Below are 57,671 nucleotides of genomic sequence, written 5' to 3' on the forward strand. Positions count from 1 at the left end.
TAATACTCCAGTTCGGTATTGGAATATCTCTAAAGGTATCTAAGTTTACACGTTCAGCATCTTGCCCTGTATACGCTGAAAAGAATGCCGGTAACAAAACACTTTGTTGTGTTTTACCGTACCCTTCTGGAAATTCTCCATTTGCATCTACAGGTATACCTTGCTCTACCGCTATTCTATTCGCAATCGTAATTCTATTGTCTTTAAACTCTTGAAAAGTACTAGAATCAAATTCATCGCTCTTACCGAAAGCGGTACCTATCATCATAGTAGAAATACTAAAACTACCATAATTGTTACCCAACTGTAAGTTGTACTCTTGATCAACTACATTGAAATTCTCTTGATAACTATCTGAATACTGCCTATCAGCCACCAAATCGATGGTAATATCTTTTGTAGGTTGTGCCGTAGCGGTAATATTCAATTGTTTATTTGTTCTTTGGATGAATTGCTCATTAAACTGCTCGAAACCTGTAAGCCAACCATTTCTAGCTGCTTCGAAACGCACATCTGCCTGACTACCGAACAAGAAGCCAACAGTAGGTTTAGTGGTACCTATAAAACCAACAGATTGTGTATACCCTGGTAACACAGTACCATTATTCTCGCTATAGTTCAAGTTTAATCTCTTTACCATAGTAACGATATCCACAACGGTATTGAACAAGTCGCTGGTTTTCGCTTTTATTTTCTCTTCATCTTCAGTTGGCACACCTGCTTTATCTCTTCTAATCGGTCCTGAGCTTTTTGCTTTTGGCGCCTCTCTCTTTTTAAGTCCGATTAAATCATAGAACTTCTGCATGGTCAAAGACGACGTTATTGTATGCGTATTTGCATTCTGCACGGTATTGATATATTCACCAGCTACTTCAAACAATGCATCACCACCTCTTTGCCAATCGAAATTACTAGTATAAGAATACTGTGTACTAATAAAATCTAAGGCAGGTATTTTAGAAAAAGGCACTTCATAATTCAACTGCATTTGTTGAGAATGTCTATTAGGCTCACCAACATCAAAGAAGCCGTCCCACATGCCTAGTTCATTTCTTATTCTATCTATCGACTCTAAAGGCTCATCTTCGTTCAGGTAATTTCGAACAATATTATTATTCGAACCTGTAAGATTTAATCGAAGCGATTTCGTCAGATTATAGTTTACCGCATATTGCCAATTAAATAAATAGTTACGTTGCTGTAACTCTGGCAATTGAATTCTGTCTTCACCATCTGTATACACATCTCTAAAACGTTGCGCATTGAACTGTCTATTAATATTAGAGGTAACACCGACATTAGATGGCAATAAGTTTAAGTTTAAATCTTTTAGCCATTTCCAATACTTGCCTGTAAAGAGGGAATCTTTTTTAGCAAACGGAGCAAACTCAACAGGATCGAAACTATGGTTATACACAAAACCTGTATTTATACTCTGTTCTTTTAACTCTGCAATCTCAAAATCTCGATGATCGGTTTCGTTATAGCTATAGTTAAATGTAAAGTTTTCTATATCATAAAAATTAGCATCTGCTTCTTCGCCACGATCTTTACGAACACCAATTAAGTTAATACTAGTTCGCTTGGTATAATCTTCGGCTTGTTCTAAAACATCATCTTTACCTTCTTGGGTATCTTCGGCCGCTATTCGATCCTCTAACTTTAAATCATCATATACGGGATCAAACTCGGGAGTAATCATTTGTTCTGATATACCGTAATTGACAGGTAACTGAATACCCCATTTTTTAGGAAGCAATTGACCAACATTAACATTGGTAACTACATCGTAAGAAATAGCATCTTCACGGGCACGCTCATTTGGCATTTGATCAATAGACCCAAAACCAGAGGTACTTTTACTACCAGTTGCACTAAAATTCGCAAAATCTGCAATATTACCATCAATAGCGGCAATTGCTGCCCAGCCACCATTATTATCTAAACCTGCAAGACGAAGCTCATTGAACCAAACCTCACCACGTGCCGGCAATATATCTTGGTTTTTTACACCCACCATCATAGTACGTATACTACCTAAAGAGGGGTTACCTTTAATACCAATACGAATTCTACCAGGAGAACGAACATCGAACTCACCAACCGGAATCACTTCTCCGTTATCAATTTCAAAGAAACGCACATCGCTTAAGTCGCCATCGGCGATCCATTGCGATTTAACCTTGGTCAAATCGCTAAGCGCAATATTCATCTCGTTATTTTCTGGCCATACCTCTTCTTCAGTTACAGCAGTAAAAGGCGTAAACTCTAACGGTAATTCTATTTGATAGTAGTTTTGGGTAAAATCTGTACCCATACGCAAGAAACCAACTAATGGTGTAGAGGTATCGGCATAATCGCTATCTATAATTTTTTCGGCATGTATGAACATTTTCAATTTCTCATACTGACGAATATCTACGTTTAAATTTTTAAATACTCCACGCGAATCTTCAGACTCCAAATTAGACACTGTTAAAGAAAGAGATTGCTCGTTCTGGCGAATGATCGTATTATTATTGTTCAATTGCTCTCTTAAAACACCAGGAGGCAATACATAAGGTATTGGAGTTCTACTACTGTTTTCTTCAATGTTTACGGTATTTACATCTAATGTAGTACCATCATCAGAAGGATCACTATCAATGTTTTTATCTTGTAAGGTATTTGTATACGTACGCCAATCTCCCCTTACCAGATCTAAAGTTGCAAAACGTAGAATGGTTGGGCTATTGAACCCTGTCATATACATTCTCATAAAACTTATAGACCTAAAATCTGTAATACCACCAACAGCATCGGTAAAATCACTTAATGGAATTTTATACTGTATCCATCTGTAATTTACATCATCACCATTAGGTATTCTTATATCACCTGTTGCAGTACCTTCAATAATATCGGTTACATACTGATCATTAATAGTTGTATTCGGTTTAATAGAAATTCGGTACTCGTAATAACTGTTCACCGTATTCATCGTTAAATCTCTATCTACATCTTCTACATCTGGTAATGTTGTAGATCCTCTATCTGTATTGGTAACAGAAACAGGCGAGTTACCTTGTGGATTATTGAAATCTATATATCGCTCTAGAATACTACCTTCTCTATTTAGGTAATAACCATAGTTATCTAATGCAGGATCACTACCACCGTTATTGGTATACACATCAGCTTCACGAATATCATCCAACCCATCAAAACCAATATCTTGTAAACCCCTATTATTCTCGTCAGCATCAAAAGCATATACCAACGATTGTGTTGCTGGCACCTCACCCCAAGAAGTTGGAGCAACGAAATCGTTACTATTTACCCCTGGCAATCCGTTTTCATATTGTTTTTTACCATCGCGCAAAATATCTTCAGATATATTACCCAAGTTAAGAACCAATTCACCAGCACCATTTGCAATACCATCAACATAAGGATCCATTACCCAAAACTGAACGAATTCAACATTACTCTGTTCAAAATCTGTACTGCTCAAAGAGCGCATCATACCACCCCACTTATCAGTAGGTGCTTGTGTTTCAAAATCAGGATTGTTGTTATACGGGCCTTTAGTCGTTGGATAATACACCATGTCTAAAGTTGACTGCACCTGTGTTTGCCCTTGAGCAACATCGGTCTCAGGAAAAACCTCATCAATATATACCCTACGTGTTGCATTGGTCGAAAGATCATCATCACTAACGGTAGATGGTCTTTGATTGGTATAGAAAATTGGATCAATAGTATACCAAGATAGTTTTGCTCTACCATAACCATTGAAAAGGTTATTCAAATCTTCTGGCGAACTACCAAAAGGTTGATCATTATTTCCGAATTCTAAAGGCATACTAGCAAGAGACCACCCTAGAGATGCTCTAATATCTATGAGTGCCTGTGCTCCTTCAAAATCATCTAAATATGTTGTAGTCTCTCCTTCAAAATCAGCATTCTTAGGTGAACTAGGTATTAAAGCAGCCATTTCTGCCCTAATAGAAATATTAGAAGGCACGTCGGTATCAATATTTGGCAACTTGTTTACCATACGAGTTAAGAAAGGTACCTCGGTAGAGAAATTAGTATTTAATCCGAAAATAGTATTGTTTACAGATTCTACCCCGTAAGTAGATTTTTGCGTTAATGGTCTTTCGTTCAGGTTTAATAATGTACCACCTAAAACAAATTTCTCATTAAATTGATGTTCTACATTTACCCCTGTAAAACGACGTGTTTGTTGTCCGAATACCGCATTGTTTTCTACCGATATATTGATAGGCACATTAGAAGCCTCTAAACTTGGATCTAATATTTGCACCGTACCTGACTGATAGTTTACCGTATAATCGATACCCTCTTGCAATGTTCTACCATTTGCAGTAACTGTAACCGAACCTTGGGGCACGTTGAAAGCACCAATAGAAATACCATTACTACCTTCAGATTTATAAGAACCTTTTAATATGAATTTATTTTTTTCGGGATCTTGAAGTGCCGCTGTTTTAGTCAAAGAATACATATCTCTGAAGACATACTGCTCTTGGTTGGCATTATAACCAGAGGTAACATTATACTGACCGCTGTTACCATTTTGTAATTTTTCATATAAAAACTCGCCAAAAGGCTCTACTTTGGTAAAGATGATACGACCATTCTGTACATCTATTGTTTGACCACTGATAAAATCGAAGAATCCATCACCACCGGGTTGTATATCATTATACACATTTAATCTATCGAGATTAAAGACATTTAGAAGAATGCTTTCTTCTAACCCTTCGGGCCAACCAGACCCAGGACCTTCTACTATAGGTGTAATATAGTTTCTCGGTGTAGGATCAGAATATAGAATATTCATTTTAAAATCCTCTTGACTTAAACTGTAGGCCCCTGTTGCGTAAATATTCTTCATCATCAGATCCCAAATAGGATCCGTGATATTGGTAATATTACTTTTAAGAAGTTTAAGAATAAGGGTGTTATTTTCAATTACAGTATTTACAGTCTGCGTAACCGTTGTAGCCTCAATACCACCATTGGCAAATTCACCAACTTGGTATACCTGACCTTGAAATGTATACTGATAAGCAACACCTAAAACCTCATCATTACTTAAACGTTGGTTTAAAGAGATATACCCTAATTGTGTGTTGAAATCGAAATCTCTACCCTGCTCTAATTTTCTGGCATTTTCTAAATACGCATAATCAAAACCTTGATTAGGGCTATATCCACCGGCAAAACTACTGGCATTGAATCCGCTTTCTACAGTTGCGATTTCTCTAATATTGTCATTTAACGCACCATTATTGGTCAGAATTAATGCCGGGTCATAATCATTGGCGTTGTTTCTAGGTCTTACATCTGCAGGACCATTAAAGAATCCGCCACCGCTACCATTACTTTGACCAACCCTAGTCTTCGTGATATCTGATTCCCCTAAATCTTGAATAGCCACAACGTTACGTACATTCAATGTTTGTTGCGATCTGTTCGTGATCCAAACTTCTATACGGGTAATTTGTACCTGACTCTGTATATAAGGATAGGAAGAAAGTGCAGCGTCGTAGTTATCTCTAAAATACTGTGCTAAGAAAAAGTGTCTGTTTTCATCATAATCCAAAGCAGTTAACGAGAACTCATTTAAAGTACCGCCACCTTGCGCCACTACTGTATTGTTTTGCGAACGTTGCTCAGAAAAAACAGCCGTTACAGAAGTTTTACCAAATTGCAATTTCGTTTTAACACCGAATAAGCTCTGTGCACCTTGAATCAACGAACTATTAAGAGGCATATTTACATTACCTACTTCAATAGATTGAATAATATCATCTTCGGTAGGTGTGTAGTCTAACTTTACAATATTCTGGAAATCAAAAGTTGCTTCGGTATCATAATTAGCTGTTACCTGCAAACGCTCCCCTATTTGACCTAACATACTAAGACTAATACGTTGATCAAAATCAAAAGAAAGATTCGTTCTGTTTCTTGGTGATAAAGAAGGATTATCATTCTTCTGCCAAATAACACCAAGATCCATTGCAACCGATCCCTGCGGGATTATCTCAATAGTATTACCACCAAAAATGGTAGAAAAGAAATCATTATTGACATAGAAATTTGGAAGTAAGTTTTTACGAGCTTCTTCACTACCTTCTTTCTTACCCGAATAAGCATCAGATTTTTCTTTGAAATAAGATTTTATACCTTCTTCCCTAACCAATTTAAAATATTGATCTGGTGTAAGAATTACAGGATAACCGATATTAAAATCGCCCACACTCTCATTATAGATATAACGATCAAGTTTAGGGTCGTAAATGTACTTTGAAACAATACTTTCTGGATTCTTAATTAGAATCCTACCCAGATCGAAACCTGTTTTTACAGAATCAATTTCCTGCTCTTCTGTGTCTTGTGCCACAACAAATGTTATGGAACCAAAAAACATACAGAATAGAAGTATATGCTTTAAAAAAATATTAAGAAATTTAGTTGCCCCGTTTTTCAAACTTATTACAAATTTTTGAGCGCGAGTTTAATTATATTCTCGACACTTAAGGAAGCATCTTGACTAAGCACTTTATCGACAACCCTCTCTGATTGTTTACGTGCGAAGCCTAGAACTTCTAAAGCAGATAACGCTTCATCTTTATTTGTATTGTTTATACTTAGTGAAAGTTCGTCTATATCGTAAACTTTTAAGACCTTGTCTCTAAGATCCAAAATTACACGTTGTGCGGTTTTCGCCCCGATACCTTTTACGGCTTGTATTGTCGCAACATCTCCGTTAGCAATGGCGTCTCTTACTTGAGACGGAGACATAGAAGAAAGCATGGTTCTGGCTATACTTGACCCAATACCCGAAACGGATAGTAATAATCGGAATATTTCACGTTCAGATTTTTCAACAAAACCAAACAATGTGTGCGAATCTTCTTTCACTTGTAGGTGCGTAAAAACAGAAATATTTTCTTGTTCTGGCAGCTTCGAAAAAGTATTCAAAGAAATATTTACAAAATAGCCCACACCACCACATTCGATAATAACATGAGTTGGGTTTTTCTCTACTAGTTTTCCTCTTAAGTGATGTATCATGATTTTTTAAAATTAAAAAGGGAAAAAAGTATGTCTACCAATTTCCCTAATTGAGTTATTATTTAATTAATATTTATACCGATCCTTTAGCCTTTTTACGCTTTTCGCGCTCTTGGGCATCAATTACAGCTACAGCCGCCATGTTTACTATTTCGTCAACACTAGCACCTAATTGCATAATATGAACGGCCTTTCTTAACCCTACCATGATAGGACCAATAGAATCTGCTTTGTTCAGCTCTTTAAGCAATTTATAGGTGATGTTAGCCGATTCTAAATTAGGAAAAATCAATGTGTTTACCGTTTTTCCTGCAAGTTTTGAAAATGGGAATTTACTTTGATGCAATTCTTTGTTCAAAGCGAAATCTGTTTGTATTTCACCATCGACCACTAAATCTGGCTTTGTTTCATGCAAAATACGAACAGCTTCTCTTACCTTTCTTGCATTAGGATGCGTTGATGAACCAAAGTTTGCATAGCTTAACATCGCTAAAACTGGGTTAAACCCAAAGTTCGAAGCAACATTTGCAGTCATTTGAGCAATATCTGCCAACTCTTCTGCATTTGGCTCAATGTTTATTGAAGTATCCGCTAAAAATAACGGACCTCTATCGGTAATCATGATATTTACCGTTGCTACTTTTTTCACACCCGCTGCTCTACCGATAACTTCTAAAATTGGTTTTACTACAGTTGGGTAAGCTCTTGAGTAACCAGAGATCATCCCGTCTGCATCACCTTCAAGAACCATCATGGCACCAAAATAATTACGCTCGCGCATTTTTATTTTTGAACTGTAGAATGTTACGCCGCTTCTCTTACGACTTTCCCAATATTTAGTTGCGTAACGAATATGACGCTCATCGAACTCCTCAGAGATAGGATCGATGATAACAAGATCAGCATCGAATTCCAGCTCTTTTTTCAATTCAAGAATAATATCTTTTCTACCCAAAAGAATAGGAATAGCAATACCTTCTTCGTGAACTATTTGTGCCGCTTTTAAAACATCTAAATGATCAGCCTCTGCGAACACTATTCTCTTTGCATTACTTCGTGCTCTACTATGCAATAATCGAACAACTTTGTTATCGTTACCTGAACGAAGCATAAGTTCTTCTCTATATTTATCCCAATCTTCAATTGGCATCTTCGCAACACCACTATCCATTGCAGCTTTAGCCACAGCAGGTGGTATTTCGTATATTAATCGCTGATCAAAAGGTTTTGGTATAATATAATCTTTACCAAAAGTCAATCTCGTTTCGCCATAAGCTATATTCACTTGCTCAGGCACAGGTTGTCTTGTTAGATCTGCCAAAGCTTTTACAGCTGCCATTTTCATAGGCTCATTAATTGCTGTAGCCCTTACATCTAAAGCACCTCTAAATATAAATGGAAAACCAAGTACATTATTTACTTGGTTAGGATGATCAGATCTTCCCGTTGCCATTATAATATCTTTTCTGGTAGCGACCGCTAAATCGTATGCTATCTCTGGATCAGGATTTGCCATTGCAAAAACGATAGGGTTTTCAGCCATGGAAAGTAACATACTCGGAGTTACCACATTTGCGATAGACAAACCAACGAATACATCGGCATCGACCATGGCTTCATCTAGCGTATCTATTTTTCTATCGGTAGCAAATTCTATTTTGGCAGGCGATAAATTATCGGCATCTTTTCTAATAACACCTTTACTATCGAGCATGACTATATTCTCTGCCTTTGCCCCAAATGCTTTATATAATTTAGTACATGAAACCGCTGCAGCGCCCGCACCACTAATAACGATGCGTACATCTTCCATTCTCTTTTTAGAAATCTCTAATGCATTTAACAAAGCTGCGGCAGAAATTATCGCCGTACCGTGTTGATCATCATGCATTACAGGAATATCTAATTCCTCTTTTAACCTACGCTCGATTTCAAAAGCTTCAGGAGCCTTTATATCTTCAAGATTAATACCACCGAATGTTGGCGCAATCATCTTTACAGTTTCAACAAACTTATCTACATCTTCCGTATCGATTTCAATGTCAATACCATCGATATCGGCGAAAATCTTAAAAAGAAGGCCTTTACCTTCCATTACAGGTTTTGATGCCTCCGGACCGATGTTACCCAAGCCTAATACTGCCGTACCATTAGAAATAATGGCAACTAAATTACCTTTAGATGTGTATTTGTATACGTTTTCTTTATCCTTCGCTATTTCTAAACATGGCTCTGCCACACCAGGCGAGTAAGCCAAAGCAAGATCACGTTGTGTACTATATGGTTTAGTGGGTACAATTTTTATCTTACCAGGCTGTGGTTTTGCATGATAGATAAGTGCTTCCCTTCTTAGCTTTTCATTGCTCATACTCTTCTATTTTAAAAAAACAAATTTAAAGGTAATCTATAAGAAAGCATTAAGAGGAACACTATTTATATAAACAAAATAAATTGCTCTGTTACAACCATCTCAAAGAAGATTATACCATTATAAATCAGCTACCTCTTCATTACTAGAAACATTCAAACGCATTGCAAAAAATGCAGCGATAGCGAAGAATGCGCCCGCAAATAACATTGCATTAATGGCGTTACCGCCTAGTAGATATTTATAGATAGGTCCGAATGTTAGTGTCTCAATACCCATTGGAATAACAATCATCATATTCAAAATACCCATGTATACACCACGTCTATCTTGCGGCACCACTTTAGAAACCATGGTATATGGTATACCCATCATAGCTGCCCAACCAACACCAAAGAGAACCATAGGTATTAAAACCATTATAGGATCAGAAATAAAAGGTATTATAAATAGTGATATTGCAGTACCCAGCAAACTCTGCGCATATATTTTTTTACCTCCATACTTAAGTGATAAAGGCACCAATGCCAAGGCAACGACCATGGTAACAATGTTATAGGTCAAACTCATTTGAGCAGACTGCGAAGCTGCCTCGCCGGTAGAATAACCCATTGTCAATTTAAACAAAGGGGTCGTATACTGCCAATAGATAAATAATGCATACCATTGAAACAAGTAAACCGCGCCTAGCTTCCATAAAAATTTCGGCATTTTACTTATCGCTTCTGCTATTTCTTTAAATGGTAATGCAATACGTTCTGCCAAGGGTTTGGCTTTCGCTGCATTAATTCCAACAAGCTCTTGTGAACTAGGCGGTATTTCTGATGTTTTTAATACGGACCATAGGATGGTAGTTATCGAAAGAATTGCACCAATATAAAATGAATAATACAACCAAGTAGGTATAGTACCGGCAACTTCTACCGATTCTCCGCCAAATAAATATTGAAATAGTACTATAGATCCATTTGCTAAAAGTATACCTGCACCTACGAATAAGCTTTGCATTTGATAGCCTAAACTTAATTGTTTCTCAGGAAGTTTATCACCTACAAAAGCTCTATAAGGCTCCATTGCCATGTTGTTACCCACATCAAGAATCCATAGTAAACCAACTGCAAACCATAAAACGGGACTGGTTGGAAAAGCGAACAAACATAAACTACCCAAAATCGCCCCAATTAAGAAAAAAGGCTTTCTTCTACCCCAACGTTCCGACCATGTTTTATCTGAAATAGCTCCAATTATTGGCTGAACAATTAACCCAGTTATAGGACCAGCGATGTTTAAAATAGGAAGCATATCTTCAGGTGCACCTAGATATAAAAAAATAGGGTTAATAGCGGTTTGTTGCAATCCAAAACTATATTGGATTCCTAAAAAACCAACATTCATATTAAATATCTGCCAGAAACTAAGACTTGGTTTATTGAACTTCATGTACGGGATATGTTATTTAATTGGTGATACATTTTAATAGATTCTCACAAAACACATGTTATTATTTCGAAAAACATAAAATTGAGCGACTACCAATATAATATAATTAGGGCTGTTCTAACACATTCGTATTCAGAAAAACGAACGAAAACGATTGAGAAGGTTCAATTATTTCAGAAATTCAATATTTCTTGCGAGTCCGTCGAACTTCGTTCTCTTAACAGCAGATTTCTTGAACACCTTTTGAAAGACATCGACAGTTATTTCTTCCCAGTCTTTTTTGGTCATACTGAGCAATTCTGGGTTCGGGTTGAATAATGGTTCATTATGGGGTTTCGAAAACCGATTCCAAGGGCACACATCTTGGCAAACATCGCAGCCGAACACCCAATCATCAAAAGAGCCCTTCATCTCATTGGGAAGCTCATTTTTCAACTCAATTGTAAAGTAAGAAATGCATTTACTTCCATCAACCACGTAAGGATCAACAATTGCCTGAGTTGGGCAGGCATCTATACAAGCCGTACAAGTACCACAATGATTGGTTACTGCATGGTCATATTCTAGTTCTAAATCAACTATTAGCTCAGCTATAAAGTAAAAGGAACCCACTTGTTGGGTCAGTAGGTTACTATTTTTACCGACCCACCCTAAGCCACTTTTAGCCGCCCATGCCTTATCTAATACCGGGGCAGAATCTACAAAAGCACGACCATCGACTTCGCCAATTTCTTCGGTAATAAATTCTTGTAACTGTCTTAATTTAGTTTTTATAATATGATGATAATCTTGACCGTATGCGTACTTAGAAATCTTGTAAGAATCATCAATTTGGGTTTCCTCCGGATAGTAATTTAATAGAAGAGAAATTACCGATTTCGAACCTTCAACCAATAATCTCGGGTCTAATCTTTTATCGAAATGATTCGTCATATAGCTCATTTCGCCATTCATATTATTATTCAACCACTTTTCTAAACGAGGAGCTTCTACCTCTAAAAAATCTGCTTTGGATATACCGCATGATAAAAAACCGAGGCGTTTGGCTTCGGTTTTAATACTATTTGTCCATTTAGATTTTATGTCTATACTCAAAATAAGCCGGGTTGAATTCCTCCTTTTACCCTTCCTAGGTGTTTGTATGCCAATTCGGTTACTTCACGACCACGAGGAGTTCTCATAATAAACCCTTGCTGAATTAAAAAGGGCTCATAAACTTCTTCAATAGTTTCTGCACTTTCAGAAACAGCTGTTGCCAAGGTACTAATGCCAACAGGACCACCTTTAAATTTATCAATAATAGTCGTTAGAATTTTGTTGTCCATTTCATCTAGTCCATGTGCATCTACATTTAATGCCTTTAAGCTGAATTTTGAAATTCCCATATCAATCGACCCATTACCCTTAATTTCTGCGAAATCGCGTACTCTTCTTAATAGCGCATTACATATTCTAGGCGTACCTCTACTTCTTCCGGCAATTTCTATGGCTGCATCTTGAGAAATAGGCACGCGTAAAATTTCTGCACTACGCTCAACAATGGTAGAAAGTAATTCGGTAGAATAATATTGCAACCTACTTTGAATACCAAATCGAGCACGCATCGGCGCAGTCAATAATCCAGAACGGGTGGTGGCACCAATCAAAGTAAACGGATTCAAATTAATCTGCACAGACCTGGCATTTGGGCCAGATTCTATCATAATATCAATCTTATAATCTTCCATTGCAGAATATAAATATTCCTCTACAATGGGGCTTAGTCGGTGTATTTCATCAATAAACAAAACATCTCGCTCGTCTAAGTTGGTTAAGAGTCCGGCTAAATCGCCAGGTTTATCTAAAACAGGTCCAGAAGTAATCTTTATACCTACACCAAGCTCGTTGGCAAGAATATTTGCCAACGTGGTCTTACCCAAACCTGGGGGACCATGAAACAAGGTATGATCCAATGCCTCGCCTCTTCTATTTGCAGCCTCAACAAAAACCTTAAGGTTTTCAAGCACCTGTTCTTGACCCGTAAAATCGTCAAAATTTATGGGTCTTAATGCTCTTTCAATGTCTAGTTCCTCATTAGAGAAACCATCAGCAGATGGGTCTAAATACTCGTTCATACACTAACAAAGATAGACAAACACGAGATAACTTTACAGCTAACATATCAGGTAATTAAATTTATATACCTACTTAAATGAAGCATTAAAATCTCATGAGTATTCTAACTTAAATTTGTAATTTCATAGCATGACAAAAGAAAATTACACTGCACAGGTTTTACAATATATTCCGGTCTTTTATATTATATGGTCAGATGACCTGCTGTCGGCATCAGAAATAAATGTCGTTGAGAATGCCATTTCCGAAGATAGCACCTTATCGAATGATGATAAAAAACAACTTAAAGCGTGGATGAATGTCAAAAATCCGCCAAAGAACGAGTTGTTTAAGTCTTGGAAACAATTGATCATTAATAGCAATGTAAAGTTGGTAGAACATGAAACATATCCACTAACTGCATTCAGCCAAAAAGTAGCATCGCATTATCATAATGACATCTTGTTCAATGATCAAATTAAAAAGATTGAAATAAACCTGGGTATTCAACCCAATCATTACAATCATTTATTTGAGGTTCATATCGATTTAGAAAAAAAATCTTCTCAATATTCGGCACAAGCTATAGACTCAATTTTAAAAGGTGAACATGCTAAAGTTATAGATTCTTTCAGGTCAGTTTTAAACGACCCTATATTTTCATGGGAAGTTCGACGTAACAAAGAAGAGTTTAGAAATCATGTACTAAAACAAGTAGAATTTCTAGCGGATAAAGGTTATGGTGCAATGGCTTACCCAAACGACTATGGCGGTACTAATGACATGGAGGGTTATGCCACCATTTTCGAAAATATGATGTGGGTAGACGGGAGTTTAGCTATAAAATTTGGTGTACAATTTGGGTTGTTTGGAGGAAGTATTCAAAAACTGGGCACCAAAAAACACCATGACCACTATTTAACCGCAACAGGAAAAGCAGAACTATTAGGATGCTTTGCTATGACCGAAACCGGACACGGATCCAATGTACGCGGAATAAAAACTACGGCAACTTACAATAAGAAAACTGAAACTATTGTTATACATACTCCTGGAAAAAATGACAACAAAGAATATATCGGCAATGCTATACATTCTAAAATGGCGTCTGTTTTTGCCCAACTCATTATCAATGGAAAAAATGAAGGAGTTCATGCAATTCTTGTTCCTCTTAGAAATGAACAACATGAATTACTACCGGGTATAACAGTCGAAGATAACGGCTATAAACTCGGACTGAACGGCGTTGATAATGGTAAGATTTGGTTTAACCAAGTTGAGGTACCAAAAGAAAATTTGCTAAATAAGTATGGTACAATTTTAGGTAATGGAGAATACTATTCAGAAATTAAAAACCCGAATAAACGATTCTTTACCATGCTGGGCACTTTAGTAGGTGGTAGAATATGTGTTGCTAGAGCAGGTTTAGGCGGGGCGAAATATGCTTTAACAGTAGCTATTAAGCATGCTTTAAAAAGAAGGCAATTCAATGACAGTGTAAAAATACAAGAAGATCTATTGATGGATTACCCATCACATCAATTACGATTAACACCTCTAGTTGCCAGTGCATACGTTTATCATGTAACATTAGATAAAATGATGGCACTTTATTGCGATGAATCGCGACCAGACAAAAGACAGATAGAAACACAAGTAGCTGGTTTAAAATCTATCATTACTTGGTATGCAAACGATACTATTCAAGAATGCCGTGAAGCCTGTGGCGGCAAAGGTTATCTTTTAGAAAACAGAATTGCAGATTTAAAAGGCGATGTAGATATATTCACCACGTTTGAAGGCGATAATAACGTTTTACTGCAGTTAGCTGCCAAAGGCGTACTTTCAGATTTTAAAGCTGAATTCAACAGTGCAGGCTTTTCAACCGTTTTAAAATTATTGAGTTCGCAATTGAGCGACAAGCTTTCTACCATAAATCCGCTATATACCAATAAGACAGACAAAGACCATTTGTACAATCCTAAATTTCATGTTCATGCCTTTGAGCACAGAACAAGAAGATTGACTTATACGATTGCCATGCGTATTAGAGGATATATCAAAAAAGGAATACCCTCTTATCAAGCATTCTTAAAGGTTCAGACCCATTTAATGACACTTGGCAAGGCTTACAGCGCAGAGTTGGCATATAAGTCTTTTATAGCCCATACAAACACAATTACCGACCCAGAGTATAAAGAACTATTTGAAAAACTAGGTACACTATATGCACTTCAAGAAATAAGGAAAGATGCTTCGTGGTATTTAGAACAAGGCTACATTAGTGGAACAAAGTCAAAAGCGATACGACAACGTGTGGAGCGTTTATGTACAGAACTGAGGCCGCATTTAGATAGCCTAGTCGATGGTTTCGGAATACCAGACCACTTAATGACCGCACCTATATCAAATTAGTTCCTCTCTTTTTCTAATCGCGAGGTATCTAGAAAATCTAAAATGGTAATCTGTGGCTCACCATATAGCTTAGTTCTAGTACCACCCTTAGAACTTAGTTGTAATGTATTTAATGCTCTAACTTCTACATCTGGTGCATCTTCGGTAACTAACAAAACATCGTTAGCTTGAAGATCAGATGCCTTTAGAGAACTATTACCATATAGTTTTGCCATTAAAAAATCGGCTGTACCTTCCATTTTGGCAGATGCATTTTTATACATATAAATATTATTGCTAGCACCAGTGGTATATAATTTTACATCTATTCTATCTTTCAACGTGATATTTAAAGAGTCACTGGCTAAATTAAAATCACCTGAACTTATTTCTTCCATCGTAATATCCATAATGTCGGCAGTTGCGTTTAATTCTAATCTAGATGTACCAAAAGTTTGCACTCTTAGCCTATCAGTAGAAATAACGTCTTTCATACTAATTTTACCATTTAGCATTTTAATACTACTTAGCTCTTGAAAGAAAATGGTTATTTCTAGTTTTTTCTTCGATGTGATATTATAGAATGATGAAATCTTCAAAACACCATCATCAACATTAAATTTTAGAACATCTATTAGGTTATCATCCACTTCTAAGGCATAGCCATCATTAGTTGATTTTTGAATAACAATATCTAGATCATCAACCAATTCAATAGCGCTGAAAGGCTCTAAATCTTCACGTGCTTCAACCACGTTTTTATTACCCTTTATTTTGGGTTTACGTTGCGAATATGCACTAGATGATATAATCAATACAATAATAAGTAGGGTGAACTTTTTCATAATCTAAACTTCTATTTAAAAATTGAAGGTATTTAATTTTGACTAATAATAAAACAACTTAGTAATATCTTAATAAGATTGCAAAAAAAAACCCAACTATTCCTAGTTGGGCTTTTATATAAAACATGAACTCTTAATGGCTCATTTCTTCTTCGTTTTCCTGTAATGGAATATGTTGAGGAATGTAATCTTGACCTGGAATGTAATATTCTCCATTCTCATCAACTTTACTATAATCATAAGACCATCTATGAACTTTAGGAATAGCACCTGCCCAGTTACCGTGAATATGCTTTTGTTCAGCTGTCCATTCTAATGTATTAGATTTCCATGGGTTAACAGGACCTACCTTACCATAGAATACACTGTAGATAAAGTTAGCGACGAAGATTAATTGAGCAGCACCTGCAATGATAGCAAATACGGTCATTAATACTTGTATATCTGTAAGCTCGTCAAACATTGGAAAAGCAGTATTTTCATAATATCTTCTAGGTACACCTGCCATACCAACAAAATGCATTGGGAAAAATACGCCATACGCACAAACTGCAGTTACCCAAAAATGGACATATCCTAAGTTCTTATTCAATAGCTTTCCTTCGAACATTACAGGAAACCAATGGTATACACCTGCAAATAAACCATATAGTGCTGAGATACCCATTACTAAGTGGAAGTGAGCAATTACAAAGTATGTATCGTGTACATTAATATCTAAAGTACTATCCCCTAGTATAATCCCTGTCAAACCACCTGTAATAAAAGTAGATACAAAACCAATAGAAAACAACATGGCAGGATTTAACTGTAGATTACCTTTCCATAGCGTTGTTATCCAGTTAAACGCCTTTACCGCTGAAGGTATCGCAATTAACAAAGTTGTAAATGTAAATACAGATCCTAAAAATGGATTCATACCAGAAATAAACATATGGTGACCCCAAACAATGGTTGAAAGAAAAGCAATTGCCAATATAGAAGCAATCATAGCACGGTAACCAAAAATTGGTTTACGTGCACTAGTAGCCATAATCTCAGATACTAATCCCATTGCAGGTAAAATCACGATATAAACTTCCGGATGCCCTAAAAACCAAAACAAATGTTCGTATAATACCGGAGACCCACCTTGATAATGCAATACCTCACCTTGAATAAAAATATCAGAAAGGAAGAAAGAAGTACCGAAACTTCTATCCATTATCAATAATAATGCTGCAGATAATAGAACCGGGAAAGATACAACACCTATAATCGCCGTTACAAAGAAAGCCCAAATTGTTAATGGCAATCTTGTCATAGACATTCCTTTAGTTCTTAAGTTAATAACCGTTACAATATAGTTCAAAGACCCTAAAAGAGATGAAGCAATAAATATTGCCATTGAACTTAACCATAAAGTCATACCTAAACCAGAACCTGGTTGTGCCATTGGTAGTGCACTTAATGGAGGATAAATCGTCCAACCAGCTGCTGCCGGTCCTGCTTCTACAAATAATGATGTAATCATAATTAAAGAAGCTAATGCAAATAACCAAAAGGAAACCATGTTCAAGAAGCCTGATGCCATATCTCGAGCACCAATCTGTAATGGAATCAATAAGTTACTGAACGTACCACTTAAACCAGCGGTAAGAACAAAGAATACCATAATGGTACCGTGCATAGTTACCAATGCTAAATAAACATCAGCATCCATAACCCCACCTGGCGCCCATTTTCCTAAAAGAGCTTCAAATATTGGAAAAGCCTCACCTGGCCAAGCCAATTGCATTCTAAATAATAAAGACATTGCAATACCGATGAATCCCATAACCAATACACCTAAAATAAAGTATTGTTTTCCGATCATTTTATGATCTTGGCTAAAGATATACTTCGTTACAAAAGTTTCTTTATGATGATGTCCATGATCGTCGTGTGCATGATCATCTACATGTGCATGTGCTGTTGCTGACATAATCGTAATCTGGTTTTTATTAATTTTCTTATTATAGCTTTGTCTAATTGAGAATAAAAATTACTCTCCTATTGAAACTTCATCTACAGTATTGAATGCAGGGCTGGCCTCATCTTTCATTACCGTCTCAGCAAATGTTGATTGACCTTTCATCCATTCATTATACTCTTCTTCAGTTTCTACAATTATCTTCATTTGCATATTGTAATGAGATTTACCACAAATCTTATTACAAAGTAAGATATAATCAAATTCCCAAGGGTCAATTGCCTCTCCAGTACTAACAGCTTTCTCTGCTCGTATCTTATTGGTTCTTTTCACCTTGTCTACTACATCTTCATTCATTCTCATTTCCTCTGTCGTGTATATAGGAGTAAATGAAAACTCAGTAATCATACCTGGCACACAGTTCATCTGAGCTCTAAAGTGTGGCATATAAGCCGAGTGCAATACATCTTGAGAACGCATTTTAAAGTTCACTTTTCTACCAACTGGTAAATGTAATTCTTTAACAATAACATCATCATGTGCATACGTATCAGCTTCATCTAAACCTAATACATTTGCTTTATCGATATCGATCATTCTAACGTTAGCACCTCCTAAAACATTATCTCCACCACCGTATCTAGCAGTCCAGTTAAATTGTTGTGCATAAAGCTCAACAATTAAAGGATCATCTTCATCATTGACATCCATAATAGTTGTCCAAGTGTATAATCCCCAAAGAATTAGACCTGCCAAAACAATTACAGGAATGATGGTCCAGATAAACTCTAAACGGTCATTATCAGCATAAAACAATGCCTTCTGACCTTTTTTACCAGAATACTTATAACCAAAGTAGTGTAGTAATGCCTGTGTCAGTGTCTGTACAATAAATATGATAACCATTGATACCAACATCAAGCTATCATACTCCTCACCATGTGCAGATCCAGCTTCAGGTAATAAAAATTTACCGTACTGCCAGAAACTAAAAATTGTAATTGCGTATATGAATACCAAGAATGCGAATAACATGTATCCGTTATTCTTATTATCGCTATCCGATGCTATTTGGTGCTGTTCAGTTTTAAGCTGAGATAATTCGAATATTTTAGTCAATTGCCAAATGGCAATGGCTACAAGAACAAGTACAGCTAAAGTTAATAATGTCGTCATTGTATATATAAATGTTATACTTTACTTAATTACTAGTAATGAAAGTGTCTACTTTCTTCAATAAAAGGATTTCTTTTTGGTTGTAGCGGTTGTGTTGAAATCGCTCTAAAAATCCAAAATATAAATAAGCCTGCAAAAAACAATACAGAGCCAATTTCAGGAATACCGATATACCAATTCTTACCAACGGTAGAAGGCATTATAGCATTAAAGATATCCATATAGTGACCTGCAAGAATTACAATACCTGTTAAAATTACGAACCAATTGATTCTCTTGTAGTCACTATTCATTAATAATAGAACTGGGAACAAAAAGTTCATAGCTACCATACCAAAGAAAGGCAATCTATAGTCTGCAATTCTACTTACGTAATACGTTACCTCTTCAGGTATGTTAGAATACCAAATCAGCATAAATTGAGAGAACCATAGGTATGTCCAAAAGATACTAATACCGAACATGAATTTAGCTAAATCATGAATATGGCTGTTGTTAACATCTGGCAAATGACCTTTAGATTTCAAATAGATAGTTACCATTGCAATAACCGTAATACCTGATACGAACATACTTGCAAATATATACCATCCAAACAATGTACTGAACCAATGTGGTTCTACACTCATAATCCAATCCCAAGACATGATAGACTCTGAAATCAAATAGAATACTAAGAAACCAGCAGATATTCTAAAGTTCAATTTAAAGTTTGAATCATCATCAGAAGCATCTTGTGCTATTGATAATTTTCTAGAGTATTCTCTATACCCAATCCAACCAGCTAAAAATATAGCCGCTCTTATTAAGAAGAACGTAGGATTTAAATATCCCGCTTTACCTTTAAGTAATGCATCATGTGCTACTACACTTTCATCCATCCAAATGAACAAATGATTCATATGAAGTACAGAAAGAAGTAATATCACAAATATTATGATTCCACCAGGAACCAAGTAAGAAGTAATCCCCTCCATAACTCTGAACAACAATGGAGACCACCCTGCTTGTGCAGCACGTTGTATAGCGTAAAACGCCAATACCCCTAATGATATCATAAAAAAGAAGAACGCCGCAACATATAATGCCGCCCAAGGTCTATTCTGTAATTGATCTAACAAATGCTGGTCATGAGAAGAACCATGTTCTTCACCATGTGCTTCAGCAACAGCATGATCATTTTCTTTATTTGCATGTTCAGCTTCAGCTGCATGGGCATCACCATGACCTCCGTCATGACTTGCTACCATTTCTTTTGCCTCTGCTATAGTTCCAGGAGCCATAACAAATCCGCCAATGATTCCTAATGCACCAACAATCATTAGAACAATGGAAGCTATTTTAAGTCTATTTGAAAACGTATACATAGTATTGTTTACCTATTATTTGGTTAAATCTTGTTTCAGTTTCATTACATATTCAGATACTTGCCACATCTCTTCTGTATTCATTTGAGATGCATAAGAACCCATGGAATTCAATCCGTAATGGATTGTGTAATATGTAGATCCTACGGTCACGTTTCTTACTGCGTCAGCGTAACTAGGAACTCCTAGTATCTTTTCCCTTTTTACAAGAGTACCTTGCCCGTCACCTTTATCACCGTGGCAAATTGCACAGTAGATAGTATATAACTGTCCGCCTTTTGCCATGTTCTTTTCAACATTCATTGAATCTAAAGGACTGAATTGTAATCTTGCCAATTCTTTACCCTCTGGTGAATTCTCAATTTCGTAAGGCAACCATCCTCTATTAATCGTATTCGCAGGTGGTAACATAGCCTCTGATTGATTTGGCAAAAAGTCTGCCTCACCATAAGTTTCATAACCAACAGACTCATACATATTAGGCATGTACTGATAGTTACGAGAACCTTTACTCTGACATGAAGTCACTACGATCGCTAAACCGAATAGTATTGCTAATTTCTTAAAACTGTTCATATTTAATGACTGTTTTTTTCTGAAACATTAATTTCTACTGCACCAGTATCGATTAATAAATCTCTTAATTCTTGCTCGTTGTCATGGATTTCAATCTCCATTAAAAAATGATCATCCGTGGTTCTTACATCTGGATTCTCTGCTTCTTTAAATGGCCATAATCTACTTCTTAGATAGAAAGTAATCACCATTAAGTGAGCTGCGAAGAAAACCGTTAATTCGAACATAATAGGCACAAATGCTGGCATGTTCTCAAGGTAGCTAAAGCTTGGTTTACCACCAATGTCTTGAGGCCAATCTTCTATCATAATATAATTCATCATAACAGTTGCCACAGTAATACCTACACAACCATATAAAAAGGCTGTTATCGCCAATCTAGTTGGAGCTAACCCCATTTCTTTGTCTAACCCGTGTACAGGAAAAGGACAAAATACCTCTTCAATATGAAACTTTGCTGCTTTGACCCTCTTAACGGCAAGCATTAGCACGTCATCATCATCGTAAAAAGCGTGTATAACTTTAGATGCCATATTTATCTTTTGTTATTTAATAAAATTGCTGCTTGTCCAGCCCAGTCATCACGTTGTGCTCTTCCTGGAAAAGAACCGGTAATAGAATCTAACAAGTTGTATTCACTCTCTGTCATTCTAGCAACTTGAGCAAAAGTGTAAATTCCTATTTCATTTAAGGTAGCTTCCATTTGAGGTCCGATACCTTTTACTTTCTTCAAATTATCTGCTACTTGTGTAGTTGCATCAAAAGTACCTACTGCACTTAACAATTCTGACACTCCTATTTTATCTCCTACCTTAGGAACTACTTCACCCATTAAAACATCATCGGTAATCGGTTCTCTAACTTCTGCTTTTAACTTTGTAATTTGATACATAGGTTTACCAGAATCTCTTAATGTCTTATACTTCTCACCCGATGCCTTCAAGATAGATTTTACTTCCGCTTGAGCAATTACAGGGAATGTTCTAGCATATAGTAAGAACAATACAAAGAAGAAACCTATAGTACCAATAAATATACCGATATCAACAAATGTCGGCGAGAACATTGTCCAAGAAGAAGGAAGGTAATCTCTATGTAAAGAGGTTACGATAATCACGAATCTTTCAAACCACATTCCTATGTTTACTACGATAGAAATAAAGAAAGAGAACATGATACTAGTTCTTAATTTTTTGAACCACATAAACTGTGGAGAGAATACATTACAAGTCATCATTGACCAATATGCCCACCAGTAAGGTCCGGTTGCTCTGTTCAAGAATGCATATTGCTCATATTCAACACCAGAATACCAAGCCATGAACAACTCTGTAATATAAGCACAACCTACAATAGAACCTGTAAGCATGATTACGATGTTCATTAACTCTATATGCTGAACAGTGATATAGTTCTCCAAATGACAAACCTTTCTCATTATAATCAATAACGTGTTCACCATCGCGAAACCAGAAAAGATAGCCCCTGCAACGAAATAAGGTGGAAAGATTGTTGTATGCCAACCAGGTATTACCGAGGTAGCAAAGTCAAAAGATACAATGGTGTGTACTGATAATACCAATGGTGTTGCAAGACCTGCAAGTACCAAAGATACCTCTTCAAAACGTTGCCAATCTTTAGCACGACCACTCCAACCAAAACTTAATAAGCTATATATTTTCTTTTGAAAAGGTAACACAGCTCTATCACGAATCATTGCAAAATCAGGAAGTAAACCTGTCCACCAGAATACCAATGAAACAGACAAATATGTTGATATCGCAAATACATCCCAAAGAAGCGGCGAGTTAAAGTTTACCCACAAAGAACCAAATTGATTCGGAATTGGTAGTACCCAGTAGGCTAACCAAGGACGACCCATGTGAATAATCGGGAACAAACCTGCTTGAACTACCGAGAAAATTGTCATCGCTTCTGCAGAACGGTTAATTGCCATTCTCCATTTTTGACGGAACAATAATAATACAGCTGAGATCAATGTACCAGCGTGACCGATACCTACCCACCAAACGAAGTTGGTAATATCCCAAGCCCAGTTAACAGTTTTGTTAAGACCCCAAGTACCGATACCGGTAGAGACCGTATAAATAATACAACCTACTCCCCAAAGAAATGCCACTAAGGCAATGGAAAAAACTATCCACCAGTGCTTGTTTGCTCTGCCTTCTACTGGAGCGGCAATATCCACAGTTACATCGTGGTAGCCTTTATTTCCAATAACTAGGGGTTTACGTATAGGTGCTTCGTAATGCGACGCCATAGACTTTTGTTATAATTACTTTCTTCTATTGTTTATGCTTCGTTGGTGTTTCTAACCTTGACGTGATAGAAAACATTTGGTTGAGTACCTACATGCTCCAATAAGTGGTACATACGGTCACTCGCTTTTAATTCTGCTACTTTACTCTTCTCATCATTAATATCACCAAATACAATGGCTCCATTACTACATGCAGAAGAACAAGCTGTTTGGAATTCTCCGTCAACAATAACACGCCCATCTCTTTTAGCATCAAGAATAGTTTTTTGTGTTTTTTGAATACACATAGAACATTTCTCGATAACACCTCTAGAACGAACATTTACATCTGGGTTCAATACCATTTTACCCAAATCGTTATTCATATGGAAATCGAACTCATCATTGTTATTATACAAGAACCAGTTAAATCTACGCACTTTATAAGGACAGTTGTTTGCACAATATCTAGTACCTACACATCTGTTATAAGCCATTTGATTCTGACCTTGTCTACCATGTGATGTTGCCGCTACTGGACAAACAGTTTCACAAGGCGCATGGTTACAGTGTTGACACATTACAGGTTGAAAAGCAACTTGAGGATTTGCAGAAGGATCTTCTAACTCCCCAAAACCGCCTAATGAACCAGCATCACCAAATAAGCCATCAAAACCATCTTTCTTCTCATTATCACCTTCAAAAGTTTCTTCTGAAGAATAGTATCTATCGATACGCAACCAGTGCATATCCCTTGATTTTCTAACTTCTGCCTTACCAACAACTGGTACGTTATTTTCCGCATGACAAGCGATAACACATGAACCACAACCGGTACAAGCATTTAAATCAATCGACATATTAAAATGATGCCCGATGGTACGATCAAAGCTATCCCATAAATCAACAGATGTAGCAGGAACCTCTTGGTGATCTAAAGAAACCATAGGAACCTCATTCCACTCAGCATGATTTTTAGTATTGAATATCTCTAAGGTAGTTTCCTTAATGATATCTCCCCTACCCATTAGGGTTTTATGTAATTGAATACAAGCAAACTCATGGTTACCAGCAACTTTTTCTACACTTACAGATTGATTAGCATTGAAACCATCATACAAAGCAAAGGCGTTAACCCCAGTTTGCATATCCTCTTTCAATCCTACCTTTTTACCGTAACCAAAAGAAAGACCTACAGTACCTTTTGCTTGACCTGGCTGAACTACAACCGGAACCTTCTCTAAACTAACACCATTAACAGTAAGTTTCACATAGCTACCGTCCATACCGCCATTAGCAACATTTACGTTCTCTACACCTAACTCAACAGCATCTGCTTTAGAAATAGTTACATAGTTATCCCAAGACACTCTTGAAATTGGATCGGGGAATTCTTGCAACCAAGGGTTACTTGCTTGCTGACCATCACCCATACCAACTTTTGAATACAAGGTAAGTTCCATTCCATCACTAGTGGTATTTGCCAAACTACGAACAGCCGAAGCCATTGAAGTATTTGATACAACCTCGGTAGGCTCTACTACTGCAGCAACTACATTCTGTGCAGTACCTTCAGCATTAACCACCATAGTGTCTGTACTGAAAACACCGTCTTGTAATGCCTGGTTCCAACTAGCTCCGTTTAAAACAGCGCTTGACCAAGTATCTTTTATATAATCGTAATACGTTTGCTCGCTTCCTAGTAATTCTAAAACTACGGTTTGAAACTGCTTTGTATCAAATAATTCTTTTATAGTAGGCTGCATTAAACTATAATGCCCCTTTTTAATTTCAATATCACCCCATGATTCCAGATAGTGATTCGCAGAACCTACATATTGAACAGCTTCTGTAGTTTCGTTCCAGTTTGTAGAAAATGCTACGGTAAGATCTACTTTGGACAAACCTTCTTTGAAATCGGCAGCATTTGGCAAAGAATACACAGGATTTACCCCATCCATTAACAAAGCACCAACTCTACCTTCTTTCATATCGGCAATTAAAGCATTAACCGCTTTAACATTACCTTTTCTAACATATCTAGGTGCAGTAACATCAAATGCCTTACTAGACATCATTTCGTTAATTGCCAAAACAACAGCTTGAGCATTAACATCATCTAAACCAGTTACGACAACTGCACTTGAACCCGCTTTCTTTATTTCTGCAGCTATTGAATCAACCAATGCATCATACTCAGAAGTGTTACCACCTACTGAAGTACCCATTAATTTTCCATATAATTTAGCCAAAACGACCTTTTGAGCACTTGGCTTCATAGCCACACGCTTATCTGCATTTGCACCGGTTAAAGACATATTCGCCTCTAACTGCACGTGTCTTGACATTTTGCCATTCTTTGGTACACGACCTCTAGAATATCCTGCGTCATAACCACCTCCTTGCCAATCGGCAATAAAGTCAGCCCCAAAAGAAACTATAAGACCTGCTTTTTCGAAATCATAATCCGCTAAAGCACGCTCACCATATTTATTTTCGAATGCCGTTAAAGCAACATCTTCAGAAATTGCGTCATAAGTAACATGAACAACATTTTCGTTAGCCGCTACCAAATCAGCCATAAGCCTATCAGTAGATGGACTTGCATATGTTTGCGTCAGTATAGCTATTTTTTTAGCCGAACCCTTAAGTCCACCCATCTTAGCTTTTACCGCTGCATTCAATACATCCCATTCAACAGGCTCACCATTAGCCAATGGTCCTTGTAATCTTGTACTATCATATAACGAAAGAACAGAACCTTGAACTCTTGCATTTGCCGAACCACCAATTTTAGCCAAGGTATTATTCTCAACTTTAATAGGACGACCTTCACGTGTTTTGATTAAGATACTTGCAAAATCAAATCCGTTAGCAATAGTTGTTGCGTAGTAATTAGCAACACCAGGTACTATATTTTCTGGCAATACTACATAAGGAATCGATTTTACAACCGGACCTTCACATGCTGCCAATGAAGCTGCTGCGGTACTAAACCCAACATACTTCAAAAAATCTCTACGATTTGTACTTGTATTAGACAAAGTTTCCTTGTCACCCAAGAAATCATCCACAGGAATCTGCTCTACAAATTCGTTCTGCTTTAGCGCCTCAACAATGGAATCGTTAGGATTTAACTCCGCTTCGTTCTTCCAATATTTTTTGTTTGATGCCATACGTATTATCTGTAATTAGCTTCTTTAAATTATTATTAATAGTGACATTTACCACATTCCAGTCCACCCAATTGAGCAGCTGTTAAATTCTCTACACCGTACTTCTTAGATAGCTCAGCATGAATTTTCTCGTAATACTCGTTACCTTCAACTTTCACGTTTGTTTCTCTATGACAGTCAATACACCACCCCATTGTTAATGGAGAGTATTGATACATAATTTCCATTTCTTCTACAGGACCGTGACAAGTTTGACATTCAACACCTGCAACAGAAACGTGCTGAGAGTGGTTGAAATAAGCAAAATCAGGAAGGTTATGAATTCTAACCCATTCTACAGGTTGACTTTCGCCAGTATATTTCTGACCTTCTTCGTCCCAACCAACTGCCTTGTATAATTTCTTAATCTCACCAGTATAGAATTCGTTAGTATAACCATTTTCCAAATCTTCTTGCGAAGGACCTTCTGGATTACCAGTATACTCATAAATTGATTTATGACAATTCATACATACGTTTAGAGACGGAATACCTGAATGCTTGGAAACTCTTGCCGAAGAGTGACAGTACTTACACTCAATCTTATTATCACCTGCATGAATTTTATGTGAGTAATGAATTGGTTGAATAGGCGCGTAACCTTGGTCAACACCAACTTGCATCATCCAACCATAAGCAAAATAAGCACTACCTAACAATAAGACGATTGCAGTTACCAAAACCAAAAATTGATTTTGTGCAAAAGCTTTCCAAATTGGAGTTCTTTTTGCTGCTTTGTCTTTCTCAACAACAATACCGTTTGCCTGAGCTATACGTTGTAAAGTTTTATTCACTAACAACAACATAACCACCAACAAACCGAATACAAGCACCAAAGCACCTAAAATGATTTCGTTAGAAACACCAGCAGAACCATCAGTTGCAGCAGCAGTCTGAACATCACCTGCAACTGCAGCAGGTGCAGCAGCCGGAGCAGCAGCGGTATATGCTAATATATCATCAATATCACTATTAGACAACGTTGGAAAAGCAGTCATTGCAGCCTGGTTGTACTCTGCATAAATTTTGTTAGCATAAGCATCTCCTGATTTAATAACACCAGGACTATTCTTAATCCAAGCATATAACCATTCTTTACCTAAGCCTTCATCTTCACTTAGTCTACTTTCTACATTTTCTAATGCAGGCCCGGTCATCTTACGATTCAACGCATGACAGGCAGCACAGTTCTGATTGAACAATGCCTTACCATTTTTAGCGTCTCCTGCACCAGCCGCTACCTCAGTAGTTGCAGCTTCGGCAGCAGGTTCATCCTGCGCTGTTAACGGACTTACAAAAAGCAAAAAAGCTATTAGGGATAAACCTAAAATTTTAGAAAACTGATTTCGGTTTGGAACCTTTTTCATATATCGAATATTTCTATCGGAATCTTGGCATGATTTTGGTCATAGATGAAACCAATTATAATCCACCAAATGCCTAAATCGAATACAAAAATACGACATAGACTTTATTCGCAAAATGTTAATGTATCTATAATTTACAATTTAGAAATATTCTAAATAGATCCTGATTTATTTGTTTGATCCTTAATAAATTACTTTTGTGTGTAACGAAAATAAAATTAAAAATAGGTTATGAAAATTCTAAGTACCATCGTAGTTTTTGCTTGTTTTGCTCACTTTAGCTATGCGCAAGGTGCAAATGTTAACATTGAACAAAACCCGAAAATTGACCAATTGCTAGAAATCTACAAATCTTCTCTAAGCAATAATGAATATTACAGAATACAGGTCGGTTTTGGAAACTACGCGAAAGCACAAGCTATAAAAGCAAATGTAGAAGAGGATTTTCCTGATTTGTCTTCAAAAATAGATTTCGACTCACCAACATACCGAGTTAGAGTAGGAAGGTTTACTTCGAAATTAGATGCAGAACGAAAGTTCAACGAGGTAAGAATAAAGTACCCTGACGCCATGTTATTAAAACCAAAAAAATCGACCAAATAGGTCGATTTTTTTTGCTTATTTTTAAAAGGGATACAAATATCACCTTTTAGAATCTATTTAGATTTCAACTTCTTCTTTACAGCAACTTCTTGGAAAGCTTCTACAATATCACCTTCAATGATATCATTGTAGTTTTTAACTTGAAGTCCACAGTCATATCCTTTTGCAACTTCTCTAACATCATCTTTAAATCGTTTCAATGAAGATAATGTACCAGTGTATATTACAACACCATCACGTATTAATCGAATATTAGAATTTCTAAAGATTTTACCACTAGTAACCATACAACCTGCAATAGTACCAATTTTAGAAATCTTGAATGTTTCTCTTATCTCAGCTGTACCAGAAATCTCTTCTTTCATTTCAGGAGACAACATACCTTCCATTGCATCTTTAAGATCATTGATCGCAGCATATATAATAGAATACATACGGATATCAATTTCCTCTTTCTCAGCAATCGCTTTAGCATTACCCATTGGTCTTACATTAAAACCAATAATAACTGCATCTGAAGCAGAAGCTAATAGCACATCTGATTCTGTAATAGGTCCAACTGCTTTATGAATAATATTTACTTGAATTTCATCGGTAGATAATTTCTGGAAAGAATCTGTAAGCGCTTCAACAGAACCATCAACATCACCTTTAAGAATAATGTTAAGTTCTTTGAAATCACCCAAGGCGATTCTACGTCCGATTTCATCAAGTGTAATATGACGTTGCGTTCTAACAGACTGCTCACGTTGTAATTGAGATCTTCTTGAAGCAATTTGCTTAGCCTCACGTTCATCTTCTAAAACGTAGAACTTATCACCAGCTTGTGAAGCACCATCAAGACCTAATATAGATATTGGCGTAGACGGCCCGGCTTCTTTTACGATATTACCTCTTTCATCTTGCATTGCCTTAATCTTACCACTAGTGGTACCAGCCAATACATAATCTCCAATTTTAAGTGTTCCAGACTGTACTAAAACAGTAGAAACATATCCTTTACCTTTATCTAAAAAAGCTTCTACAACCGTACCTGTAGCTTTCTTATTAGGATTTGCCTTTAACTCTAACAACTCAGCCTCAAGCAATACCTTTTCTAATAACTCTTTTACACCTAAACCTGTTTTGGCAGAAATGTCATGTGATTGAATTTTACCACCCCAATCTTCTACTAACAAGTTCATTTGTGCTAAACCTTCTTTAATCTTATCAGGGTTAGCTGTAGACTTATCGATTTTATTTATAGCAAATATAATTGGCACACCAGCAGCTTGTGCATGGCTAATTGCCTCTTTAGTTTGCGGCATAATATCATCATCGGCAGCAACTACAATAATTGCAATATCGGTAACTTGAGCACCCCTAGCTCGCATCGCGGTAAACGCTTCGTGACCAGGTGTATCTAAGAAAGCAATTCGCTCTCCTTTCTCTAAGGTAACCCCATATGCACCAATGTGCTGTGTAATACCACCACTTTCACCGGCAATAACATTTTCTTCACGAATGTAATCCAATAAAGATGTTTTACCGTGATCCACGTGACCCATTACCGTTACAATAGGAGCTCTATGTTTTAAATCTTCAGGAGCATCTTTCTCTTCAACGATACTTTCTTCAATATCTCCAGTAACGAAATCTACTTCATAACCAAATTCTTCAGCAACGATAGACAATGTTTCAGCATCTAAACGCTGATTCATAGTTACCATGATACCTAAAGACATACAGGCAGAAATAATCTCCGTAGTAGAAACACCCATCATAGTTGCAACTTCAGTTGCAGTAACGAACTCAGTTACTTTAAGAACCTTGTTCTCTAATTCCTGTTGTTCAAGATCTTTTTCCGTTTGCTCACGGTGCTGATCTCTTTTACTTCTTCTATATTTAGCACCCTTACCCTTTTTAGATTTACCTTGAAGTTTCTCTAGGGTTTCACGTACTTGTTTTTGTACATCTTCTTCAGTAGGTTCAACCTTTGCAACAGGTGCAAATCTTCCTCTACCTTTATTTCTATCAACCGTATTACCAGTACGAGGAGCTGAACCAAGACCCGAACCCGGACCTCTAGTTTGACCAGGACCTGAAGGATTCTTAGTAACAATTCTTCTACGTCTCTTTTTACGATCAATACCAGCTTTATCAGCAGGCTTTTTCTCTTCTTTCTTTTTCTTAGGCTTCTCAAACTTGCTAAGATCAATTTTCTCACCAGCAATTTTAGGACCAGTCAACTTTTGGTATTGGGTTTCTATAGTTGTCGGTGCTTCTGGTTCAGGAGCAACTTCTACTACAGGTTCTTTAGGCTTCTCAGCTTTAACCTCTACCTTTTTAACTTCCTCAACTTTTGGCGCCTCTACTTTCGGAGTCTCAGCTTTTGGCTGTTCTTTAGGTACCTCAGGATTCTTAACCCCTTGAGATATTATCTTTGGACCTGGTAAAACAACCTTTCGGGTTTCTTTAATCTCTACTACAGGAGCAGTTTTTTCTTCAACCTTAGGCACTGCCTTTACCTCTACTTTCGGAGTTTCCTTAACAGGAGCTTCTTCAACCTTTCTCTTAGGATTCAGGTCAATTTTACCCACCATTTTAGGACCGGCAAGTTCAACTTTGCCAACCAAAGTTTTGTCATCAGTTTCAGAGTTTCTTCGCTCACGGGACAAGCGACGATCTTCTTGTTCTTTTTCTAATCGAACTCGAATTGCCTCTTTTTCCTTACGCTTCTCCTCACCAACTTCCTTTGATGCCACTTTTTTACTTTTATCCGTCTGGAATTCGTCAAGCAAAACCTGATAAACATCATCGGAAATTTTTGTGGTAGGCCTCGCTTCCACATCATGTCCTTTTCCGTTAAGAAAGTCCACTGCCCTATCCAAGGAAATATTAAGTTCACGAAGAACTTTATTAAGCCTTATTTTCGCATTGTCTGCCATAAATACTGATTCCCGTTCTTTTATTTAAGTGCTAATATATAGCTAATCTTCTAATTCTTCTTTTAGGATACGCACAACTTCTAAAATTGTTTCCTCTTCTAAATCTGTACGTTTCACCAAATCTGCAACATCTTGTTCTAAGACGCTACGAGCGGTATCAAAACCGATCTTCTTGAATTCTTCAATAATCCAAGCATCGATTTCATCAGAGAATTCTGTTAATTCAACATCTTCCTCTACTCCTTCACGGAACACATCTATCTCATAACCAGTTAATTGACCAGCTAATCTAATATTATGCCCACCTCTACCTATTGCCTTAGACACCTCTTCAGGCTTCAAGTAAACTTGTGCCGTTTTCTTCTCTTCGTTTAACTTAACCGAAGAAACTCTTGCCGGACTCAATGCTCTGGTCACTAACAATTGCGGGTTAGCTGTCCAATTAATAACATCGATATTTTCATTACCTAATTCACGAACAATACCGTGAATTCTTGATCCTTTCATACCCACACAGGCACCAACTGGATCAATACGATCATCATAAGAGTCTACAGCAACCTTAGCCTTTTCACCTGGTATTCTTACTACTTTCTTAACAGTAATTAAACCATCGAACACCTCTGGGATTTCTTGAAAGAATAATTGCTCCAAAAATTTAGGTGAACTTCTAGACATTATAATAGTAGGTTTTGCACCTTTTAATTCTACACTTTCAATAATACCTCTTACATTATCTCCCTTTCTGAAAAAATCAGAAGGTATTTGCCTGTCTTTTGGTAAAATAATCTCGTTACCCTCGTCATCTAACAAAATAATCGCCTTATGACGAATATGATGCACCTCTGCAGTATAAATCTCACCCTCTAAATCTTTAAAGTGCTTGTATATCGTTGTATTATCATGCTCATGAATCTTAGAAATAAGATTTTGACGTAACGCCAAAATAGCTCTTCTTCCAAGGTCGATCAATTTAACTTCTTCAGATACATCTTCACCAACTTCAAAATCTGGCTCAATTTTACGAGCTGCAGTTAATGAAATTTCTTCATTTGGCTCTTCGACCTCACCATCGTTAACAACAATACGGTTTCTCCAAATTTCTAAATCCCCTTTATCTGGGTTGATAATTATATCGAAGTTATCATCTGAACCAAACTTCTTTTTCAGCGCATTTCTAAAAACATCTTCCAAAATGGCCATCAATGTCACCCTGTCTATGAACTTATCGTCCTTAAACTCTGAGAAAGATTCAATTAACGCAATATTCTCCATTGGTAATTACAATTAAAATTTTAATACAACTTTCGCTTTAATAATATCTGAAAAATTTACTTCTTCTTTTTTCTGAACCGTCACCTTACCTTTTCCTACAGGTTTGCGCTCTCTTTCCTTCCACTCTAAAATAATAGAGTCATCTTTTACTTCGGTCAAATCTCCCTCAAACTTATCATCGTTCGTACGAACTTCAAGCTTTCTGCCAATATTCTTTAAATATTGACGCGGCATAACTAATGGCGCGGCTGCACCAGCAGAGGCTACCTCAAGAGAAAAATCGTGTTCTTCACGATCTATATTATTTTCAATAGCCCTACTTATTTTTATACAATCGTTAACCGTAACCCCTTGGTCACCGTCTATTACAACATGAATGCTATTATCTGCACCCATTGTGAATTCGATTAAAAACAGGGAGGGGTCTTCTTGAAGACCTTGTTCCAATAATTCTTTTACTTTTTCCTTTAGCATAAATAATAAGTAATAAAAGAGGGGACTAATTGTCCCCTCATGAATACTTTTATATCCTTTCAGCTTTGCAAATATACAACAATTTTAATTTCCTACAATAGCCTATTTACACCTAATTCATTCACTATTAAAAGAATCAAATAAAATAGTAGCGAAAGAAAAATTAACCTCTTTTAAAAATTATCTTATTTTTATCCAAACACCAACCAAAAAGTACTTAATGGAAATTCTTTCATCTTACAACCTTATTATTGGAGCCTCTTTAATTGTTGTACTATCTTTTTTCTTTAACGGCATATCTAAAAAGACTAACATACCTGCCGTACTCATGCTTATAGTATTAGGTATACTTATTAAAATTGGTCTTGAATTCTTTATTCCAGAAGTGCCCAACTTTAAGGGTTCTTTAGAAATATTAGGAACAGTGGGGCTTATAATGATTGTTTTAGAAGCCGCTTTAGAACTTGAACTGAAAAGAGAAAAATTATGGCCTATTCTTAAATCTATGGCCATCGCACTAATAGGGCTCGTAGCTTCTGCGTACATTGCCGCTTTAATACTTTATCAATTTATACCCAATATGACCATGCAATCTGCTTGGCTATATGCAACCCCGCTTTCTATATTGTCTAGCGCTATAATTATACCTAGCGTAGGCGAACTGAGTGAAGAGAAAAAAGAATTCCATATCTACGAGAGCACCTTTTCTGACATTATGGGCATAATGATGTTCTACTTTTTAACTGGCAAACTGAACCCTGCAGAAGACACCGGTGCAGCTGGTTTCGGAATCAATATAATTATCACCATTATAATCGCTTTGGTAGCCAGTTATGCTATCATACTTGTTTTTCAACGTATAAAAAGCCAAGCTAAACTATTCTTACTTATTTCTGTTTTGCTTTTACTATACGCCATTGGCAAGAAAATGCACCTATCATCTTTAATCATTATTCTTGTTTTTGGATTAATTGTAAAAAATGTAAATCTGTTCTTCCCCGGTAAAACTAAAATATTTTTAGAGAAAGAACGGATGCAACAAATTTATCATGAACTACACATTGTTACCCTAGAAACAGCATTTGTAGTACGTACTTTCTTCTTTGTAATATTTGGAATTACCATTGTATTATCATCACTACTCAGCCTTAACGTAGCCACTGTTAGCTTACTCATTATAGCATCTATCTACATCATACGCTTTTTAGTACTTGTTATTTTTGTTGGCAAGGATATGCTTCCGCAATTATTTATTGCACCAAGAGGATTAATAACGGTATTATTATTCTACGCCATACCAATAGAAGCACAGATTAAAGGTTTTGACTCTGGCATTCTATTATTTGTAATTATTGCCACCAGCTTAGTTATGACATGGGCAATGATTCGCGATAAACGCAAAATGGGAACTATGCTTGACGAAATAGACGAAGAAATCACCGAAAGAAATTTAGCTGAGGATGCCCTAAGAGAATCGGAATCCCAAGAACTATTAGAACAAGAAAACGAAAAACCACCACAGACTAATACTGAAGACATTATTTAAAATATCTCTAAGTTATAGCCCAATAACATAGACTATATAATTGAAAAATTTATTGAGGTAAAAAAGAAGCCTGCATCTCAACTTGATCACTATACGCTTGTGGCTCTAAATCACCTAAGCTATCCACTTCTTTACGAAAACGAAGAATCATTAAAGTATCCAATTGTTGGTCGATACTATCTTTTAACACCCTCCAATTAGAAGAATTCATTTTGTTATTATACTCCATGATTTTATTAAAGCGATCTAAATTATAGCGATTTGCCTTATAGGCATGGGCAGTACTTTCTTCGTGTTTTAGATCCTGCAAATAGAATCCTATGCCAAAGCCTAGTAAAACAACGATTAATAAAATCTTTAAAACTTTTGGAGAGAGTTTCATAGGGTTAAGTTATTTAGGGTACTAAAGTAAATAATAACGTAATCGAAATGGTTTCTTTTCCGATGAATTTGTAGCGTTATCGGTTTAAATGTACAAAAATACTTACACACAATAAACCAATTCTTCACAATAAGTCTTTACGTACGTATGAATGGTAAAGAACTAATATTTAAAAGACTTTCAAAATGACATAGGTCATAAAAACAAAAATCCCGATATCAAATGATATCAGGATTTTTTTTGTTCTCTTAGTTGGCCCACAAGGACTCGAACCTTGAATGACGGTACCAAAAACCGAAGTGTTACCATTACACCATGGGCCAATACCTTTTTAAGAGGCTGCAAATTTAAAACAAAGTTTTGTTTCACCAAACATTTTTTAAAGTAAAAATGAAAAAAATCTTCTTTACCAATGTTAAAGGTTTATAAAAATAGTTCATTCCTTTCTATATTAATTAGTAAATTCGCCACTTAGGTTTAACCCAAGCTTCATGTTTTCAAAGAACTACCACAAGTGGGACACCATATTAGGATGGTCCGTATTTTTCATAGCACTTATTACATACTACATTACCGTTGAACCCACCAATAGTTTTTGGGATGCGGGGGAGTATATAGCAACAGCTGCCAAGCTTCAAGTGGGTCACCCACCAGGAGCACCGCTACTGCAAATGATAGGTGCATTCTTTGCCATGTTCGCTTTAGAACCTAGTCAGGTAGCCATGATGGTCAACCTTGTATCTGGAGTTTCAAGTGCATTTACCATTTTATTTATGTTCTGGACGATTACGAACATCACCAGAAAATTAATCGATAAAGATGGTCCGTTTACAAATAGTAAGGCAATTGCAGTTTTCGGTAGTGCTTTAGTCGGCTCGCTTGCATTTACCTATTCTGATAGTTTTTGGTTCAATGCCGTAGAAACAGAAGTGTATGCCATGGCGAGTTTTATAATGGCTTTATTACTTTGGATGGGCTTAAAATGGACCGATAATCTAGATGACCCGCGCGGCAATAGATGGATCGTATTGATCTCTTTCGTAGTTGGTCTAACCTTTGGCATTCAATTTATGGGCTTTTTAGCCATACCATCAATCGGATTATTATACTACTTTAAAACCTACAAGAAGACAACTGTAAAGAACTTTTTACTAGCGAATATTATTGTTATTGCAATTTTAATGCTGGTCTATAAATTTTCACTTACCTATATTCTTCAACTTTTCGGTTGGGGTGAAGTATTTTTTATTAATAGTATAGGTCTACCATTTAACTCTGGCTCCATTATAATTGGTCTGCTGTTCATAGCTACTTTTTACTTCGGTTTAAACTATACTCGCAAAAACAATTATAGAACCGGTAATACAATTGTTTTGTGTTTGATGTTTTTGTTCTTAGGCTTTTCTTCTTGGTTAATGCTGCCAATTAGGGCAAATGCCAAAGTGGTTATCAACGAGAACAATCCAGAAGATGCACGTGCACTTTTAGCATACTATAATAGAGAGCAATACCCTGGTGTTGATAGCCCGGTATATGGTACGTATTATTCAGATATGTTTGCCGAGGCAGGCGAAAAACAAGACGGTAAGCCAAAGTATGAGAAAGATTATACTCTTGGTAAATATATTATTGTAAACAAATATGTTGATGCCGTTCAAGGTCCTAATCCAAAACACCAAGGTCTATTACCTAGAATGTGGAGTTCACAAAACGCAGAGAACTACATGCGCTATTTTGGTGCATTAGACTTTAAGATTACAAAACCAAATCAAGAATTAAGACAAGCTGCAGAGCAGGTTAAAATAGGTTTCGCCAACGGTGAAATTGGAGCAGATCAATACATAAGCTTTTTAAAGCGTTTCGATGAGTATATAGAAGTACAGCCACCTACTCTTTGGGACAACGTTAAATATATGGTAGAATTTCAATTCAACTATATGTACTTACGCTACTTTATGTGGAATTTCGTTGGCAAGCAAAATGACGTTCAAGGTCGATATAATGAAAATGGTAACTGGTTGAGCGGCATAAATGCAATTGACAGTATGCGATTAGGCAGTCAAGAAAACCTACCAAGCGACATACAAAATAATCCAGGAAGAAATACCTATTTCTTCTTACCTCTTATTTTAGGTATCATCGGCATCGTTTTTCAACTTTCAAAAGACAAAAAACAGTTTTGGGTATTATTGATTTTCTTTCTTTTTACAGGTTTAGCTATTCAATTTTATACCAATCCGGGAATTTTTCAACCTCGCGAGCGTGATTATTCATTAGTTGGATCGTTCTACATATTTGCTCTTTGGATAGGCTTAGGAGTGTACGGACTTTACGATAGCTTTAAAGATTGGATTACTCCTAAAATATTGGCTCCGGCAGTGGTTGTAATTACCCTATTAGCTGTACCAACGGTAATGGCGGTTCAAAACTGGGACGACCATGATAGATCTGGCAGATTCACTGCAAATTCATCTGCAAAAGCATATTTAGACTCTTGCCAAGAAGATGCAGGCGCTATCTTATTTACTATTGGCGATAATGATACTTTCCCTATTTGGTATGCACAAGAAATTGAAAACTACAGAACAGATGTACGTATAGTATGTACCAGTCTTTTTGAAACAGATTGGTATGTAGATCAAATGAAGGTTGCCGCATATGAAAGTGCGCCGATACCTTCACAGATTTCGCATGTAAAATATAGATGGGGCTCAAGAGATGTACTGTATCACCAAGGTATTACTGAAAACAGGTGGCCAATTAAAGATTTTATCAATTGGATCGATAGTGACAAACCTAGAACAAAATACAAATATCTACTTGAACAGAATGGTGCCGATTTAAGTCAGTACCCAGAAGAGATTCAAAATATGGTCTACTACCCTACCAATAAAATTAGGGTGCCTGTAAACAAGCAAAATGTTTTAAGCAGCGGTTTGGTGAAAGAAAAAGATGCCGATCTTATAGTAGAGTACATAGATATTGAGCTACCAGGTGCAATTACGAAAAAGAGCATGATGATGCTTGACATTCTAGCGAACAATGATTGGAAACGCCCATTATACTTCTCAGGCGGTAGTTTTGACGATGCTGAATACCTATGGATGAAAGATTACCTTCAATTAGATGGTTTAGCCTACAAACTAGTACCTATTCGTACAGAAAGACCAAACGCCTTTGAACTAGGCCGTATCGATACCGATCTAATGTACGACATCGTAAAAGGATGGGATTGGGGTAACGCTGGCGGCGATATTTACCACGATACACAAACACGTATACAGAGTGTGTCTTTCAGAGGCAACTTGGCTCGTTTAACAGAACAATTAATCAAGGAAAACAAAATCGACAAGGCGAAAGATATTATTGAAATATCATTAACCAATATGCCAGTTGATAAATTTGGGTATTACACTTTAATAGAACCTTTTATAGATGGGTACTATAAAGTAGGTGAAGGCGAGAAAGCACGTGCACTATTCGAGAAACTTAAGGTGAAGTATCAAGAGCGATTAGAATATTATGCTTCTACAAGTTTAGATGAACAATACAGCAATATTGATGATATTATTGCAGACATGGAGGCTTACAGACGTAATATAGACATCATTATCACTAATGATAGCGAAGATATTGCAGAGAAAGAAACGCTAATATTTAACGAGTACATCGATAAATTTCAACACTTCTATAAAGACGAAGATGATATGGGTATGCCAGAAGATGCATTTCAGGCTGACCCAGATATGATGGACACTATACCGGTATCTGATTCTATTTTACCAGACAACACCAAAACAGACATCATAGAATAATAGTCGTTATTTAAAATAAGGCACAAGAAAAAGCTTTGAGTTTGCACTCAAAGCTTTTTTTATTTTAAAAATAACTGAAGTTTAGATGTATTCTTTAAGAATACCGATAAGTGTATTGGCATCTTGCTCGCCACTTTGGCGCCAAACCATTTCACCCTTTTTGTAAATCATAAGTGTAGGTAGACCTTTAACTCGCAAAGCTTGAGAAAGCTCTTTATTCTTGTCCACATCAATCTTAATTACCTTACCTCTATCACCTAAAGCTGCAGCCACATCTCTTAGTACTGGATGCATTGCGGTCGACTGTTCGTTCCACTCTGCATAAAAATCCAGAAGAACGGGTACCTTTAAATCTATTAGCTCACCAAATTTGGACATATAAAATGCTTTTCTATGTTAGCCAAATGTAATAAAAATTGTTAAAATACTACTCCTAGCAATCCAATTGTAATTCTTTAAAAGGGTTAAAATCATGTTAACGCCTTTTTCTTGAGTGTTATTACGGTGATTTCAGGCCAAATTCCTACTCTTCCCGGGTATCCTAAAAATCCGAAACCTCTGTTTACATTAATGAATTGACCCATTTCTTTATAGATACCTGCCCAATAGGGATATCTCCATTTTACAGGGCTCCACTTAATCCACCCAGGTATTTCAATACCAAACTGCATACCGTGTGTATGACCGCTTAAGGTCAAATGATAATGATAGGCGTCTTGAATCACTTCCATTTCCCAATGCGATGGATCATGACTCATTAATATTTTAAAATCATCTGCATTAATCTTTGAAGCCGCTCTTTTAAGATCACCGGCTTTTTTAAATCCGCCTTTACCCCAATTCTCCACTCCTACCAAAGCAATTTTATCATCTCCTTTTTGCAAGTACCTATGCTCATTAAGCAACAGATCAAAACCCATTTCTTTTTGCAACGTTTTTAGGTCTTCTAAATTTTGATGTTTTAGTTCTTCTGTGTCCCAAGGGATGTAGTCACCGTAATCATGATTTCCTAATACTGAAAACTTGCCATCTTTAGCCTCAAGGGTACTGAATAAGTCTGCCCAAGGTAACATTTCAGAGGTCATATTATTGACCATATCACCAGTAAACAAAAGCACATCACTTTTTTGCTTATTTATTAAGTCAACACCATACTCGATCATCTTTCTATCATCAAAACTACCGCTGTGTATATCTGAAATTTGGGTGATTTTATACCCATCAAAACTATCGGGTAGATCATCGAACTCTAACTCGTATTTCAAGACTTTGAAATTGTATTTCCCTTTGTACATACCGTATAATAGTGCCCCAAAAGGAACGGCAGCAATACCTAAAGCTATTAAACTTAAAAAACGTCTTCTAGCAGGTAATCCAAATTGTTTTTCTTCTCCAAATAACTTTTGATAAAGACCAGAAATAAGGCGATACATATCTTCAGAAAACAAGAAAATAATGGTGATGATATTGAAAGTTAACATAGTCAATAAAAACCCGAAAGCATAACTTTTAGGTATACTTAGTACACGACCTGTTTCTTCACCAATGGAGAATTGATATATAAAATTGAGCATGACAACCAGAGAGATTGCAATATAGATCCAAGACCACCACAGTTGTTTAGTAATTGTTTTTAAGGCTTGAAGCACATAAAAACTTAAAGCCACATAAGCTATAACAAAAAGAACCCAACGTATCATGAAATAATTTTTAACAAAGATATCTGTATAACAGCGGTATACGTGCTCATTTGCATTTTATTTAACCTCGGCAATAACTTCTTTAATATTTTTTAATTGCGTAACGGCAATATGATCATCACTTAAAAAGCTTTCTGAATTCATAGAAATTAACGGTTTCTTAGCCAATGTTTGCATCATAGTTGTACCAGATAAATGAACCGCACTAAAACCCATTTCTTTAAAACTGGCAACATTGCTGGCATTAACACCTGAACCAGGCATAATTTGAACAGTCTTAGTCTTACTTTTTAATTCGGATAAGACATCAATACCTAGCGGAGCAGATTTCTGTTGACCAGATGATAATATATAATCTACTTGCATTGCTTCAAGTTGCTCTAAAGCTTCCGACGGATTCAAAATCCAATCGAACGCCCTATGAAAGGTGAATTTTAAATTGCAAGCCGCAATCTTTAGCTTTTGGGTTTGTACAACATCCAAAGAAAAATCATTTAAAAGAGCTCCCGATACAATTCCCTCAAAACCCAATTCAACACATAAATCAATATCAGCAAGCATGATATTCAATTCATCAATAGTATAAGTAAAGTCTCCACTACGTGGTCTAATCAACACATGAACCGGAATAGTAACTTGTTCTTTCACAGCTTTCAACAACCCGTATGAAGGGGTTAACCCGCCAACTGCCAGTTCTGAGCATAACTCAATACGGTCTGCACCAGCACGTTCGGCAACCAAGGCAGATTCTAAAGAATTAGCACAAACTTCTACTATCATATTGCTATATTTATGGTCATTAAAAGTAAAGAACCAAACCCATGAAAAGAAGAAAGTTTCTAAGAAATTCTACTACTGCGGCGGCAGTAATAGTATCGGCACCATTATTAGCTTCATTCAAAGATGAAACTACAGAAAAAGTAAGCAGCAAAGCTGGTATTATACCGATAGCCATTTGCACATGGGATTTTGGAAATGCAACTGCTAAAGCATGGGAAGTTTTAGAAAAAGGCGGCAATGCTCTTGATGCCGTTCACCAAGGTGTTATGGTCGAAGAAAACGATTTAAACAACAGTACAGTAGGTAATGGCGGCAGACCAGATAGAGATGGCAATGTTACCTTAGATGCCTGTATTATGGACAAAGACGGCAATTGTGGCGCTGTTCTTGCCATGCAAAATATAGCCAACCCAATTTCTGTTGCTAGAAAAGTGATGGAAGAGACTCCGCATGTAATGCTTGCCGGCAAAGGAGCTGAACAATTTGCTTATGAACAAGGTTTTGAGAAGACAGATCTTTTAACTGAAGAGTCGAAACAAGCTTGGGCAGAGTGGAAAAAAACATCGCAGTATAAGCCTATTATCAATATAGAAAATCACGATACAATTGGAATGTTAGCAATTGATGCCGATGGTGATATTGCAGGCGCATGTACCACTAGCGGAATGGCATATAAAATGGCAGGTAGAGTTGGTGACTCCCCTATTATTGGTGCCGGACTTTTCGTGGACAATGAAGTTGGTGGAGCTACCGCTACTGGTGTTGGCGAAGAAGTGGTTAGAACCGTTGGTAGTTTCTTAATTGTTGAATTAATGCGACAAGGCAAATCGCCACAAGAAGCATGTGAAGAAGGTGTAAAACGCATCATCGCTAAAAATAAGGATAAGCAAGATTTTCAAATCGGGTTTATCGCAATCAATAAAAAAGGAGAAACTGGCGGCTACTGTATTCACCCAGGATTCAGTTATAGAACCTACACTAAAGAAGGTCACATCAACAACCCTTCTGATAGTTATTTAAAAAGTTAGTACATCTCAATAACATATTTAATGCGGAAGCAATAGGGCAATCTCCCTTAATGTTTCCGTATCAATTTGTACTTTTAACCTTTTACAATCAATATTCAAAAATGGCAGATCAAAAAAGACTCTTTTTGCTAGATGCATACGCACTAATTTTTCGTGGTTACTATGCACTTATAAAAAACCCAAGAATAAATTCCCAAGGCATGGATACTTCTGCTATAATGGGGTTCATGAATTCTTTATTCGATGTTATTCGTCGTGAAAAACCCGACCATTTAGCCGTTTGTTTTGATAAAGGAGGTAGTGCAGAACGTACAGATCTATTCCCAGAATATAAAGCCAACAGATCCGAAACTCCCGATGCCATTCGTATAGCGATTCCTTATATACAAGATATATTAAAGGCGATGCATATACCTGTAGTCGTCAAAGAAGGATGGGAAGCAGATGACATTATCGGTACTTTGGCGAAACAAGCCGAGAAAGAAGAGTACAAAGTTTTTATGGTTACGCCAGATAAGGATTTTGGACAATTAGTTTCTGAAAACATTTTTATGTACCGCCCAGCAAGAATGGGTAACGGAATTGAAATTTGGGGTATTCCTGAAATTCAAAAACGTTTTGGAGTGGTAAGGCCTGAGCAGGTTATTGACTATCTAGGCATGATGGGCGATGCTAGTGATAACATCCCTGGATTACCAGGCGTTGGTGACAAAACAGCAAAGAAATTTATTGAAGATTTTGATTCCATGGAAAATCTCTTTGCAAATACCGATAAGCTTAAAGGTAAAATGCGAGAAAAGGTAGAAGCCAATAAAGAGTTGGGACTTCTATCTAAAAAACTGGCGACAATTTGTTTAGATGTCGATGTTACATTTAACGCCAGCGATTATGAAATGTCTGAACCTAATGCCGAAGAAGTTCAGAAAATTTTCGAAGAGCTTGAGTTTAGAAGATTAAAAGATCAGTTTATAAAATTATTCTCTTCAGAAGTTGAAGAAACCCCAGTACAAACCCCAAGTGCACCTGTGGTAAAAAAAGAAATTCAAGATGCAGGATCTGGTCAGTTCTCTTTATTTGGGAGTCCCGCAGATTCTGGAGCTACGGTAAAAGACTACTCGAGCCGGCAGACCATTGCCGATGTAGCACACTCTTACCAAAGTGTAGCGCCAGGTATGGCAATGAAATTATTTCTAAAAAGCTTAATGCAGCAAACTTCTGTTTGTTTTGACACCGAAACTACAGGTTTAGATCCATTGACAGCAGAATTGGTTGGAATTGCTTTTTCCTGGGAAGCAACAAAAGGATATTACATACCTTTCACAGACAAGAAAGAAGAAGTACAAGTACTTTTAGAAGAGCTACGCCCATTCTTTGAAGCAGAGCAAATTGAAAAAATAGGTCAGAACCTCAAGTATGATATTAAGGTTTTAGACAAGTATAACATTGATGTAAAAGGACCTTTGTTCGATACCATGTTAGCACATTATCTAATTAATCCAGATATGCGTCATAATATGGATGTATTGGCAGAGACATATTTAAATTATACTCCCGTTTCCATCACTGAACTTATAGGTAAAAAAGGCAAGAATCAATTGAGCATGCGCGATGTTCCGCTAGAAAAACAAACGGAATATGCGGTAGAAGACGCCGATATCACCTATCAATTAGCACAACATTTTAGGCCAGAATTAAAACAGGCAAATACAGAAAAGTTATTTCAAGATATTGAAATTCCATTACTACGTGTATTGGCAGATATGGAGCTAGAAGGTATTAATTTGGATAAAGAATTCTTGAATTCACTTTCAGAAGATTTAAACAATGATATCGCTAATCTAGAAAAGAAAATCTACGAAGTTGCTGGTGAAGAATTCAATATTGGATCACCAAAACAATTAGGAGAGATACTTTTTGATAAACTAAAATTAGTAGCTAAGCCTAAAAAGACCAAAACAGGTCAGTACTCCACTGCAGAAGATGTATTATCGTATTTGGCCAAAGACCATGAAATCATTCAGAATGTATTGGATTATAGAGGTCTTGCAAAATTAAAGAGCACGTATGTAGATGCATTGCCAGAACAGGTAGAACCAACTACTGGCAGAGTACATACAGATTATATGCAAACTGTTGCCGCAACAGGTCGTTTAAGCAGTAACAATCCTAATCTACAAAACATTCCTATTAGAACGGAACGTGGGCGACAAGTTAGAAAAGCGTTTATTCCACGTGATGAGAATTACACTTTGTTAGCGGCAGATTATTCACAAATAGAGCTGCGTATTATTGCAGCGTTAAGTGAAGAAACTACCATGATAGAAGCTTTCAAAAATGGTGAAGATATTCATGCCTCTACAGCATCAAAAGTTTTCAATGTCCCATTAGAAGAAGTAACACGTGAGCAACGTAGTAATGCAAAAACGGTAAACTTTGGTATTATCTATGGTGTTTCTGCTTTTGGTTTAAGCAACCAAACGGATTTATCTAGAAGCGAAGCAAAAGAATTAATAGACACCTATTATAAAACATATCCGAAATTAAGAAACTATATGAGCGAGCAAGTAGATTTTGCACGTGACAATGGCTATGTACAAACCGTACTAGGAAGAAGGAGGTATTTAAAAGATATTAATGGTAGTAATGCTATAGTACGTGGAGCTGCGGAACGAAATGCCGTAAATGCACCCATACAAGGTAGTGCGGCAGATATCATAAAAATCGCCATGATCAATATTCACAACAAACTAGAAAAAGGCAATTACAAATCTAAAATGTTATTGCAAGTACATGATGAATTGGTATTCGATATCTACAAGCCAGAATTGGAAGAATTGCAAACTCTCATTAAATCTGAAATGGAAAATGCGTATAAAATTGCAGTTCCTTTAGATGTTGAAGTAGGTGTTGGCGATAACTGGTTGGTGGCTCACTAATTAACAAACAATTGCATCTTCACATTAATAATTATGTAAGCAGTATTATATCGAATAATATTGCTTTTATATACTTATGTCTATTATTTTAGCGTTTATTAAAACGCTAAATCAGACTTATGCTTAAAAACTACTCGAAGCTACTTTTAGTAGCATCCATATTATTTTTCTTTAATGGGTTTTCACAAACAAACTATTTAACGAACTCTAGTTTTGAAAATTGGTCTGGCAGTCCAGAATCATTGGATAATTGGGTTATTACTAATGCAAATAGCATAAATAAAAGTAGCGATGCTACAGATGGCAATTTTGCACTAGAATTAGGTTTAAATAATACATTAGCAAACCAAACCACACTAAGTACTTGGAATGCCAGTGCTATTAATTTAGCTTCTAATTCTAATCACACCTTCTCTTTCGATTACAAGGTTAGTACAGAAGCCGGTAATAATCTAAGTGCCTATCTAGATATAGTTAAAGACGAAGGAAGTTATACCATTCAATATATCCATGAATTTATTCCTTTAGAAAGTGACGGAGCTTGGCATACCTATACTTTTGATTTTGATACGGATACTGAAGAAGATTATGCGTTTGAGTTAATGTTTAGAGCCAACACAAGTCCTGCAAGCTCAATAATAGTAGACAATTTAAAAGTTTTGGGTGACGACACAACTACCAATCTTGACCGCGATGCTTTAATTGCACTATACAATGCTACGGACGGCGACAATTGGACCATTTCTTGGGACTTAAATGCAGATATCAGCACTTGGGCAGGAATAACATTAAATACAGAAGGTAGGGTAAGAACTCTAATTTTAGATAGTCGTAATTTAACAGGAGAAATTCCAAATGAAATTGGCAATCTTACAGAACTAGAATGGATAGACCTTGGGCGAAATAACCTTATAGGGGAAATTCCCGAACAATTCGGAAATTTGTTAAAATTAGAAAGACTAAATCTCCGCACAAATCAATTAACGGGAAATGTTCCTAGTGAATTAGGCAATATATCAAATTTAGAAATTTTACTTCTAAATTCTAACAATCTTACTGGTGCACTACCAATAGACCTTGGTAATTTAAGCTCAATTCAACAAATGGATTTTACCTTAAATCAATTATCTGGTCCCATACCAGTATTCTTAGGGAATTTAACCTCATTGACCTATTTAAGTCTTTACGGCAATCAACTAGCAGGCACTATTCCACAAGAACTAGGTAACTTAACTAATCTTAAAAATTTAGTACTCGGGAATAATGATTTAAGCGGCGAAATACCATCTCAAATTTATAATCTTACCGAACTTTTAGAATTAAATATATTCTCTACAAACATTACAGGTACAATTCCACCAGAAATTGGCAACCTTACTAAATTAGTTTTTCTTAGGTTAGGTGATACGCAAATGTCAGGTAGTATACCGTCAGAAATTGGAAGTCTAACTCAATTAGAAGACCTTGCCTTGTTCCGTTCCAATTTTTCTGGACCATTACCACAAGAAATTGGCAACTTAACGAAACTTGAAAAATTAAGGTTGGATAACAATAATTTTTCTGGAAGTATCCCGTCAAGCATTGGAAATTTAACACTTCTAAAAGAGATTGGGTTGCGAGAAAACAATCTTTCTGGTAGTTTACCCTCTGAGATAGGTAATCTGACATCTTTAGAAAACTTCTATCTAACTAACAATCAAATAAGCGGAAGCATACCTGCAAGTATTGGCAACCTAAGTTCAATAAAAACTTTATGGTTTGGCAGCAACAATTTTTCTGGCTCCATTCCGCCCGAAATAGGAAACCTTACCCAACTAGAAATTTTAATACTAAACACCAATGAATTAACAGGCACCATACCTAGTGAAATAGGTAATATGAGTAATTTGAGTACTGCTGATTTTAGTAATAATACTATAACTGGAGGTATACCCGTAGAGATTGGAAATTTAGCAAAACTCACAGGCTTTAGATGTGAGAATTGCAGCTTATCTGGAAGCATACCCGTTTTCAGTTCAAGCCTATCGAAAAATGTGGTGCTTAAAAATAACAATCTAACCTTCAGTGATTTAGAAAATTCAGTTATTAATTCTACAAATACCTCATTTAATATACATCCGCAGCGTAATTTAAATAATGTGGATGAAATAGAATTAGAACTAGGTGATGAAACAAACTTAGCTGTTAGCGGCCTATCAAATTCTAACAATCAATTTCAATGGCGTAAGGATGGCACTAATTTAATTGGTGAAACAAATTCTACCTTATCTATACCTTCTTCTACGGTAAATGATATTGGGGTTTATGATTGTGTAATAACAAACCTAAATGTGCCAAGTTTGACATTGTATCGAAATTCGATAACGATAACGATTAATGGGGTTGATGGTGAAAGTGATGATGACAATGACGGCATTAAAAATTCTGAAGATTTTTGTCCAAATACTTCTCCTGGTACATCAGTGAACCAAAACGGCTGTACACAAAGCCAATTAGACGATGATAATGACGGTGTTAATAATACAAATGATATTTGTCCTGACACACCAACTGGCGAAGCTGTAAATACTCATGGATGCTCTCAGAGTCAATTAATAAGCAATGATGATGATAACGACGGAGTGCCTAATGATATTGATGTTTGCAAGAATACACCTATCGGTGCAGTAACTGGTGCTACTGGTTGTAGCTATCAAGACATTTTAGTACCAAAACCAGATGATATTATTGCAAAAGCTACAAGTACTTCTTGCCCTGACACAGCTAACGGTATACTTAATGTTCAATTTAAAGTTAATCAAACACATATATTAGCGATTACGGGTCCTAATAATTTTTCTGCTAATTACACGCAACCAAACGGAAGCACACTAGAGATTACAAATCTTGAACCAGGGACATATACCATTGTTGCTAATTCAGAGATTGGTCGATTAGTTGGCGCCCCAAATGTTGAATTTAGTCTAAACATAGAAACTCCCGAAGAATTTATTTCTGGTAAAACCGTAATAGACTACACTGCCAAAAAAGCAAGTGTTGTGGTTTCTGGAAGTAAAAATTACGAGGTTTTAGTGAATGATAAGGTATATTCCTTTGAAGTTGATAATATTGACAATAAGCAATTATCATTTCCGCTTGATAAAGGAGCTAATGTTATTTCTATAGAAACCGATAAAATTTGCCAAGGTGTTTTTAATGATAGTATTGTACTCAGTAAAGCTATTTTATCTCCGAATCCAATAGTAGACATGTTACGAGTTGAAGGTTTGGACATGATAACCGATGCTCAAATAATTGTATCAAACTTAAGCGGAGTTACATCATTACAAGAAAACTATCAAATAAACTACGGCACATTAGAAATGGATATTTCTAACCTTTCTCCTGGCGTCTACATGTTAACTATTGTAGATGGAGATAAAGAAATCAATTTAAAATTTGTAAAAAAATGAGATTAGCTATAAAATTAATTTTAATGGGATTACTAGTTGCGTCATGCGGCGGTAAGGATGACAATAACAACAATCCACCAGAGGAAACAGAAAAAGAACTGGGCGCTTTCAATCTTGTATTTCCTGAGAACAATTTAATATGCACTGAAGGGGAAGACAATGGTACCGACGGGGTAAGCATAGAATTTCAATGGTCGGGATCTACAAATGCTACATCGTATGAAGTAAAAATTACCAATCAAGAAACCAATTCTACCGACACAAGAACCGTAACCACAACATCCCTTGCTGTAGGTTTGCCTAAAGGCACACAGTTTTCATGGGCAGTAACCGCTATTTTGGGTTCGAAAACGCTGGTAAGTGATTCTTGGAACTTTTATTCGGAAGGTACGAGTACAGAGAATTTTGCACCGTTTCCTGCAGAAATCGGTGTTTCAGATAATGGTAACGGTACCGTAACCGCTTCTTGGTTAGGTGAAGATTTAGATGACGACTTAGAAAATTATGATGTATATATTGGATCGGGCGAAACTTTAGAATTGATATTAGAAAATACAACACTGCTAAACACCACCTATAACATTACAGCTGGTCAACAGTATGTAATTAAAGTTATTTCAAAAGACAGTAACAACAATTCATCTACCAGCGAAACATCCTTTTCTTTTTAGAAAGTTAAAGTTTATTTAAAAGGAGACGAAAACGTATTTTTAAAACGTTAGCATATAGCGTACTTCTACAATGAGGTACGCTATATTTTATGAAACACCTTTTTCTTATATCACTTTTCATCATTTGTAGCGCAACGAGTTTGTGCGCTCAAGATGCAGAAAGTACTGTAAAAGTGTTTCCTAACCCTGCAACGAATGTCATTAATGTCTTAGGACTCAAAAATGATTCGAATGCCGCTATAAGCATTAGAGATAGCTACGGAACCCTAATTATCTACCACCAGTGGGATATTAAAAGAAACTCGCTTAACATACCCGTTTTTAATCTTGAAAAAGGCTTGTACATGATTACCATACAATCTGAACATCAAAATGTAAAAGCTAAATTTTATAAGCAATAAAAAACCCTCACAATAAATGTAAGGGTGAATTCTTTGAATATAATTTAAGCTTGTTTATCGCTTCACAAAAATCAATTGTCCGTCTTCAGAGAAATTAGGAATATCAAGATCTGCTGCATCAACAGTCATAACATTTCCTTCAATGGTTACGCCAATAACTAACTCTTCGCCATTTTCATCAATCGTAGTTACCGTTTTTCCGTCAAAGACATAGGTACTTTCATTTGTATCTGTCTCTGTTGGGCAAGGTATATCTAAACCATCTGCCGTAGCATTAACTTCTACATAATTAGCAGAATTAGAAGCTGTAGCACTTAGATCCTCATTAAATTGTAATGTAATAATATAGCAATCTTTATTAGATAGGAAATCTAAAATTTGTTTCCCAAACTTAACGTCATCACTAGCGGTTTCATTATCGATTATAAGTTCAGTAGCCTCCCAAGTGCCTAAAATAGCAGTGCTATTAATTTCGTCTTCAGATGTGGAATCTTCTTTGTCTGAGCTACAAGATACTAAGGCGAATGCCATTGCTAGACTAAGTAAAATATGTTTATACATTATTTTAGTTTTTTTGTTGTACACCCATAAAAACGAACAAATCAACTTATTATTTCATTTCTAATCAAACAGTGATCTTTAAAAAACAAGTACTTACAGTATAAACCGATACGTTGCTTTCAATAAAAACGTATTATCTTTCTTCTGACCCAAAATTTGTTGATCTAAATTTCTACCTAATGTTTCACTAGGGTTACCTGCCCCTACTACACCTTGCGACCAAACCAAAAAGATTTCTGACCCAGGCACATATTCCCATCTTAAAACTAAGTTCGATCTAAATTGAACATATGAAAAATCTGGATTCTCAATCTGATAATCGACAGTTCCATCAAAATCTTCATCAATCAAATAATTATCAGTACTAGCAGATTGCGAAATTTGATTATCTGAAAATAAGCTTACTCGTTCATTCAGTTTCTCTGCAATAGGATTATTTACATAATTAAAATCGGTATATGTACCTCTGGAAATAAATGGTTCGCCATAATACTGAATAGATAAATTCGGGTTTATACTATAATTAAAACGGATGGATGTGCTAAACGTTTTTTGATCAATATTACCGGTAATATATCTCGCATCGTCATTAAAATTGGTTTCGGTAACGTACTGCGTCTTATTCGGATTCTCTTCAAATTCTGATGAAATAGACAGGTTAAAAGCATCAAAAGGTTGATAGTACAATCTAAAAACATAACGCGCTAACGAGAAGTTATTTTCTGCTGCTTGACTATTTACATAACCTAGGGTAAAACTTAATTTCTTTCTACTATCAGAACCAAAGAATAGATACGCAAAATTTTCGTCGGACCAGCGCCAGCGTGGTCCGCCACGAAGTACCGTATTTGAAAATATTCGAGGTTTATGGGCAGCACCTACTTCTGTCCACCAATTATTCTTATAATTTATAAAGCCTTCAAACTGATATTGTATTCTATTGTAATTACCCTCAAAATCATATGTAGAATACTGACTTAATTGCATATTAGCTCTTCTATAAAAATTAGTAGGTTTTATAAATAGTCTACTTAAAGATGCAGTTTGTTTTATCTCATCTGCCTGTCTTAAAAATCCGATATCGTTCAGTTCCAACTCGGGTGATCGCCAAATGACCCCGCCATCATATCTCCAATTTCCACCACCAGCTTTGCCTATTTCTATTTTACCCCCAGTACCAGTTAATGATGTTCTATTAGTATCAACAGAAACATGGCCCGCATCTACTCTTTGAAATAAATGGGTAATGCTAGTTTGTGTTCTCGTTATTGCTTCTTCACTACCTGTAACGTGGCTACCGACCACATTACCTTCAACATAATAATTTCTATTCTTCCAATTATGCTTAAAATCTAAACCACCAGTATACGCTCCACTTCTTAAAAACTCAAGATTTTCGGGTAAATTTCTATTGGTGGCAGTAAATATTCCGCCAACGAAAGAATTCCGTTCATTAAAATCTTTTTGCACCCTACCCACTATATAGTTGGTTAAAGGCTCTACTAGTTCTGATCTTTTATTACCAGAAACATCTTCAATATCCGCATACATTTTACCGGTAACACTTTCTAACAGCCCCAAAGACCATCCGTTTTTTGTCTTACCAGAAAATTTTGCGGCGCCCAGAATGGTAGAATTGGTCGGTTGATCAACAAACTCGTCTTGCGTAACATCGGCAAACCCTTGCGGACTTCTACCTATTCTTCTGCTATAAAAAACATTGTCGTTACCATCGGCAAACTCGTAGTCGAATATATTTTTATTTTCAATAAAGAATGGTCTTCGTTCTTCGAAAAATATTTGAAATCCGTCTAAAGCGATTGCTCCCGGATCAGCATCTACTTGACCGAAATCTGGATTCACCGTTAAATCCAACGTCAAATCATTAGTCAATCCGATTTTAGCATCTAAACCTGCATTTAAAATATAATCTTTACCATCTCGAAAAGGGTTACCTTCTTGAGCAGGGTACTTATCGAACTGATTTACTACAAACGGCTGAATCTCTAATTGTTTTTGAGGCTCAATATTCTTTAAACCTGTTAACTTACCAAATTCACTAACCCAACCCGGCGCTTCTAAAGAAATGGGCTGCCAAATAGAGCGTTCTTCGCCTCTAAAATATCGTCTATGAATTTGAAGTCCCCATAATTGTTCTTCAGCAGCACCAAACTTTAATTGACTGAACGGAATTTTCATTTCTGCGGTCCATCCTTCTTCATCAATATTAGCTGCAGTGTACCAAATGGGGTTCCAGCTGGCATCCCAAAAATCACCATTCTGAGAAATAAATTCATCACCCTTTACGCCCGCTGCTGAAACATTAAAAGAAAAACCTGTGCGCTTATCATTGTAACTGTCAATATTAACTTCTATCCAATCGCCAGAAAAATTATCTCTACGCGCAAGTCGTTGTTCTATTTTCTCGGGTATACTATCGAAACAACGAATACCCACATATAAAAACTTCGCATCATAGGTTATTTTAAATTTTGTGCGTTGACTTGCTTTTTCGCCATTATTTGGTTCAAAAACAGTAAAATCATCTTGCCAAGCCACATTTTCCCAACTAATCTCAGACAGAATACCGTCAATAGTAATTTCTTCCCCTACCGGAAGTTGCATGGTATTGTATTCCCTTTGTACCTTTACCGAATCTTTTTGAGCAATTACAGTAGTGGTTAACAAAAGAAATAAGATACTTTTGATCAAGTATTTATTCATAATAGTTCGCTGTTCGATTGATTGTTTTATAAATGAAGTGACGGCAAAAAAATAGTATTGTTACAGAAATACCAATAAAACCGATAAGTTTAACAGTATCTCTATTTACATTACGCAGTTAGAAATTACATTTATTTAAAAAATGTAAAAAATAAAGAAACAAGTATTTGCAATTCAAGTTAATAATCGTAGATTTGCAGCCCCTTTCTAGGGATTGATTAAAATAATAGTTAAAAATAGCAGTAGTGGATACATTAAGTTATAAGACCGTTTCGGCCAACAGAACAACTGTCAACAAAGAGTGGTTATTGGTAGATGCCGAAGGAGAAACATTAGGACGCATGGCTTCTAAAGTCGCCTATTTGTTAAGAGGAAAGCATAAACCAAGTTTCACCCCTCACGTAGATTGTGGTGATAATGTTGTTATTATCAACGCAGAGAAAATTGTTCTTTCTGGAAACAAGTGGTCTGATAAAACCTACTTGAGATATACTGGCTACCCAGGTGGTCAACGTTCTACTACCGTAAAACAATTATTGGATAAAAATCCAGAAGGTATTCTTGAAAAAGCGATCAAAGGTATGTTACCTAAGAACAGACTAGGTGCTGAGCTTTTTAGAAACCTAAAAGTTTATGCAGGTACAGAGCACGGTCAGGAAGCTCAAAAGCCTACTGTTGTTAATTTAAAAGACGTTAAATAAGATGGAAGTAATTCATAAAATTGGTCGTAGAAAGACCGCTGTAGCGAGAGTTTATCTTTCTGATGGTAATGGTGATATCACTATTAACAATAAAGATTTGAGTGTATACTTTCCAACTGCAACACTTCAATATAAAGTAAAACAACCTTTCACATTAACCGAAAGCTTAGATACATACAACGTAAAAGTAAATGTTTACGGTGGTGGTATTACTGGTCAAGCAGAGGCTATTCGTCTTGCTTTATCTAGAGCAATGTGTGAGATTGATGCTGAGAACAGAATTATCTTAAAGCCAGAAGGTCTTTTAACTAGAGATCCAAGAATGGTTGAACGTAAGAAATTCGGTCAGAAGAAAGCACGTAAAAAATTCCAATTCTCGAAACGTTAATTCGAGTTACAAGATTATCAGGCACCCTTTTTGGGTGCCTATTTTTATATTTTATCAAACTGGAAAATCCAGAGTATTAACAAGTTCATTGAAAGTCCTTTTGGGGACAATTAAAAATCCTTTAATCACTTTAAAATTAAAGGTAAGATTAGTTTAGCATCTAAATGGTGAAGGCTTTTGCTTATGCAAATACCACTTTATCATTGCTAATTCATAAGAACGTAAACTAAATTTAAAATGGCGAGAGTCGAAGTAAAACAATTATTAGAAGCAGGTGTACATTTTGGTCACCTAACAAGAAAGTGGAATCCGAACATGGCTCCTTACATCTACATGGAGCGTAATGGTATTCACGTAATCAACCTTTACAAAACAGTTGCAAAATTAGACGAGACCAATGAGGCTCTTAGCAAAATTGCAGCATCAGGTAGAAAGATACTTTTCGTAGCTACCAAAAAACAAGCAAAAGATATCGTTGCTGAAAAAGCTGCAGCAGTAAACATGCCTTACATCACAGAAAGATGGCCAGGTGGTATGTTAACAAACTTCGTTACTATTCGTAAAGCTGTTAAGAAAATGGCTTCTATCGATCGTATGAAAAAAGACGGTACTTTCCTTACCCTTTCTAAAAAAGAAAGATTACAAGTTGACCGTTTACGTGCAAAATTAGAAAAGAACTTAGGTTCTATTTCTGAAATGACACGTTTACCAGGTGCATTGTTCATCGTTGATACAATGAGAGAGCACATTGCAGTTAAAGAAGCTCAAAAATTAAACATTCCTATTTTCGCAATGGTCGATACCAACTGTGACCCTAGAGATGTAGATTACCTTATACCTTCTAATGATGATGCTTCTAAGTCTATTGACATCATTATGACAGAGGTTACCAATGCAGTTGCTGAAGGTCTTGCTGATCGTAAGGCTGAAAAAGGTGATGCACCAGAAGGTAAATCAGAGAAAAAAGACAAAGCTCCAAAGAAAAAATTAACAGCTGAAAAGCCAGAACCAACTCCAGCAAAAGTTGATACTAAACCAGCACCAATGGTTGATAATGTCCCAAACGTTGAGGTAAATGTTGAAGCTACCAAAGAAGCTGTTGCTAAAGATGCAAAAGCTGACGATTTAACAAAAGTTGAAGGTATCGGACCAAAAGCTGCTGAAGCATTAGTTGCTGCAGGTATTGCTACTTTCGCTGACCTTTCTAAAGGAGATGCTGATAAGATTAAAGAAATCTTAACTGAAGCAAGTTCTAGAATGGCACATTTAGATCCAACATCATGGCCAAAGCAAGCTAAAATGGCTGCAGATGGTAAATGGGACGAGCTTAAAGAGTGGCAAGACAACACCAAAGGTGGTGTAGAATAAGGTACTACAGTTTTAAAATAAATCTAAGAACAACCTCGTAAAACAGGTATACTAAAAGTAAAATAAAATGGCAAAGATTACAGCCGCAGAAGTTAACAGATTAAGAAAGACTACTGGTGCAGGAATGATGGATTGCAAAAACGCATTAGTTGAGGCTGATGGCGATTTTGAAATTGCAATCGAAGTTCTTCGTAAAAAAGGTCAGAAAGTTGCAGCAAAAAGAGCCGACAGAGATTCTTCTGAAGGTGCAGCAATCGCAAAAGTAAATAGTGATAACACTAAAGGTGTTATTATCTCTTTGAACTGTGAAACAGATTTCGTTGCTAAAAACGAAACTTTTGTAACACTAGCTACAGAATTAGCAGACCTAGCAATCAATTTTGATTCTAAAGATGCATTCTTAGCTGCTGACTACAAAGGAATGACAGTTCAAGAAAAACTTACTGAGCAAACTGGTGTTATTGGTGAGAAAATCGAAATAGGTGGTTATGAAACATTAAGCGCTCCTTTCGTTGGATCATACATTCACGCAGGAAATAAAATAGCTGTTCTAACAGGACTTTCAGCTGTCGTAGCCGGTGCTGATGAAGTTGCTAAAGATGTTTCTATGCAAGCTGCTGCAATGAACCCTGTAGCTTTAAACGAAGCTGGTGTGGATCAATCAATTATTGACAAAGAGATCGAAATTGCAAAAGATGTATTACGTCAAGAAGGTAAGCCAGAAGCAATGCTTGATAATATTGCTAAAGGTAAATTAAATCGCTTCTTTAAAGATAATACCTTGGTTAACCAAGATTTCATTAAAGATAGCAAACAAAGTGTTGCTCAATACGTAAAGTCAGTAGACTCTAGCTTAGAGGTTGTTGGTTTCAAAAGAGTTGCATTAGGTTAATTACAATTCAACTAACTCAATAAAAAACCGTCTTACTGTAAAAAGTAGACGGTTTTTTTATTGTTATAAATTAAAGAACAACTCTAATTCTTCAACCAGGCATTGCGCAACTTATCAGCTGCTTCGTTTACACCTTCTAAAGCTACTATTTTCTTAACCTTTTTTACAGGCTGACCAACAGTACCTTCTACTGAAATCATTTCACCATCTCTTTCTACAGTCATAGTAATTGGTGTTTCTGGTGTCCACCCAAAACTTTCACCTATAACTGGGCGCAAACTTTCTAAGTTTATCTCTTGCCCATTAATCACCCTAAAAATATCACCACCTTTTAATTTTAAATTATTGAAAAATGAATTCAATTCTATATTTTTTCTAATATAGACTACACTGTCGTTTTGTACATCAACATCCATATAAGGTACTTGTCCGTCAAAAAAGTATCCGGTAGGCTCTTCAACATCTTGTGTTGCTAAACCAACCTTTTTAAAATAATCATCATAATAAATTGGTGTTTCACCAATTACGTGTGTATTAAAAAACTCACCCACTTCTGGGTAGGTCATTGCAACTATTTCATTTAACAAAGCATTATCTTCAAAAGGTACATCGGCACCATATTTCTTTGACAATTCTTTCAATAGCCAAAGCATACTTTTTTCACCATTACTTTTTTCTCGTAATATTATATCAATACACATATTAATAAGTGCACCTTTCTCATATACATTAGCGTAATTTGGCTCATAAGGCTGATTCAATATATTCTTGCTCATTACCGTAAATGACATACTATCATCATAGAATAAAGAATTATTTATTTTAGTAAGCATACGCTCATAAAATTCTTCTTCAGAAATAAGACCCTGTTGAATTTGAAAAAGGTTGGCAAAATATTCAGTTGT

General features: G+C 36.3%; 38 protein-coding genes and 1 tRNA gene (2 of these 39 only partly in view). 13 read left to right on the forward strand and 26 right to left on the reverse strand.

Annotated elements, in window-relative coordinates; all coding sequences use genetic code 11:
• The 6 genes from sprA to ruvB form a co-directional block, all read right to left on the reverse strand.
• On the reverse strand, positions 1-6,502 hold the 5' portion of the coding sequence (sprA, locus tag ACEN2N_RS02495) for a cell surface protein SprA (protein WP_441822831.1). The gene continues 677 nt to the left of window position 1, outside the view; only the first 6,502 of its 7,179 coding nucleotides appear in the window; its start codon is at positions 6,500-6,502; its stop codon lies off the left edge, out of view.
• 5 nt (positions 6,503-6,507) lie between these two features.
• Positions 6,508-7,089 carry a Holliday junction branch migration protein RuvA gene (gene ruvA / locus ACEN2N_RS02500; protein ID WP_423997739.1) on the reverse strand — a complete coding sequence of 194 codons (582 nt, stop codon included), beginning with the start codon at positions 7,087-7,089 and terminating at the stop codon, positions 6,508-6,510.
• A 73-nt stretch (positions 7,090-7,162) separates the two neighbouring features.
• Positions 7,163-9,457 (reverse strand): NADP-dependent malic enzyme, encoded by a 2,295-nt coding sequence (locus ACEN2N_RS02505; protein WP_441822832.1) that lies wholly within the window; start codon positions 9,455-9,457, stop codon positions 7,163-7,165.
• A gap of 120 nt (positions 9,458-9,577) precedes the next feature.
• Complete coding sequence (locus tag ACEN2N_RS02510; protein ID WP_441822833.1) at positions 9,578-10,897, reverse strand: MFS transporter; 1,320 nt, start codon at positions 10,895-10,897, stop codon at positions 9,578-9,580.
• 168 nt (positions 10,898-11,065) lie between these two features.
• Positions 11,066-11,986, reverse strand: a complete 921-nt coding sequence (gene queG / locus ACEN2N_RS02515; RefSeq protein WP_441823125.1) for a tRNA epoxyqueuosine(34) reductase QueG — start codon at positions 11,984-11,986, stop codon at positions 11,066-11,068.
• Positions 11,987-11,988: 2 nt separating this feature from the next.
• Complete coding sequence (gene ruvB / locus ACEN2N_RS02520; protein ID WP_441822834.1) at positions 11,989-13,011, reverse strand: Holliday junction branch migration DNA helicase RuvB; 1,023 nt, start codon at positions 13,009-13,011, stop codon at positions 11,989-11,991.
• Positions 13,012-13,141: 130 nt separating this feature from the next.
• Between ruvB and ACEN2N_RS02525 the strand changes: the two genes are divergently transcribed.
• Positions 13,142-15,406, forward strand: coding sequence for an acyl-CoA dehydrogenase family protein (locus ACEN2N_RS02525; protein ID WP_441822835.1), 2,265 nt, complete (start codon positions 13,142-13,144; stop codon positions 15,404-15,406).
• On the opposite strand, the gene ACEN2N_RS02530 is transcribed toward ACEN2N_RS02525, so the two are convergent.
• The 9 genes from ACEN2N_RS02530 to ACEN2N_RS02570 all read right to left on the reverse strand — a co-directional run bounded on the left by ACEN2N_RS02530 (position 15,403) and on the right by ACEN2N_RS02570 (position 28,142).
• Positions 15,403-16,230 (reverse strand): GIN domain-containing protein, encoded by an 828-nt coding sequence (locus tag ACEN2N_RS02530; RefSeq protein WP_441822836.1) that lies wholly within the window; start codon positions 16,228-16,230, stop codon positions 15,403-15,405. The two genes, ACEN2N_RS02525 and ACEN2N_RS02530, sit on opposite strands and share 4 nt — an antisense overlap.
• A 133-nt stretch (positions 16,231-16,363) precedes the next feature.
• Positions 16,364-18,193: a cytochrome c oxidase subunit I gene (locus ACEN2N_RS02535; protein WP_441822837.1), complete on the reverse strand. Its 1,830-nt coding sequence runs from the start codon at positions 18,191-18,193 to the stop codon at positions 16,364-16,366.
• A 60-nt stretch (positions 18,194-18,253) separates the two neighbouring features.
• Positions 18,254-19,357 (reverse strand): cytochrome c oxidase subunit II, encoded by a 1,104-nt coding sequence (locus ACEN2N_RS02540; RefSeq protein WP_441822838.1) that lies wholly within the window; start codon positions 19,355-19,357, stop codon positions 18,254-18,256.
• 32 nt (positions 19,358-19,389) lie between these two features.
• Positions 19,390-20,724 (reverse strand): quinol:cytochrome C oxidoreductase, encoded by a 1,335-nt coding sequence (locus ACEN2N_RS02545; RefSeq protein WP_441822839.1) that lies wholly within the window; start codon positions 20,722-20,724, stop codon positions 19,390-19,392.
• 15 nt (positions 20,725-20,739) lie between these two features.
• On the reverse strand, positions 20,740-21,300 hold the full coding sequence (locus ACEN2N_RS02550) for a c-type cytochrome (RefSeq protein ID WP_441822840.1): 561 nt from the start codon (positions 21,298-21,300) through the stop codon (positions 20,740-20,742).
• 2 nt (positions 21,301-21,302) lie between these two features.
• Positions 21,303-21,833 (reverse strand): DUF3341 domain-containing protein, encoded by a 531-nt coding sequence (locus tag ACEN2N_RS02555; protein ID WP_441822841.1) that lies wholly within the window; start codon positions 21,831-21,833, stop codon positions 21,303-21,305.
• A 2-nt stretch (positions 21,834-21,835) separates the two neighbouring features.
• Positions 21,836-23,581 (reverse strand): NrfD/PsrC family molybdoenzyme membrane anchor subunit, encoded by a 1,746-nt coding sequence (gene nrfD / locus ACEN2N_RS02560; RefSeq protein WP_441822842.1) that lies wholly within the window; start codon positions 23,579-23,581, stop codon positions 21,836-21,838.
• A gap of 32 nt (positions 23,582-23,613) precedes the next feature.
• Complete coding sequence (locus tag ACEN2N_RS02565; RefSeq protein WP_441822843.1) at positions 23,614-26,736, reverse strand: TAT-variant-translocated molybdopterin oxidoreductase; 3,123 nt, start codon at positions 26,734-26,736, stop codon at positions 23,614-23,616.
• 35 nt (positions 26,737-26,771) lie between these two features.
• Complete coding sequence (locus ACEN2N_RS02570) at positions 26,772-28,142, reverse strand: c-type cytochrome (RefSeq protein WP_441822844.1); 1,371 nt, start codon at positions 28,140-28,142, stop codon at positions 26,772-26,774.
• Positions 28,143-28,373: 231 nt separating this feature from the next.
• Here ACEN2N_RS02570 and ACEN2N_RS02575 point away from each other — a divergent pair, with 231 nt between their 5' ends.
• A complete protein-coding gene (locus ACEN2N_RS02575) occupies positions 28,374-28,745 on the forward strand; it encodes an SPOR domain-containing protein (RefSeq protein ID WP_441822845.1) in 372 nt (123 codons plus the stop codon).
• A gap of 53 nt (positions 28,746-28,798) precedes the next feature.
• Here the strand turns inward: ACEN2N_RS02575 and infB are convergent, their stop codons facing one another.
• From infB to rimP, 3 genes are read right to left on the reverse strand one after another with little or no spacing between them, the layout of a single operon-like run.
• Positions 28,799-31,672 carry a translation initiation factor IF-2 gene (infB, locus tag ACEN2N_RS02580; protein ID WP_441822846.1) on the reverse strand — a complete coding sequence of 958 codons (2,874 nt, stop codon included), beginning with the start codon at positions 31,670-31,672 and terminating at the stop codon, positions 28,799-28,801.
• 42 nt (positions 31,673-31,714) lie between these two features.
• On the reverse strand, positions 31,715-32,947 hold the full coding sequence (nusA, locus tag ACEN2N_RS02585; protein WP_423997709.1) for a transcription termination factor NusA: 1,233 nt from the start codon (positions 32,945-32,947) through the stop codon (positions 31,715-31,717).
• A 12-nt stretch (positions 32,948-32,959) separates the two neighbouring features.
• The gene (gene rimP, locus ACEN2N_RS02590; protein ID WP_441822847.1) at positions 32,960-33,421 is read right to left on the reverse strand and encodes a ribosome assembly cofactor RimP; all 462 of its coding nucleotides are present in this window, start codon (positions 33,419-33,421) and stop codon (positions 32,960-32,962) included.
• 220 nt (positions 33,422-33,641) lie between these two features.
• On the opposite strand from rimP, the gene ACEN2N_RS02595 reads away from it, so the two are divergent.
• Positions 33,642-34,967: a cation:proton antiporter domain-containing protein gene (locus ACEN2N_RS02595; protein ID WP_441822848.1), complete on the forward strand. Its 1,326-nt coding sequence runs from the start codon at positions 33,642-33,644 to the stop codon at positions 34,965-34,967.
• 49 nt (positions 34,968-35,016) lie between these two features.
• On the opposite strand, the gene ACEN2N_RS02600 is transcribed toward ACEN2N_RS02595, so the two are convergent.
• The gene (locus ACEN2N_RS02600) at positions 35,017-35,349 is read right to left on the reverse strand and encodes a hypothetical protein (protein ID WP_441822849.1); all 333 of its coding nucleotides are present in this window, start codon (positions 35,347-35,349) and stop codon (positions 35,017-35,019) included.
• Between the two features lie 252 nt (positions 35,350-35,601).
• A tRNA-Gln gene (locus ACEN2N_RS02605) sits at positions 35,602-35,672 on the reverse strand.
• A gap of 168 nt (positions 35,673-35,840) precedes the next feature.
• Between ACEN2N_RS02605 and ACEN2N_RS02610 the strand changes: the two genes are divergently transcribed.
• Positions 35,841-39,164 (forward strand): glycosyltransferase family 117 protein, encoded by a 3,324-nt coding sequence (locus ACEN2N_RS02610; RefSeq protein ID WP_441822850.1) that lies wholly within the window; start codon positions 35,841-35,843, stop codon positions 39,162-39,164.
• Between the two features lie 81 nt (positions 39,165-39,245).
• On the opposite strand, the gene ACEN2N_RS02615 is transcribed toward ACEN2N_RS02610, so the two are convergent.
• The 3 genes from ACEN2N_RS02615 to ACEN2N_RS02625 all read right to left on the reverse strand — a co-directional run bounded on the left by ACEN2N_RS02615 (position 39,246) and on the right by ACEN2N_RS02625 (position 41,644).
• A complete protein-coding gene (locus tag ACEN2N_RS02615) occupies positions 39,246-39,542 on the reverse strand; it encodes a thioredoxin family protein (RefSeq protein ID WP_423997699.1) in 297 nt (98 codons plus the stop codon).
• A gap of 92 nt (positions 39,543-39,634) precedes the next feature.
• Positions 39,635-40,864, reverse strand: a complete 1,230-nt coding sequence (locus ACEN2N_RS02620; RefSeq protein ID WP_441822851.1) for a metallophosphoesterase — start codon at positions 40,862-40,864, stop codon at positions 39,635-39,637.
• Positions 40,865-40,921: 57 nt separating this feature from the next.
• On the reverse strand, positions 40,922-41,644 hold the full coding sequence (locus tag ACEN2N_RS02625) for a copper homeostasis protein CutC (RefSeq protein WP_441822852.1): 723 nt from the start codon (positions 41,642-41,644) through the stop codon (positions 40,922-40,924).
• Positions 41,645-41,685: 41 nt separating this feature from the next.
• Here ACEN2N_RS02625 and ACEN2N_RS02630 point away from each other — a divergent pair, with 41 nt between their 5' ends.
• The 5 genes from ACEN2N_RS02630 to ACEN2N_RS02650 all read left to right on the forward strand — a co-directional run bounded on the left by ACEN2N_RS02630 (position 41,686) and on the right by ACEN2N_RS02650 (position 50,132).
• On the forward strand, positions 41,686-42,672 hold the full coding sequence (locus ACEN2N_RS02630; RefSeq protein WP_441822853.1) for an isoaspartyl peptidase/L-asparaginase family protein: 987 nt from the start codon (positions 41,686-41,688) through the stop codon (positions 42,670-42,672).
• 101 nt (positions 42,673-42,773) lie between these two features.
• Positions 42,774-45,608: a DNA polymerase I gene (gene polA / locus ACEN2N_RS02635; protein ID WP_441822854.1), complete on the forward strand. Its 2,835-nt coding sequence runs from the start codon at positions 42,774-42,776 to the stop codon at positions 45,606-45,608.
• A 119-nt stretch (positions 45,609-45,727) separates the two neighbouring features.
• Positions 45,728-49,060 (forward strand): leucine-rich repeat domain-containing protein, encoded by a 3,333-nt coding sequence (locus tag ACEN2N_RS02640; RefSeq protein ID WP_441822855.1) that lies wholly within the window; start codon positions 45,728-45,730, stop codon positions 49,058-49,060.
• Positions 49,061-49,083: 23 nt separating this feature from the next.
• Positions 49,084-49,731 carry a hypothetical protein gene (locus tag ACEN2N_RS02645; protein WP_441822856.1) on the forward strand — a complete coding sequence of 216 codons (648 nt, stop codon included), beginning with the start codon at positions 49,084-49,086 and terminating at the stop codon, positions 49,729-49,731.
• 89 nt (positions 49,732-49,820) lie between these two features.
• On the forward strand, positions 49,821-50,132 hold the full coding sequence (locus tag ACEN2N_RS02650) for a T9SS type A sorting domain-containing protein (protein WP_441822857.1): 312 nt from the start codon (positions 49,821-49,823) through the stop codon (positions 50,130-50,132).
• 54 nt (positions 50,133-50,186) lie between these two features.
• On the opposite strand, the gene ACEN2N_RS02655 is transcribed toward ACEN2N_RS02650, so the two are convergent.
• Together ACEN2N_RS02655 and ACEN2N_RS02660 are read right to left on the reverse strand one after the other, a co-directional pair.
• Positions 50,187-50,693 carry a hypothetical protein gene (locus ACEN2N_RS02655; RefSeq protein WP_441822858.1) on the reverse strand — a complete coding sequence of 169 codons (507 nt, stop codon included), beginning with the start codon at positions 50,691-50,693 and terminating at the stop codon, positions 50,187-50,189.
• A 93-nt stretch (positions 50,694-50,786) separates the two neighbouring features.
• Positions 50,787-53,417, reverse strand: a complete 2,631-nt coding sequence (locus ACEN2N_RS02660; RefSeq protein ID WP_441822859.1) for a DUF5916 domain-containing protein — start codon at positions 53,415-53,417, stop codon at positions 50,787-50,789.
• A 245-nt stretch (positions 53,418-53,662) separates the two neighbouring features.
• Between ACEN2N_RS02660 and rplM the strand changes: the two genes are divergently transcribed.
• The 4 genes from rplM to tsf all read left to right on the forward strand — a co-directional run bounded on the left by rplM (position 53,663) and on the right by tsf (position 56,766).
• Positions 53,663-54,118: a 50S ribosomal protein L13 gene (gene rplM, locus ACEN2N_RS02665; protein WP_441822860.1), complete on the forward strand. Its 456-nt coding sequence runs from the start codon at positions 53,663-53,665 to the stop codon at positions 54,116-54,118.
• A gap of 1 nt (position 54,119) precedes the next feature.
• Positions 54,120-54,506: a 30S ribosomal protein S9 gene (gene rpsI / locus ACEN2N_RS02670; RefSeq protein ID WP_291793191.1), complete on the forward strand. Its 387-nt coding sequence runs from the start codon at positions 54,120-54,122 to the stop codon at positions 54,504-54,506.
• Between the two features lie 237 nt (positions 54,507-54,743).
• Complete coding sequence (gene rpsB / locus ACEN2N_RS02675; RefSeq protein WP_441822861.1) at positions 54,744-55,874, forward strand: 30S ribosomal protein S2; 1,131 nt, start codon at positions 54,744-54,746, stop codon at positions 55,872-55,874.
• A gap of 67 nt (positions 55,875-55,941) precedes the next feature.
• A complete protein-coding gene (gene tsf / locus ACEN2N_RS02680; protein WP_441822862.1) occupies positions 55,942-56,766 on the forward strand; it encodes a translation elongation factor Ts in 825 nt (274 codons plus the stop codon).
• An 83-nt stretch (positions 56,767-56,849) separates the two neighbouring features.
• Here tsf and ACEN2N_RS02685 read toward each other — a convergent pair whose 3' ends face one another.
• Positions 56,850-57,671: the 3' end of a M61 family metallopeptidase gene (locus ACEN2N_RS02685; RefSeq protein ID WP_441823126.1), read on the reverse strand. The gene runs 1,050 nt beyond the window's last position; only the last 822 of its 1,872 coding nucleotides appear in the window; the start codon falls outside the window, past its right edge — the gene reads right to left on this strand; the stop codon is at positions 56,850-56,852.

Source organism: Maribacter spongiicola (genome assembly GCF_052119685.1).
In the GTDB taxonomy this organism is placed as follows: Bacteria; Bacteroidota; Bacteroidia; order Flavobacteriales; family Flavobacteriaceae; genus Maribacter; species Maribacter spongiicola_A.

Coding starts and splice junctions, on each gene's coding strand:
- ACEN2N_RS02505 (WP_441822832.1), bottom strand. CDS start 9,457: ATGAGCAATGAAAAGCTAAGAAGGGAAGCACTTATCTATCATGCAAAA.
- rpsB (WP_441822861.1), top strand. CDS start 54,744: ATGGCGAGAGTCGAAGTAAAACAATTATTAGAAGCAGGTGTACATTTT.
- ruvA (WP_423997739.1), bottom strand. CDS start 7,089: ATGATACATCACTTAAGAGGAAAACTAGTAGAGAAAAACCCAACTCAT.
- ACEN2N_RS02660 (WP_441822859.1), bottom strand. CDS start 53,417: ATGAATAAATACTTGATCAAAAGTATCTTATTTCTTTTGTTAACCACT.
- polA (WP_441822854.1), top strand. CDS start 42,774: ATGGCAGATCAAAAAAGACTCTTTTTGCTAGATGCATACGCACTAATT.
- ACEN2N_RS02625 (WP_441822852.1), bottom strand. CDS start 41,644: ATGATAGTAGAAGTTTGTGCTAATTCTTTAGAATCTGCCTTGGTTGCC.
- rpsI (WP_291793191.1), top strand. CDS start 54,120: ATGGAAGTAATTCATAAAATTGGTCGTAGAAAGACCGCTGTAGCGAGA.
- ACEN2N_RS02530 (WP_441822836.1), bottom strand. CDS start 16,230: ATGAAAAAGTTCACCCTACTTATTATTGTATTGATTATATCATCTAGT.
- ACEN2N_RS02595 (WP_441822848.1), top strand. CDS start 33,642: ATGGAAATTCTTTCATCTTACAACCTTATTATTGGAGCCTCTTTAATT.
- infB (WP_441822846.1), bottom strand. CDS start 31,672: ATGGCAGACAATGCGAAAATAAGGCTTAATAAAGTTCTTCGTGAACTT.
- ACEN2N_RS02575 (WP_441822845.1), top strand. CDS start 28,374: ATGAAAATTCTAAGTACCATCGTAGTTTTTGCTTGTTTTGCTCACTTT.
- ACEN2N_RS02565 (WP_441822843.1), bottom strand. CDS start 26,736: ATGGCATCAAACAAAAAATATTGGAAGAACGAAGCGGAGTTAAATCCT.
- ACEN2N_RS02555 (WP_441822841.1), bottom strand. CDS start 21,833: ATGGCATCTAAAGTTATACACGCTTTTTACGATGATGATGACGTGCTA.
- ACEN2N_RS02610 (WP_441822850.1), top strand. CDS start 35,841: ATGTTTTCAAAGAACTACCACAAGTGGGACACCATATTAGGATGGTCC.
- ACEN2N_RS02620 (WP_441822851.1), bottom strand. CDS start 40,864: ATGATACGTTGGGTTCTTTTTGTTATAGCTTATGTGGCTTTAAGTTTT.
- nrfD (WP_441822842.1), bottom strand. CDS start 23,581: ATGGCGTCGCATTACGAAGCACCTATACGTAAACCCCTAGTTATTGGA.
- ACEN2N_RS02570 (WP_441822844.1), bottom strand. CDS start 28,142: ATGAAAAAGGTTCCAAACCGAAATCAGTTTTCTAAAATTTTAGGTTTA.
- ACEN2N_RS02655 (WP_441822858.1), bottom strand. CDS start 50,693: ATGTATAAACATATTTTACTTAGTCTAGCAATGGCATTCGCCTTAGTA.
- ACEN2N_RS02540 (WP_441822838.1), bottom strand. CDS start 19,357: ATGACGACATTATTAACTTTAGCTGTACTTGTTCTTGTAGCCATTGCC.
- ACEN2N_RS02615 (WP_423997699.1), bottom strand. CDS start 39,542: ATGTCCAAATTTGGTGAGCTAATAGATTTAAAGGTACCCGTTCTTCTG.
- ACEN2N_RS02600 (WP_441822849.1), bottom strand. CDS start 35,349: ATGAAACTCTCTCCAAAAGTTTTAAAGATTTTATTAATCGTTGTTTTA.
- rimP (WP_441822847.1), bottom strand. CDS start 33,421: ATGCTAAAGGAAAAAGTAAAAGAATTATTGGAACAAGGTCTTCAAGAA.
- ruvB (WP_441822834.1), bottom strand. CDS start 13,011: ATGAACGAGTATTTAGACCCATCTGCTGATGGTTTCTCTAATGAGGAA.
- tsf (WP_441822862.1), top strand. CDS start 55,942: ATGGCAAAGATTACAGCCGCAGAAGTTAACAGATTAAGAAAGACTACT.
- ACEN2N_RS02525 (WP_441822835.1), top strand. CDS start 13,142: ATGACAAAAGAAAATTACACTGCACAGGTTTTACAATATATTCCGGTC.
- ACEN2N_RS02545 (WP_441822839.1), bottom strand. CDS start 20,724: ATGTATACGTTTTCAAATAGACTTAAAATAGCTTCCATTGTTCTAATG.
- nusA (WP_423997709.1), bottom strand. CDS start 32,947: ATGGAGAATATTGCGTTAATTGAATCTTTCTCAGAGTTTAAGGACGAT.
- ACEN2N_RS02645 (WP_441822856.1), top strand. CDS start 49,084: ATGGGATTACTAGTTGCGTCATGCGGCGGTAAGGATGACAATAACAAC.
- ACEN2N_RS02510 (WP_441822833.1), bottom strand. CDS start 10,897: ATGAAGTTCAATAAACCAAGTCTTAGTTTCTGGCAGATATTTAATATG.
- ACEN2N_RS02640 (WP_441822855.1), top strand. CDS start 45,728: ATGCTTAAAAACTACTCGAAGCTACTTTTAGTAGCATCCATATTATTT.
- ACEN2N_RS02630 (WP_441822853.1), top strand. CDS start 41,686: ATGAAAAGAAGAAAGTTTCTAAGAAATTCTACTACTGCGGCGGCAGTA.
- ACEN2N_RS02550 (WP_441822840.1), bottom strand. CDS start 21,300: ATGAACAGTTTTAAGAAATTAGCAATACTATTCGGTTTAGCGATCGTA.
- ACEN2N_RS02650 (WP_441822857.1), top strand. CDS start 49,821: ATGAAACACCTTTTTCTTATATCACTTTTCATCATTTGTAGCGCAACG.
- ACEN2N_RS02535 (WP_441822837.1), bottom strand. CDS start 18,193: ATGTCAGCAACAGCACATGCACATGTAGATGATCATGCACACGACGAT.